The 56187-nt window shown below is 75.1% G+C and carries 57 protein-coding genes, 1 tRNA gene and 1 pseudogene (2 of these 59 cut by a window edge); 28 read left to right on the forward strand and 31 right to left on the reverse strand.

The genetic code is table 11. The features are described 5' to 3' along the window. The 3 genes from ACI798_RS00630 to ACI798_RS00640 form a co-directional block, all read left to right on the forward strand. Positions 1–310, forward strand: the end of a protein-coding gene (locus ACI798_RS00630; protein ID WP_456942261.1) for a DUF3618 domain-containing protein. Its footprint begins 416 nt before the window's first position; the window shows 310 of its 726 coding nt (coding positions 417–726); the start codon falls outside the window, past its left edge; its stop codon occupies positions 308–310. A 123-nt stretch (positions 311–433) separates the two neighbouring features. Continuing rightward, on the forward strand, positions 434–1609 hold the full coding sequence (locus ACI798_RS00635; RefSeq protein WP_457046903.1) for a sensor histidine kinase: 1176 nt from the start codon (positions 434–436) through the stop codon (positions 1607–1609). A 73-nt stretch (positions 1610–1682) separates the two neighbouring features. Then, positions 1683–1901 carry a hypothetical protein gene (locus tag ACI798_RS00640; RefSeq protein ID WP_456942259.1) on the forward strand — a complete coding sequence of 73 codons (219 nt, stop codon included), beginning with the start codon at positions 1683–1685 and terminating at the stop codon, positions 1899–1901. Here the strand turns inward: ACI798_RS00640 and ACI798_RS00645 are convergent. The 5 genes from ACI798_RS00645 to ACI798_RS00665 form a co-directional block, all read right to left on the reverse strand. Continuing rightward, a complete protein-coding gene (locus tag ACI798_RS00645) occupies positions 1883–2572 on the reverse strand; it encodes a response regulator (protein WP_457046904.1) in 690 nt (229 codons plus the stop codon). The two genes, ACI798_RS00640 and ACI798_RS00645, sit on opposite strands and share 19 nt — an antisense overlap. A gap of 109 nt (positions 2573–2681) precedes the next feature. Continuing rightward, positions 2682–3857: an acyl-CoA dehydrogenase family protein gene (locus tag ACI798_RS00650; RefSeq protein ID WP_456942257.1), complete on the reverse strand. Its 1176-nt coding sequence runs from the start codon at positions 3855–3857 to the stop codon at positions 2682–2684. 34 nt (positions 3858–3891) lie between these two features. After that, positions 3892–4419: a class I SAM-dependent methyltransferase gene (locus ACI798_RS00655; protein ID WP_457046905.1), complete on the reverse strand. Its 528-nt coding sequence runs from the start codon at positions 4417–4419 to the stop codon at positions 3892–3894. 10 nt (positions 4420–4429) lie between these two features. Then, positions 4430–5203, reverse strand: a complete 774-nt coding sequence (locus tag ACI798_RS00660) for an SDR family NAD(P)-dependent oxidoreductase (RefSeq protein ID WP_457046906.1) — start codon at positions 5201–5203, stop codon at positions 4430–4432. A 40-nt stretch (positions 5204–5243) separates the two neighbouring features. Next, positions 5244–6134 (reverse strand): arginase family protein, encoded by an 891-nt coding sequence (locus tag ACI798_RS00665; RefSeq protein ID WP_457046907.1) that lies wholly within the window; start codon positions 6132–6134, stop codon positions 5244–5246. A gap of 76 nt (positions 6135–6210) precedes the next feature. Between ACI798_RS00665 and ACI798_RS00670 the strand changes: the two genes are divergently transcribed. Beyond that, entirely contained in the window at positions 6211–6420 is a 210-nt protein-coding gene (locus ACI798_RS00670) for a hypothetical protein (RefSeq protein WP_456942253.1), read from the forward strand. 75 nt (positions 6421–6495) lie between these two features. Then, a complete protein-coding gene (locus ACI798_RS00675; protein WP_457046908.1) occupies positions 6496–7281 on the forward strand; it encodes a response regulator transcription factor in 786 nt (261 codons plus the stop codon). A 16-nt stretch (positions 7282–7297) separates the two neighbouring features. On the opposite strand, the gene ACI798_RS00680 is transcribed toward ACI798_RS00675, so the two are convergent. Continuing rightward, the gene (locus tag ACI798_RS00680) at positions 7298–8068 is read right to left on the reverse strand and encodes a MerR family transcriptional regulator (protein ID WP_456942251.1); all 771 of its coding nucleotides are present in this window, start codon (positions 8066–8068) and stop codon (positions 7298–7300) included. Between the two features lie 72 nt (positions 8069–8140). Here ACI798_RS00680 and ACI798_RS00685 point away from each other — a divergent pair, with 72 nt between their 5' ends. Genes ACI798_RS00685 through ACI798_RS00695 form a run of 3 tightly spaced genes read left to right on the forward strand, consistent with a single transcriptional unit; the run spans position 8141 to position 11687 of the window. Further along, positions 8141–9988: a hypothetical protein gene (locus ACI798_RS00685; RefSeq protein ID WP_457046909.1), complete on the forward strand. Its 1848-nt coding sequence runs from the start codon at positions 8141–8143 to the stop codon at positions 9986–9988. Then, on the forward strand, positions 9985–10389 hold the full coding sequence (locus ACI798_RS00690) for a hypothetical protein (RefSeq protein ID WP_457046910.1): 405 nt from the start codon (positions 9985–9987) through the stop codon (positions 10387–10389). Before ACI798_RS00685 ends, ACI798_RS00690 begins: the two co-directional genes overlap by 4 nt. Then, the gene (locus tag ACI798_RS00695) at positions 10386–11687 is read left to right on the forward strand and encodes a hypothetical protein (protein ID WP_457046911.1); all 1302 of its coding nucleotides are present in this window, start codon (positions 10386–10388) and stop codon (positions 11685–11687) included. Before ACI798_RS00690 ends, ACI798_RS00695 begins: the two co-directional genes overlap by 4 nt. A 12-nt stretch (positions 11688–11699) precedes the next feature. Here ACI798_RS00695 and ACI798_RS00700 read toward each other — a convergent pair whose 3' ends face one another. Further along, complete coding sequence (locus ACI798_RS00700) at positions 11700–13250, reverse strand: phospholipase D-like domain-containing protein (RefSeq protein ID WP_457046912.1); 1551 nt, start codon at positions 13248–13250, stop codon at positions 11700–11702. 114 nt (positions 13251–13364) lie between these two features. Beyond that, on the reverse strand, positions 13365–13739 hold the full coding sequence (locus ACI798_RS00705; RefSeq protein WP_456942246.1) for a VOC family protein: 375 nt from the start codon (positions 13737–13739) through the stop codon (positions 13365–13367). A 99-nt stretch (positions 13740–13838) separates the two neighbouring features. Here ACI798_RS00705 and ACI798_RS00710 point away from each other — a divergent pair, with 99 nt between their 5' ends. Then, positions 13839–14156 (forward strand): hypothetical protein, encoded by a 318-nt coding sequence (locus ACI798_RS00710; RefSeq protein ID WP_456942245.1) that lies wholly within the window; start codon positions 13839–13841, stop codon positions 14154–14156. Between the two features lie 59 nt (positions 14157–14215). Here the strand turns inward: ACI798_RS00710 and ACI798_RS00715 are convergent, their stop codons facing one another. From ACI798_RS00715 to ACI798_RS00740, 6 genes are all read right to left on the reverse strand, one after another. Further along, positions 14216–16597 carry an endo-1,4-beta-xylanase gene (locus ACI798_RS00715; RefSeq protein WP_457046913.1) on the reverse strand — a complete coding sequence of 794 codons (2382 nt, stop codon included), beginning with the start codon at positions 16595–16597 and terminating at the stop codon, positions 14216–14218. 706 nt (positions 16598–17303) lie between these two features. Then, entirely contained in the window at positions 17304–17978 is a 675-nt protein-coding gene (locus ACI798_RS00720) for a DUF1345 domain-containing protein (RefSeq protein WP_456942243.1), read from the reverse strand. Between the two features lie 91 nt (positions 17979–18069). Next, a complete protein-coding gene (locus ACI798_RS00725) occupies positions 18070–19245 on the reverse strand; it encodes a zinc-dependent alcohol dehydrogenase (RefSeq protein WP_457046914.1) in 1176 nt (391 codons plus the stop codon). Beyond that, on the reverse strand, positions 19242–19730 hold the full coding sequence (locus ACI798_RS00730; protein WP_457046915.1) for a hypothetical protein: 489 nt from the start codon (positions 19728–19730) through the stop codon (positions 19242–19244). The genes ACI798_RS00725 and ACI798_RS00730 overlap by 4 nt, the downstream gene beginning before the upstream one ends. After that, positions 19727–20302 (reverse strand): type 1 glutamine amidotransferase domain-containing protein, encoded by a 576-nt coding sequence (locus ACI798_RS00735; RefSeq protein ID WP_457046916.1) that lies wholly within the window; start codon positions 20300–20302, stop codon positions 19727–19729. The genes ACI798_RS00730 and ACI798_RS00735 overlap by 4 nt, the downstream gene beginning before the upstream one ends. Position 20303: 1 nt before the next feature. Next, positions 20304–21458, reverse strand: a complete 1155-nt coding sequence (locus tag ACI798_RS00740; protein ID WP_457046917.1) for a glutathione-independent formaldehyde dehydrogenase — start codon at positions 21456–21458, stop codon at positions 20304–20306. Positions 21459–21877: 419 nt separating this feature from the next. On the opposite strand from ACI798_RS00740, the gene ACI798_RS00745 reads away from it, so the two are divergent. The 4 genes from ACI798_RS00745 (at position 21878) to ACI798_RS00760 (ending at position 24886) form a co-directional block, all read left to right on the forward strand. After that, positions 21878–22018, forward strand: a complete 141-nt coding sequence (locus tag ACI798_RS00745; RefSeq protein WP_457046918.1) for a hypothetical protein — start codon at positions 21878–21880, stop codon at positions 22016–22018. A 566-nt stretch (positions 22019–22584) separates the two neighbouring features. Next, entirely contained in the window at positions 22585–22938 is a 354-nt protein-coding gene (locus ACI798_RS00750; RefSeq protein ID WP_457046919.1) for an ANTAR domain-containing protein, read from the forward strand. A 171-nt stretch (positions 22939–23109) separates the two neighbouring features. Further along, on the forward strand, positions 23110–24138 hold the full coding sequence (locus tag ACI798_RS00755; RefSeq protein WP_456941357.1) for a hypothetical protein: 1029 nt from the start codon (positions 23110–23112) through the stop codon (positions 24136–24138). Between the two features lie 505 nt (positions 24139–24643). Next, the gene (locus ACI798_RS00760; RefSeq protein ID WP_457046920.1) at positions 24644–24886 is read left to right on the forward strand and encodes a hypothetical protein; all 243 of its coding nucleotides are present in this window, start codon (positions 24644–24646) and stop codon (positions 24884–24886) included. Here the strand turns inward: ACI798_RS00760 and ACI798_RS00765 are convergent. Beyond that, a complete protein-coding gene (locus tag ACI798_RS00765) occupies positions 24876–25835 on the reverse strand; it encodes a LysR family transcriptional regulator (protein WP_457046921.1) in 960 nt (319 codons plus the stop codon). The genes ACI798_RS00760 and ACI798_RS00765 overlap by 11 nt on opposite strands. Before the next feature lie 209 nt (positions 25836–26044). Between ACI798_RS00765 and ACI798_RS00770 the strand changes: the two genes are divergently transcribed. From ACI798_RS00770 to ACI798_RS00785, 4 genes are all read left to right on the forward strand, one after another. Further along, a complete protein-coding gene (locus ACI798_RS00770; RefSeq protein WP_457046922.1) occupies positions 26045–27061 on the forward strand; it encodes a response regulator transcription factor in 1017 nt (338 codons plus the stop codon). An 892-nt stretch (positions 27062–27953) separates the two neighbouring features. Further along, on the forward strand, positions 27954–28670 hold the full coding sequence (locus ACI798_RS00775; protein ID WP_456941354.1) for a 4a-hydroxytetrahydrobiopterin dehydratase: 717 nt from the start codon (positions 27954–27956) through the stop codon (positions 28668–28670). Positions 28671–28719: 49 nt separating this feature from the next. Continuing rightward, complete coding sequence (locus ACI798_RS00780) at positions 28720–29004, forward strand: DUF2795 domain-containing protein (protein WP_456941353.1); 285 nt, start codon at positions 28720–28722, stop codon at positions 29002–29004. A gap of 135 nt (positions 29005–29139) precedes the next feature. Beyond that, on the forward strand, positions 29140–29358 hold the full coding sequence (locus tag ACI798_RS00785) for a hypothetical protein (RefSeq protein WP_457046923.1): 219 nt from the start codon (positions 29140–29142) through the stop codon (positions 29356–29358). A 705-nt stretch (positions 29359–30063) separates the two neighbouring features. On the opposite strand, the gene ACI798_RS00790 is transcribed toward ACI798_RS00785, so the two are convergent. The 4 genes from ACI798_RS00790 to ACI798_RS00805 all read right to left on the reverse strand — a co-directional run bounded on the left by ACI798_RS00790 (position 30064) and on the right by ACI798_RS00805 (position 32752). Then, positions 30064–30441: an aldo/keto reductase gene (locus ACI798_RS00790; RefSeq protein WP_457046924.1), complete on the reverse strand. Its 378-nt coding sequence runs from the start codon at positions 30439–30441 to the stop codon at positions 30064–30066. A 20-nt stretch (positions 30442–30461) separates the two neighbouring features. Then, on the reverse strand, positions 30462–30608 hold the full coding sequence (locus tag ACI798_RS00795) for a hypothetical protein (RefSeq protein ID WP_457046925.1): 147 nt from the start codon (positions 30606–30608) through the stop codon (positions 30462–30464). A gap of 415 nt (positions 30609–31023) precedes the next feature. Continuing rightward, positions 31024–31626 carry a hypothetical protein gene (locus ACI798_RS00800; protein ID WP_456941351.1) on the reverse strand — a complete coding sequence of 201 codons (603 nt, stop codon included), beginning with the start codon at positions 31624–31626 and terminating at the stop codon, positions 31024–31026. Positions 31627–31642: 16 nt separating this feature from the next. After that, positions 31643–32752, reverse strand: coding sequence for a zinc-dependent alcohol dehydrogenase (locus tag ACI798_RS00805; RefSeq protein ID WP_456941350.1), 1110 nt, complete (start codon positions 32750–32752; stop codon positions 31643–31645). A 280-nt stretch (positions 32753–33032) separates the two neighbouring features. On the opposite strand from ACI798_RS00805, the pseudogene ACI798_RS00810 reads away from it, so the two are divergent. Next, positions 33033–33645 (forward strand): annotated as a pseudogene (locus ACI798_RS00810) (hypothetical protein); the annotation flags it as partial. Between the two features lie 48 nt (positions 33646–33693). Here ACI798_RS00810 and ACI798_RS00815 read toward each other — a convergent pair. The 3 genes from ACI798_RS00815 to ACI798_RS00825 all read right to left on the reverse strand — a co-directional run bounded on the left by ACI798_RS00815 (position 33694) and on the right by ACI798_RS00825 (position 37504). Beyond that, positions 33694–35091 (reverse strand): FAD-dependent oxidoreductase, encoded by a 1398-nt coding sequence (locus ACI798_RS00815; protein ID WP_456941349.1) that lies wholly within the window; start codon positions 35089–35091, stop codon positions 33694–33696. Beyond that, positions 35078–36310: a polysaccharide pyruvyl transferase family protein gene (locus tag ACI798_RS00820; RefSeq protein WP_457046926.1), complete on the reverse strand. Its 1233-nt coding sequence runs from the start codon at positions 36308–36310 to the stop codon at positions 35078–35080. The genes ACI798_RS00815 and ACI798_RS00820 overlap by 14 nt, the downstream gene beginning before the upstream one ends. Positions 36311–36694: 384 nt before the next feature. After that, positions 36695–37504, reverse strand: coding sequence for a glycerophosphodiester phosphodiesterase (locus ACI798_RS00825; RefSeq protein WP_457046927.1), 810 nt, complete (start codon positions 37502–37504; stop codon positions 36695–36697). A gap of 762 nt (positions 37505–38266) precedes the next feature. Here ACI798_RS00825 and ACI798_RS00830 point away from each other — a divergent pair. From ACI798_RS00830 to ACI798_RS00840, 3 genes are all read left to right on the forward strand, one after another. After that, positions 38267–39022 (forward strand): type 1 glutamine amidotransferase domain-containing protein, encoded by a 756-nt coding sequence (locus ACI798_RS00830; protein WP_457046928.1) that lies wholly within the window; start codon positions 38267–38269, stop codon positions 39020–39022. Positions 39023–39266: 244 nt separating this feature from the next. Continuing rightward, positions 39267–40280, forward strand: a complete 1014-nt coding sequence (locus ACI798_RS00835) for a response regulator transcription factor (RefSeq protein ID WP_457046929.1) — start codon at positions 39267–39269, stop codon at positions 40278–40280. A gap of 177 nt (positions 40281–40457) precedes the next feature. After that, on the forward strand, positions 40458–41780 hold the full coding sequence (locus tag ACI798_RS00840; protein WP_457046930.1) for a DUF2254 domain-containing protein: 1323 nt from the start codon (positions 40458–40460) through the stop codon (positions 41778–41780). Here the strand turns inward: ACI798_RS00840 and ACI798_RS00845 are convergent. The 4 genes from ACI798_RS00845 to ACI798_RS00860 form a co-directional block, all read right to left on the reverse strand. Continuing rightward, positions 41737–42174: a hypothetical protein gene (locus tag ACI798_RS00845; protein ID WP_457046931.1), complete on the reverse strand. Its 438-nt coding sequence runs from the start codon at positions 42172–42174 to the stop codon at positions 41737–41739. The two genes, ACI798_RS00840 and ACI798_RS00845, sit on opposite strands and share 44 nt — an antisense overlap. Positions 42175–42264: 90 nt before the next feature. After that, entirely contained in the window at positions 42265–43290 is a 1026-nt protein-coding gene (locus ACI798_RS00850) for a response regulator transcription factor (protein WP_457046932.1), read from the reverse strand. A 549-nt stretch (positions 43291–43839) separates the two neighbouring features. After that, a tRNA-Ala gene (locus tag ACI798_RS00855) sits at positions 43840–43912 on the reverse strand. Between the two features lie 95 nt (positions 43913–44007). Further along, on the reverse strand, positions 44008–44898 hold the full coding sequence (locus ACI798_RS00860; protein WP_457046933.1) for a M23 family metallopeptidase: 891 nt from the start codon (positions 44896–44898) through the stop codon (positions 44008–44010). A gap of 539 nt (positions 44899–45437) precedes the next feature. On the opposite strand from ACI798_RS00860, the gene ACI798_RS00865 reads away from it, so the two are divergent. Genes ACI798_RS00865 through ACI798_RS00880 form a run of 4 tightly spaced genes read left to right on the forward strand, consistent with a single transcriptional unit; the run spans position 45438 to position 49696 of the window. Next, on the forward strand, positions 45438–46991 hold the full coding sequence (locus tag ACI798_RS00865) for a mannitol dehydrogenase family protein (RefSeq protein ID WP_456941342.1): 1554 nt from the start codon (positions 45438–45440) through the stop codon (positions 46989–46991). Beyond that, positions 46988–47767: an HAD family hydrolase gene (locus ACI798_RS00870; RefSeq protein ID WP_457046934.1), complete on the forward strand. Its 780-nt coding sequence runs from the start codon at positions 46988–46990 to the stop codon at positions 47765–47767. Before ACI798_RS00865 ends, ACI798_RS00870 begins: the two co-directional genes overlap by 4 nt. Next, complete coding sequence (locus ACI798_RS00875; protein ID WP_457046935.1) at positions 47764–48891, forward strand: CDP-glycerol glycerophosphotransferase family protein; 1128 nt, start codon at positions 47764–47766, stop codon at positions 48889–48891. The genes ACI798_RS00870 and ACI798_RS00875 overlap by 4 nt, the downstream gene beginning before the upstream one ends. After that, positions 48878–49696: a phosphocholine cytidylyltransferase family protein gene (locus tag ACI798_RS00880; protein ID WP_457046936.1), complete on the forward strand. Its 819-nt coding sequence runs from the start codon at positions 48878–48880 to the stop codon at positions 49694–49696. The genes ACI798_RS00875 and ACI798_RS00880 overlap by 14 nt, the downstream gene beginning before the upstream one ends. A gap of 27 nt (positions 49697–49723) precedes the next feature. Here the strand turns inward: ACI798_RS00880 and ACI798_RS00885 are convergent, their stop codons facing one another. Genes ACI798_RS00885 through ACI798_RS00905 form a run of 5 tightly spaced genes read right to left on the reverse strand, consistent with a single transcriptional unit; the run spans position 49724 to position 54701 of the window. Next, the gene (locus ACI798_RS00885; RefSeq protein WP_456941338.1) at positions 49724–50809 is read right to left on the reverse strand and encodes a hypothetical protein; all 1086 of its coding nucleotides are present in this window, start codon (positions 50807–50809) and stop codon (positions 49724–49726) included. Next, entirely contained in the window at positions 50806–51489 is a 684-nt protein-coding gene (locus tag ACI798_RS00890) for an SCO family protein (RefSeq protein ID WP_457046937.1), read from the reverse strand. Before ACI798_RS00890 ends, ACI798_RS00885 begins: the two co-directional genes overlap by 4 nt. Further along, complete coding sequence (locus ACI798_RS00895) at positions 51486–52229, reverse strand: YcnI family copper-binding membrane protein (protein WP_457046938.1); 744 nt, start codon at positions 52227–52229, stop codon at positions 51486–51488. The genes ACI798_RS00890 and ACI798_RS00895 overlap by 4 nt, the downstream gene beginning before the upstream one ends. A gap of 31 nt (positions 52230–52260) precedes the next feature. Beyond that, the gene (locus ACI798_RS00900; RefSeq protein ID WP_457046939.1) at positions 52261–54060 is read right to left on the reverse strand and encodes a copper resistance CopC/CopD family protein; all 1800 of its coding nucleotides are present in this window, start codon (positions 54058–54060) and stop codon (positions 52261–52263) included. Further along, positions 54057–54701, reverse strand: a complete 645-nt coding sequence (locus tag ACI798_RS00905) for a zf-HC2 domain-containing protein (protein ID WP_457046940.1) — start codon at positions 54699–54701, stop codon at positions 54057–54059. Before ACI798_RS00905 ends, ACI798_RS00900 begins: the two co-directional genes overlap by 4 nt. A gap of 68 nt (positions 54702–54769) precedes the next feature. Here ACI798_RS00905 and ACI798_RS00910 point away from each other — a divergent pair, with 68 nt between their 5' ends. The 3 genes from ACI798_RS00910 to ACI798_RS00920 form a co-directional block, all read left to right on the forward strand. Next, positions 54770–55327, forward strand: coding sequence for a sigma-70 family RNA polymerase sigma factor (locus tag ACI798_RS00910; protein ID WP_456941333.1), 558 nt, complete (start codon positions 54770–54772; stop codon positions 55325–55327). 106 nt (positions 55328–55433) lie between these two features. Next, entirely contained in the window at positions 55434–56051 is a 618-nt protein-coding gene (locus ACI798_RS00915; protein ID WP_456941332.1) for a DUF47 domain-containing protein, read from the forward strand. Between the two features lie 19 nt (positions 56052–56070). Then, positions 56071–56187: the 5' portion of an anion permease gene (locus tag ACI798_RS00920; RefSeq protein ID WP_456941331.1), read on the forward strand. Its footprint extends 885 nt past the window's final position; 117 of the gene's 1002 nt are visible here — the first part of the coding sequence; it begins with the start codon at positions 56071–56073; its stop codon lies beyond the right edge, outside the window.

Raw genomic sequence — 56187 nt, forward strand, 5'->3', positions numbered from 1 at the left:
CGCCTTCGGTGTCGGCTGGCTGGTGTCGAGCCTGCTGCCCGCCACCGAGAAGGAGCGGCAGCTGGCCGAGCAGGCCGAGAGCGCGGTCCGCGAGCACAAGGACGAGCTGCTCGCCCCGGCCAAGCAGGCGGTGCAGGAGGTCGGCGAGCAGCTCAAGCCGGCCGCCCAGCAGGCTGTCGAGGAGGTCAAGTCGACCGCGCAGGACGCGGCGCAGAACGTCAAGCAGGAGGGCCAGTCGGCCGCGCAGGACGTGCAGGGCCAGGCCCAGCAGTCCCGCGAGTCCGTGCAGAGCCAGGCGTCCTCGAGCTAGTTCCAGCAGGTCGACAGCGCCCCGCCGGGTCCCCCCGGCGGGGCGCTGTCGTGTCTCCCCTCGCCGGGTGACCCGGCCCGGGACCGGCTGCAGCCGCGCCCGGCCGCGGCCGACGCTGCCGGTGTGACGGACGCCGAGGTCGCGGAGCTGCGCGCGCAGGTCGCCGCGCTGCGGGCCGAGCGGGCGACGCTCACCGCGCTGGTCGACGCCCGCGGCGAGGAGCTCGCCGTCGCCGCCCGCATGCTGCGCGCCCGCGCCGCCACGATGACCAGCGTCGTCGACGCGATCACCGAGCAGTCCGTCGTCGGCACCGACCGCGACGGCGTCGTCCGCGTGTGGAACCCCGGCGCCGAGCGGCTGCTCGGGGTCCCCCGCGCCGACGTCGTCCGCCGGCGCCGGATCACCGACTTCCACGACCCCGCCGAGCTCGCCGGCCGCGGCCTGGACGCGCTGGTGTCCGTCGCCGCCGTGCGCGGCAGCGACGTCCGCGACTGGACCTACGTGGCCGCCGGCGGCACCCGGCGCACCGTCTCGGTGGCCGTCACCCCGCGCGCCGACGACGACGGCGGCCCCGCCGGCTGGACCTTCGTCGGCACCGACATGACCGAGGTGCGCGCCGCCGAGCGGCTCAAGGACCAGTTCGTCGCCCTGGTCAGCCACGAGCTGCGCACCCCGCTGTCGGCGGTGCTCGGCTGGCTCGAGGTCGTGCTCGACGACCCCGCCCTCGACGCCGGCCACCGCCACGCGCTGGACGTCGTCACCCGCAACGCCCACCGCCTCGAGCGGCTGGTCGGCGACCTGCTGTTCACCGCGCAGGTCGAGGCCGGCCGGTTCGCGCTCACCCCCGGCGAGGTCGACCTCGCCGCCCTCGTCGCGGCCGCGGAGGAGTCCGCCCGGGTCGCCGCGGCGGCCGCCGGGGTGACGCTGACCACGCGGCTGCCCGCGGCCGGGCCGGTGGTCCCCGGCGACGCCGTCCGGCTCGCCCAGGCGGTGGACAACCTGGTCTCCAACGCGGTCAAGTTCACGCCGCGCGGCGGGCGGGTGGAGCTCTCCGTCGACGCCGGGGACGCGGGCGTGCGCGTGCACGTGCGGGACACCGGCGTCGGCATCGCCGCCGCGGACCGCGAGCGCATCGGCGAGCGGTTCGAGCGGGCCGCGAGCGCCCGCCGGGCGGGCGTGCCCGGCGTCGGGCTGGGGCTGTCCATCACCCGGGCGATCGCCGCCGCCCACGGCGGCCGGCTGGAGCTGGCCGGCACCGAGGGCGGCGGCACCACGGCGACGCTGGTGCTGCCGCGCTGAGAGCACACGTCCCCGCGGCTCCGTCGCGGGGGTCCCGCGGAGGGGCCGCGCAGCCGGTGGCAGGCTCCCGGTCGTGAGCACGCAGGACGGCGGCACCGCGCAGAGGAACCCGAGTCCCGGCAGTGAGCTGCCGGCCCGGCTGCTGGCCTTCCTCGACGACTCCGCCGCGGCGCCCGCCGCCCCGCAGTCCCCGGCCGCCGACCCGGTCCTGGTGCGGCGGCTGCGCGCCCGGGCCACCTGCTGCACCGGCCGGGTGCCCGAGCCGCGCGGCGGTCAGGCCACCAGCCGGTAGCCCACCCCGCGGACGGTGCGGATCTGCGCCGCCCGCAGCCCCGCCGCGGTCAGCTTGCGGCGCAGGTTGGACATGTGCGCCTCCACCAGGCGCAGGCTGCCGGCCCAGTCGGTGCGCCACACCTCGCGCAGCAGCGTCTCCCGCTGCAGCACGCGGCCGGGCCGGGCGGCCAGCGCCGCGAGCAGGTCGAACTCGGTGCGGGTCAGGTCGACGACGACGCCGTCGACGCGCACCTCGCGGCTGTCCTCGTCCACCTCGAGGTCGGCCAGCCGGACGACGGCGTCCTCGGCCGGCGCGAGCGCGAGCCGGGGGCGCCGCAGCATCGCCTGCACGCGGGCGACCAGCTCGCGCGGGGAGAACGGCTTGGCCATGTAGCCGTCGGCGCCGACGGCGAGGCCGACGAGCAGGTCGACCTCCTCGGCGCGGGCGGTGAGCATGAAGACGTAGCAGCCGCTCTCGGCGCGCAGCCGGCGGCAGACCTCGGTGCCGTCCTGGTCGGGCAGGCCGAGGTCGAGCACGACGAGGTCGGGCGTGGACCGGCGTACCTCGGCGAGGCACTCGACACCGGTGGCCACGGCCCGCACGTCGAGCCCGGCGCGGGCGAGCACCGTGGTGACGAGTTCGCGGATCTCCGGGGTGTCCTCCACCACCAGCACCGACTGCCCGGCCACCGCGCGCCTCCGTCCCGGCGACCCGGACGGCCGCCCCCGGTGGGAGCAACGGCGGCGGCGCGGCCGGCCTCCACCCGGGCCGCGGCCGCCTCACCCGGGCGGGGTGGCGTCAGACGAAGGCGCTCATCCCGGTCAGCGCCCGCCCGACGATCAGGCTGTTGATCTCCCGGGTGCCCTCGTAGGAGTACAGCGCCTCGGCGTCGGCGAAGTACCGCACGACGTCGTTCTCCAGCAGGATCCCGTTGCCGCCGAACAGTTCCCGGGCCAGCGCCACCGTCTCGCGGGCCCGGCCGGTGACGAACGCCTTGGCCAGCGCCGCCTGCTCGTCCTTGAACACGCCCTCCTCCTGCAGCTGGGACACCCGCACCGCCATGCCGAGGCTCGCGGTGACGTTGCCGGCCATCCGGGCGAGCAGGTCCTGGACCAGCTGGAAACCGCCGATCGGGCGGCCGAACTGCTCGCGCTCCCTGGCGTAGGCGACCGCCGCCTCGAAGGCGCCCATCTGGCAGCCGACCGCCGACCACGCGACGCCGCCGCGGGTCAGCTTGAGCACCCGGTTGACGTCCTTGAACGAGTTGCCGTGTTCGAGCTTGTTCTCCGCGGGCACGCGGCAGCCGTCGAAGACGATGTCGGCGTTCTGCACGGTGCGCAGGGCGTACTTGCCCTCCATCTTCGTGGGCGTGAACCCGGGCGTGCCCTTCTCGACGACGAAGGTCTTCACCGCGTCGTCGGCGACGTCGCGGGCGAACACCACGACGACGTCGGCGATGGTGCCGTTGCCGATCCACCGCTTGGCGCCGTCGATCACCCACCCGTCGCCGTCGCGGCGGGCGGTGGTCTCCAGCCCCCGGGCGACGTCGGAGCCGCCGTGCGGCTCGGTGAGCGCGAACGCGCCGATCCTCTCCAGCGCGACCATGTCCGGCACCCACCGGGCGCGCTGCTCGTCGGAGCCCAGCAGCACGATCGAGCCCATCGACAGGCCGTTGTGCACGCCGAGGAAGGTGGCCATCGACGGGTCGACCCGCGCGGCCTCCAGCGCGATGAACCCGGTGAACAGCCGGGAGGCGCGCGGCCGGTGCTCCAGGTCGTAGCTGCGCCCGACCATGCCCTCCTCGGCGAAGCGCGGCACCAGGTCCATCGGGAACTCCGACGACGCCCAGGCGTCGTTGACCCGTGGCCGGACCTCCTCGGCCAGGAAGCGCCGGATGCCCGCCAGCTCCTTGCGCTCCTCGTCGTCGAGCAGCGTCTCGTAGCCGTAGAGGTCGCCGGGCAGCTCGTCGGTCATCGCAGGGTCCTCCCGTCGGTGGGTGGCCCCTCCCCTACCCGGGACGGCGCACCTCGACCGCGGCCGTCGGGAACGGCGCGGTGGCCGCCTCCGCCGTCGTGGTCACCTCGAACCCGCGCTCCCTCGCCGTCCGCGCCACGGCCGCCCGCACGCGGTCCCGGTCGTCCGGGCGCATCACCGAGAACCCGAGGACCACGCGGCCGCCGGGGGCCAGCACCCGCGCGACGACGTCCCACTCCGGCGCCGGGGGCGTCCAGAACGCCCGGACGTCGACGGCGACGACGGCGTCGAAGCGCTCGCCGGCGAGGTCGGCGTCGAGCAGCGGCGCCGCGAGGACCCGCACCCGGCCGGCGTCGACCGCCGCCCGGTTGCGCCGGGCGGCCGCGGCGGCCATCCGTGCCGACCGGTCCACCGCGACCACCTGCCCGTCACCGACCGCGGCCACCAGCTCCGTGACCAGCGCGCCGGCGCCGCAGCCGACCTCGAGCACCCGCTCCCCCGGCGCCGCCGCGACCACGCCGGCGACGAACGCCAGCCGGCCGGAGGTCGGGCGGGCGGTCACGCGGGCGCCCTCAGACGTGGGCCTGGCCGGTGGAGGCGCTGGTGCCGCCGTCGACGGCCAGCACCGCGCCGGTGACGTACCGCGCGCCCTCGGAGGCGAGGAACAGCACCGACGGCGCGATGTCCTCCGGCTCCCCCGGCCGGCCCAGCGCGATGCGGTTGCGGAACGGCGCCAGCGACTGGTCGTCGCGCGGCGCGTCGGCGTTGAGCTCGGTGAAGGTGAAGGCCGGCGCGACCGCGTTGAGCCGCACGCCGCGCGGGCCCCAGTCCAGCGCCAGCGAGCGCACGAAGTTGGTCACCGCGGCCTTGGTGGCGTTGTAGCCGGCCTGCCCCCAGTCGCCGCGCAGCCCGGACACCGAGGAGACGGCGACCAGGTTGCCGCCGGACTCCGCCAGGTGCGGCAGCGCGGCCTTGGCGAGGTGGAAGAACGCGTCGACGTTGGTGGCGCGCATCTGCTCCCACGCGTCGTCGGTGAGGTCGGTGACCTCCCCGCTCTCGTAGCCGGCCGCGTTGCTGACCACGACGTCGAGCCGGCCGAACCGGTCGACGACGTCGGCGACCAGCTGCCGCACCTGGGCCGGGTCGGAGACGTCCGCGGGCAGCGCCGCTCCGCGCTCGGCCGGCACGCCCTCGAGGGCGGACTCCAGCCGCTCCCGCCGGCGGCCGGTGACCGCGACGGTGGCGCCGGCGTCGAGGAAGGCCCGGGTGATCGCCAGGCCGATGCCCGTCCCGCCGCCGGTGACGAGGACGACGGAGCCGGTGAAGTCGAAGGTGGTGGTGGCCATGCCCTGCTCCTCCCCCGCGGTGCCCGCGCGGAACCGCGGCTCAGGCCAGCGCGGCGGCGAGGACCGCCACCAGCCGGGCCACCTCGCCGGGGTCCGGCGCGTGGTCGGGGTTGACCTCGGTGAGGCACAGGCCGCCGAAGCCGTCCTCGGCGCACAGCCGGCGCAGCACCGCGGCGACGGCGTCGAGCGGCAGCCCCCGCCCGTGGTCCGGCACGTCGGCCAGCGGCAGGTCGAGGAACTCCACGACGTCGACGTCGAGGTGCACGAGGAAGCCGTCGGGCCGGTCCACCTCCGCGGCGGCCCGGGCGGCGGCGCCCTCGGGGTCGGCCGCCACCGCGCCGGCCGGGACGGTGCCGAGGCCGATCCGGGCCGCGGTCGTCGCGTCCGGCTCGACGTCCCGGACGCCCACCGCCACGACGTCGTCCACCGCGAGCAGCGGCCGCACCGGTCCGACCGCGAGCAGCTCGGGGTCGGACCCCGGCAGGGCCAGCACGTGCGCCAGCGCCATCGAGTCCGCGACGCCGGTCGGGTTGTCGGCCGGGGTGCGCAGGTCGACGCCGCCGTCGACGTAGACCAGCCCCGGGGACCGGCCCGCGGCGCGGGCGCCGGCGACCAGCCCGACCGTCGTCGTGCACTCGCCGCCGACCACGACCGGCAGCCGGCCGGCCCGCAGCGTCGCGGCTGCGGCGTCCTGCACCGCGGCCAGGCCGGCGACGACGCGGGCGGCGTCGCGCACCCGCCCCGCCGGGGCCGGGCCGGCGGCCCACCGGACCGGCGGGAACAGCTCCCGGACGGCGACCTCCCGCGTCCGCCCGAGCTCCTCCGCCAGCCCCGCCGCGGCCAGCGCCGCCCAGGCGCGCTCCTGACCGGGCCAGTGCGCCGCGGCGCTGGAGGGGGCGGCCAGCAGGTCGAGCGGGCGGCGCGGGCTCATGCCGGTGTCCTACCGCCGGGTGCCGACAGGTGCGCCGGTTTGACACCGTGACACCGATCGGTGTCACATGGAGGGCGTGTCCGGCACGAGCGTCCTGGCGACCGACGGGTTGAGCCTGATCGCCACCGCCGGGTTCTTCGTGCCGGCGGCCGTCCTGGTCGCGGTCGTCGTCGCCGCCGTGGTGCGCGACCGGCGGCTGGCCGCCCGCGAGCGCGACGGGCTCGACGGCTCCCACGAGCGCATCGACGAGCCGTCGGCCGGGCGCGACCGCCGGCCGGCCGACTAGCACACCTCGCGCCCCGGGCGGGCCGGTGCCACGCTGGCGACCGCACACCTCCGGCGGCGAGTGGCGGGAGTCGCCTTGTCGAGCGCACGGATGCCGGCGGCGCCGGACCTGGCCTCCCGGCTCGCCGGCGTCGTCGACCGGGCCGAGTACCTGCGCGTGGTCGCCGAGAGCCTGGTGGACCTCCTCGGCGCCGACTTCGTCGGTCACGTCGCGCTCGACCTGGCAGTCCGGTCGGCCGAGGTGCAGCGCCACCCGCGGGGCGGTCGGCCCGCCGGCGACCTGGCGCGGCAGTTGCTCGACGTCGCCGACGGCCACCCGGTCGTGCGCAGCTACCGCGCCGACCGGTCCCGCGGCATCCCGGCCCCGCGGCGGCTGAGTGACGTGGCGACGCGCGCGGAGCTGCTGCGGAGCCCGGCCTACGTGGAGATGCTGCGCCCGGGCGGCGCCGAGCACCAGCTGACGATCATGACCGCGCGGCGGGCGGCCGGCGGCAGCCGGGTGTGGACGGTGAACCGGTCGGGTGCCGACTTCACCGACGACGAGCTGGCGTCGGCCCGCGCCCTGCAACCGGTCCTGGCGCTGCTGGACCGGACGGTCGGCACGGGGACGACGACGGCACCGGCGGGCGCCGCGGCGGCCGAGCGGCCGGGGCTCACCGCCCGGGAGGTCCAGGTGCTGGGCCACGTCGGCAGCGGGCTGACCGCGGGCGCCGTCGCGCGCCTGCTGGGGGTCAGCGACCGCACGGTGCACAAGCACCTGGAGAACGCCTACCGCAAGCTGGACCGCCACGACCGCCTGCTGGCCGTCGACCGGGCCCGCGAGCTGGGCGTCCTCCCGCAACCACGACCCCGGGCCGGCTGACGGGACGGGCTTCGGCTCACTCCTCGGCGAGCGCGCCGAGCTCGGCCTGCACCGCGGCGCCGACCGCGGCGGCCATCTCCGTGCGGAAGCTCGCCAGCAGCGCCTGCGCGGCGGCCGGCTGCAGCCGGTCGACCATGGCGCGGACCCGGTCGAGCCGGTCGGGCCGGGCGCCCTCCTCGAGCAGCGCGCGCCACCCGGTCTCGACGAACATGCCGACGTAGGTGGCCGCGATCTCCCGCACCAGCTCGATGACCCGGGCCTGGGCGGCGATGAGCGCCGACGGCGGCACGCCGAGCTGGACGACCTGCAGGCCGGCGGTGAGCAGCGGCGGGTCGTTGACGCGCAGCCGGCCGTCGTCGAGCCGCTCCACGAGGCCGAGCCGGACCATCTCGTCGACGGTGGCCGCGTCCACCGGGACGCCTGCCCGGGCGGCGAGCTCCTCGGGGGTGGTCTCCTCCGGCTCCGGCGGCAGCCAGGGCGCCAGCAGGGCGCGGTGCAGCGCCAGAGCGGCCGAGCCGCCGACGGCCGGGGCGGTGGCCAGCGTCCGCTCGATGACGGCGAGCGAGTAGCCCTCGGCGAGCATCTCGCGCACCAGCAGCAGCCGGGTGACGTGCTCGGGGCCGTAGTAGCCGGTGCGCCCCACCAGCCGGGGTGGGGGCAGCAGCCCGCGGGCCGCGTAGGCCCGCACGTTGCGCACGGTGATGCCCACCCGCGCGGCGAGCTCGTCGACCGTCAGCTCCCGGTCACCGTCACCGGTGGTCGCGGCAACCCGTTCCTCAGCCTCCATCAGGACCTGATCGTAACGGTGTCCCGATGTGCCACTTTGCGATGTCACGTCAAATGGTGTTCCATACCCGGCGTGACGTCCCTGGGACCAGTGCTGCTCGCCGTGGAGGACCGTCCCGCCGGCGGTGCCGCCCTCGGCGAGGTCGTGCTCGCCTCCGCCATCGGGTTCGCCCTCACCGCCGTCCTGCTCGGCCTGGTGTGGGCGCACCGCACCCGCCGGACGACGGTGCTCGCCCGCGCCGGGGACGCCCTCGGCCGGGCCACCCATGTCCCCGGCTGGGTCGCCCTCCCGACCGTGCTGACGACGGCGTCCCTGCTGGTCGCGCTGCTCGGGATGATGTGGGACATCGCGCTGCACATCGGCGTCGGCCGCGACGAGGGCCCGCTGGCCAACCCCGCGCACTACCTCATCCTGTTCGGCCTGTTCGGGGTCTTCGCCGGCGGCGTCCTGGCCTGCTCGATGCCGCTGGACGAGCGCCCCGGCCCGGCCGCCGTCCGCTTCGTCCGCGGCTGGGACGTGCCGGTCGGCGGCGTGCTGCTCACCGCGGCGGGCTTCTACGCCCTGCTCGGCTTCCCCCTCGACGACGTCTGGCACCGCCTGTTCGGCCAGGACGTCACGCTGTGGGGCCCCACCCACCTGATGCTCATCGGCGGCGCCGGCCTGTCGATCGTCGGGCTGCTGGTCCTGGAGATGGAGGGCCACGGCGGGCTGTCCACCGACGACGGCGGCCGCAAGGTGGGCAACCGCGCCCGGTTCCTGCGGCAGGCCTCGGCGATGGGCGGCCTGCTGCTGGGCCTGTCGGTGTTCCAGGGCGAGTTCGACTTCGACGTCCCGCAGTTCCGCCTGGTGCTCGAGCCGTTCCTGATCGCCGGCGCCGCGGGGGCCGCGCTGGTCGCCGCCCGGCTCTGGATGGGCCGGGGCGGGGCGCTGGCCGCCGCCGGGTTCTTCCTCGTCGTCCGCGGCACGATCGCCGTCGTCGTCGGGCCGGTCCTCGGCGAGGTCACGCCGCAGTTCCCGCTCTACCTGGGCTCCGCGCTGCTGGTCGAGCTGCTCGCCCTGGCCTGGCCGCTCGCCCGCCGCCCGCTCGCGTTCGGCGCGGTCGCCGGCGTCCTGGTCGGGACCGTCGGCACCGCCGTCGAGGGCCTGTGGACCCGGGTCACCCAGGTGCTCGAGTGGAACGGCGACGTCCTGGTCGAGGGCACCCTCATGGCCGTCGTCGGCGGCGTCGCCGGTGGGCTGGTCGGCGCGCTGCTCGCGCTGGGCCTGCGCCGCCGGCTGCCCCGCCCCGCCGTCGCGCGCGGCGTGCTCGTCCTCAGCCTGCTGGCGGTCGCCGGCGGCGTGACCAACGGGCTGGTCGCGACCGTCCCCGACGACCTCGAGGCCACCCTCGCGATCGAGGACGTCACCACCGACCCGCGGACGGCGGACGTCACCGTGCGGCTGGACCCCGCCGACGCCCTCGACGACCCGGCGTGGGTGCAGATCACCGCGTGGCAGGGCCAGGGCCTGGTCGTCACCGACCTCGAGCGCACCGGGCCGGGCGAGTACCGGACCACCGAGCCGGTCCCGGTCCACGACGACTGGAAGACGATGCTGCGCATCCACGACGGCCGGGTGCTCACCGCGGTGCCGATCTACCTGCCCGAGGACCCGGCCATCCCGGCCGACGAGATCGCCGCCACCGACGGGGTCACCCGCGCGGCGATCCCCGAGATCGAGCTGCTGCAGCGGGAGCTCGAGGACTCCGGCGGCGGGCTGTGGACCGCGGCCAACCTCGTCGCCCTGGCCTGCACGATCGCGATCGTCGCGGCGATCTCCTGGGGCGTGGGCCGCTACTCGCGTCGCGGCAGCGCCGGCGAGCGGCTCCCCGACCGGCCGGTGGACAGCCCGGCCCCGGCGCCGAGCGGGGCCGGCCGGTGACCCGCCGCCTGACCCTGGCCGCTCTCGCGGTCGTGGCCCTGAGCGGGTGCGCCGGGACCGCGCCGTCCGACGCGGGCACGCCGTCGGGGACCCCGGCCCCCTCCCCGGAGGCGTCGACGGCGGCCCCCACCACCCCGGCCGGCCGCGCGCTCGCGGTGCAGGTCGCCGGCGGGCAGGTCACCGGCGACACCGGCCGGGTGCCCGTCCCCGCCGGGGAGCACGTGACCCTCACCGTGACCGGCGACGTCGCTGACGAGGTGCACGTGCACGGCTACGACCTGGAGGCAGCGCTGGCCCCGGGCACGCCCGCGACGGTGGAGTTCACCGCGGACGTCCCCGGGGTGTTCGAGGTGGAGCTGCACGGGGCGGGGACGGTGCTGCTGTCGCTGCAGGTCGGGTGACCGTCCTCGCGCACGGCGTCGGGTCGCGCACCGACCTGCCCCTCCCCCTCGGCCTGGCGCTCTACGGCGCGGGCGCGGCGATCCTGGTCAGCTTCACCGTCCTGCTGCTGTTCTGGCGCCGGCCCAAGCTGGGCGACGCCGCCTCCGGGCACCCGCTGCCGGCCTGGGTGCAGCGCGCCGCGGACAGCGCTCCGCTGCGCCGGGGCGGGCAGGCGGTCGCGCTCGCCGTCGCCGTCCTCGTGCTGGTGGTCGCGCTGGCGGGCCCCGACGACACCGCGGACAACCTCGCGCCCTGGGTCCTCTACGTGACCTTCTGGGTGGGCCTGGTGCCGGCGAGCCTGCTGCTCGGGCCGGTGTGGCGGGTGGTCAACCCCCTGCGGCTGCTCGCCCGCGGCCTGCGGGTGCTCGCCGGACCACCGCGGGGCGCCGACCGGCTGCCGGCCCTCGGGCTCTGGCCGGCGGCTGCCTCGCTGCTGGTCTTCGTCTGGCTGGAGCTGGTCTTCCCGGGCCGGGCGGAGCCGGTCACGGTCGCGGTCTTCCTCGTCGCGTACGCCGGAGTGCACCTGGCCGCGGTGGCCTGGTTCGGCGAGGGGTGGTTCGCCCGCGGCGACGGCTTCGAGGTGTACTCGACCGTCCTCGGCCGGCTGTCGGTGGTCGGCCGGCGCGACGACGGCGTCGTCGTCGTCCGCTCGCCGCTGACCAACGCGATGGCCGGTCCGGACGGCCGGGGGCTGGCCGCCGTCGTGGTGGTGCTGCTCGGCTCCACCGGCTTCGACGGGCTCTCCCGCACCGCGTGGTGGCAGAGCGGGCCGGGGGCGGCGGACGACACGCTGTCGGGCACGCTCGGGCTCGCCGCGTGCACCGCGCTGGTCGCGGTCCTGTACCTGCTCGGCACCCGGCTCTCGGGCCGCCTCGGCCGCCTCCCGCTCGGCCCGCAGCCCCGGCTGTACGCGGCGTCGGTGGTGCCGATCGCGGTCGGCTACACCGTGGCGCACTACTTCTCGCTGCTCGCCCTCGACGGGCAGACGACGTGGATCCTCGCCAGCGACCCGTTCGGCACCGGCGCGGACCTGTTCGGGGCGGCGGCGAACGTGGTGGACCTGCGCGCGGTGAGCCCGGACCTCATCGCCTGGGTGCAGGTCGGCGCGGTCGTGCTCGGCCACGTCGTCGGCGTGCTGCTGGCCCACGAGAAGGCGCTGCGCGTGGCGCCGCGGGCCCCGGCGTCGGACCAGCTGCCGCTCGTGCTCGTGATGGTGCTGTTCACCGTCGCGGGCCTGGGCCTGCTCTTCGGCTTCTGACCCGCCGGACGCTCAGCCGCGCTGACGGCGGCGGCGGCCGGCGAAGGCCCGCCGCACCCGGCGCCAGCGGTTCGGGGTGTGCTCGGCGTCGAGCAGTTCGGTCTCGGCGAGCAGCCGCTCCACCGGGTCGAGGTCCGGCGCCTCGAAGGCCACCAGCGAGCGCCCGGTCGGCCGCATGAGCGCGTCGACGGCGCGGACCAGCGACCCGCCGTGCTCCTCCACCGTGGCCGCGACCTCCTCCGGAGTGACCCCGAGGTGCTCGCCGAGCAGGCGGTGGCGCACGCCCAGGACCGCGGCGGCCAGCTCGTCGTGGCGCGGGTCGCCGGTGCGGGCCTCGATCGACAGGTCGCACTCGGTGTCCAGGCCCATCGAGCGGTTGTTGAGGTTGGCCGAGCCGATCCGCAGCAGCCGGTCGTCGAGGCAGGTCACCTTGGCGTGCACGTAGATCGGCCGGCGCTCCTCGGTGACCGGCACGAGCAGCCGGAACCGGTCGTACCGGTCGGCGCGGGAGACCAGGTCGAACAGCTTCACCCGGGCGGTGTCCATGGCCTTGCTCTCCAGCCAGCCGTCGGCCGACCGCGGCAGGACGACGACGAACTCCGGCCCGTCGGGCTCCTGCAGCCGCTCGGCGATCGCCTCGGCGACCCGGCGGTTGGCGAAGTACTGCGTCTCGACGTAGACGGTGCGCCGGGCGGCGGCGACGACGGCCAGCCACAGCAGCTCGATCTCGTGCACCAGCTCGGCGCCGCCGTACTCGGGGCGGGTGCGCGAGACCGCGACGTCGACGTCGGTGAGGAAGGTCTCGACCTCCTCGGGCCAGCAGACCTCGACGTCGGTCACCGGCTCCAGGTGCTCCCCCGTGCCGCTCTCCCAGCGCTCGCGGGCGAGGTCGCCGATGGCGCGGGCGGCCGGGCCGGACACCAGGCTGGTGACGTCGTGCCAGGGGCCGCGCAGCCGGGTGGTGTGCGGCCGGTGCCGCAGCGGGTGGCGGTCGCGGTGCTCGGAGGTGTCCCAGCGGTCGGCGGTGACGTCGATGCCGCCGGCGAAGGCCAGGCAGTCGTCGATGACGACGATCTTCTGGTGGTGCGCGCCGCCGAGCGGGTGGTGCGTGTCGACGGTGAACCGCAGCCGGTCGGGCGTGCGCCGGTCGAGCAGCACGATCGGGGCCATGCGGCGGGTCAGCGCCACCACCATGCCGAGGTCCCACTGCAGGACGCCGATCTCCAGCCGCGGGTTGGCGCGCACGGCGTGCTCGAGCACGCGGCCCAGGCGGTCGTCGCGGGCGCGGCCGGGCGTGCGCGGGTCCATCCGGATGCGCGGGTCGAAGTCCCAGCCGATGAACAGCACCCGCCGCTCGGCGCGCAGCACCGCGCGCTTGAGGGTGGCGAAGTAGTCGGCGGCGTCGACGAAGACGGCGTGCCGGTCGGCGCGCTCGATCCGCCAGCAGGTCTCCCCCGGGACGAGCAGCGTGTCGTCGGACGGGGCGGGGACCGGAGCGGTCCGAGGAGCCGGGAGGGAGGGGATGCGTGCGGTCGTCCCGGCGGCGTCGGCGCTCTCGATCACCCCGGCAGTCTGCCGACCTGCGCAAGCACCCGCGCCGCGCCGTCCCCCGTCCGGGTCGGGCGACCGGCACCGGCCACCCCGACCGGCGGCCGCCCCGCCGCCGGTCCCCGGCGGTCAGCCGTGCGCCAGGTCGACCACGCAGAACCGGTTGCCCTCCGGGTCGGCGAGCACGACGAAGTCGGGGTCGTCGGGGTAGGCGTCCCACTCCACGCGTCCGGCGCCGAGGCCCACCAGCCGCTCGACCTCCGCGGCCTGCTCGGCGGCGCCGGTGACGTGCAGGTCCAGGTGCAGCCGCGGGTGGTCCTGCGGCGGCGTCTCGCTGCTCTGCAGCGCCAGGGAGCAGCCGGGGGCGCCGTCGGGCGGCACGAGGACGGTGGCCCAGCCGCCGAAGCCGTCCCTGCGCACGGTGTAGCCGAGCGCGGCCGTCCAGAAGGCCGCGGCCCGCGGCACGTCCCGCACCCCCAGGACGACGACCCCCACGTGCAGCACGCCGCGATCCTGGCGCGTCGCGGCGCCGGCCGCACGGCACCCGTCGTCCGGGGACGCGGGAGCTGCCGCGCCGCACGCCGGTGCGTCACGCTGTCCGCCATGGCGGCCCGGGCGGACGGCGGAGCACCCTCCGCCGGGGAGGTCGACCGGACCCGGCGCCTCGCGCGGCGGGCCGAGGCCGTGCGGCGCCGGGCCGAGGACCTCCGGCTCCGGCACGAGGAGCTGGCCGACGCGCTGGCCAGGACCACCCGCAGCATCGTCGACACCGAGACGCGGCTCGCCGAGACCCTCGACCAGCTCGCCGAGACCCGCCCGGAGGCCGGCGACCGCCTCCGCCGCGAGGCCCGCGACGCCCGCGAGTTCGCCGCGCGGGAACGCGACCGCGCCGCCGGGCGCGAGGGCGGCCGGCGGCCCTGAGGAGACCCCGGCCCCCGGCCACGGGTGTGGTCGGGGGCCGGTCGGACGATGTGCCTGGTTCAGGCGCGTGGTCCTGGTGCGCGTCGGGTGACCACCACGTCGAAGGTCATCGGGTTGGAGGTGTTCCCGGCCGCGTCGGTCGCCGTGCAGGTGACCTTCGTGGTGCCGATCGGGAACCGGGACCCCGAGGGCGGTGTGCACGTCGCCGTCACCGCGCCGTCCCGGGTGTCACCGGCGGTGACCGTGTACGGGACCTTCGCGCCGGCGACGCCCGTCGAGTCCGCGGAGACCGGGTCGTGACCGGCGACGCGCGGGGCCAACTGGTCGGACGGGCGCTCCGCGAGCTTCGTCGGGTCGACGATCCCCCAGTACGCCGGGGTCACCTGCAGGTCGTCGTCGAAGGGCAGCGGCGCCTCCCACGGCCGAGCGGCCGGCCACGTCCGCAGCCAGCTGCGGGCGTTGCTGATGCCCCAGAAGGTCACCGACTCGATGGAGTCGGAGTGGCTGCGGAGCACGTCGAACAGGTCGCGGTAGTAGTACCCGTTCTCGGTCTCGGCCTCGTCCTGGTCGGCCATCCCGGGGCGGTGCTGCGGAGTGGTGCCGCTGCTGACGTCGGCGCCGTAGTTCTCGGCCGAGGTGCTGATGTCCAGCTCGGTGATGACCTGCAGCAGGGAGGGGTCGAGCTGCTCGACGGCGGTCAGCGAGTCGTCGAGCCACTCCACCGGGCGGGCGAAGTCCATGTGCGCCTGGTGGCCCACCCCATCGATCGGCACGTCCCGCTCCTGCAGGGCGGCGATCAGCGACAGGTAGTCCGCCCGCTTCGTCGGCATCTCGGTGTTGTAGTCGTTGATGAACAGCTCGGCCTGCGGGAAGTACTCGTCGGCGAAGCGGAAGGCGTCGTCGACGAACCTCTCGCCGAGGACCTGGAACCAGCGGCTGTCGCGCATGTCGTGCGGGTTGGCGTTGTCGCTGTCGCTGATGACCTCGTTGACGACGTCCCAGGCCCAGATCGGGCTGTTCCCGTCGGGGTAGCGGGCGTTGACGTGGTCGGCGATCGCCTTGATGTGCGCCTCCATGCGGGCGCGCAGCAGGGCCTGGTCCGCGGGGCTGTTCGTCAGGTCGCGGTCACCGTCCTTGAAGAACCAGTCCGGGGTCTGGGAGTGCCACGCGAGCACGTGCCCGTACACCTGGACGCCGTTGGCGTCGGCGTAGTCGAGCAGGGCGTCGAGGTCGCCGAAGGTGAAGTTCCCCTCGGTGGGCTGGATCTCGGCGGGCTTGCCGTCGTTCTCGGGGGTGAAGGCGTTGAAGTGCCGCTGCACCAGCTGTGACGCCCGGCCCACCGTCTCCCGCTGGTCGATGGCGACGCCGACGTGCTCGAAGCCCTGGCTCCCGAGGACGTCCTGGAGGGCCGGCACGTCCTGGATCGGCGTCTCGGTGAACTCGGCGACCGAGACGTCGTCGATGAGGAAGCTGACGTTCGCGTCGCCCTCGACGTAGAGCTGCGCCGTGTCGATCGGCGCGCCCAGGGTGTACCGGCCGGTGATCTCCGTCCACGCGTCGGAGGTGACGACGGCGCTGGCGCCCGGCACGTTGTCGTAGCCGGTGGCAGCGCCGGCGCGGTCGCGCTGGATGGAGGCCTTCAGGGACGCCGACGTCGCCGACTGCCCAGGAGCCAGCTTCGCCCAGAAGGAGATCTGCACGGTCCTGCCGACGGCCAGGCTCTCGGTGACGTCGAGGGTCGGGCCCTGCCACGCCTGCAACCGGTTGGTGGTCAGCAGGCTGGTGGTGCCGCCGTGCGCGTCGGACGTCGTGGTGGCGACCTGCGCGTCACCGCGCGGGCCCCAGCCCTGCAGGCCGCTCTCGAAGTCGCTGCTGACCGGCTGGATGGTGCCCGGCTCACTCGGCGCCGCGGCCTCGCCGACGACCGTGACGTCGTCGACGTAGAAGTCCTGCGTGGGGTCCGAGCTCTCGAGGTACAGCTCGAGCTCGGTGTTGTCCGTCGCGTGGGTGTACTCGCCCGTGACCAGGGTCCAGTCGGCGTCGCTCACCGCGACCTGCCAGGCGACCGTCTCGTAGGCGGTCGCGCCGCCGCTGACCCGCTTCACGCTCAGGGTCACCTGGTCGCTGCCGGAGCCCGCCGGCAGCCGCACCCAGGCCGCGACCTCGTAGGTGCCGGCCGGCATGAACGGCAGGGCGTTGACGCCGGGCCCCTGCCAGGCCTGGGTGCGGCCGCTGGAGAGGAGGCTGTGCGCACCGGTGCGGGCCACGTCGGTGGTCACGGCCGCGGAGGAGCCGCGGCCGTACCAGCCACCGGTCCCGTCCTCGAAGCCGGTCTCGTGCACCGTCGCCGGAGCAGCGGCGGCCGAGGGCGCCAGGCCGACCCCCAGCGGTGCGAGCAGGCCCAGGACGGTGGTCCCGGCCGCGAGGCGTCGTCGGCTCATTGCGTCGTGGTTCTCCTCAGGAGGGGCGCCGCGCCGGCGCGAGGAAGGCCCGGAAGTGGTGCCAGAACTTCCGGAAATTATCGGTAGGGAGTGAAGCACCCCACATGTGACGCGGTCAACGAACGCCGCACGGCCGACTCCAACTGGAGACATCGAGTTCGCGGACCGCGACCTGCCCGCCCTCGCGCGGCACTGGAGCCCGTACTGGGGGCTACCGGCGACGCGCGCGCCTCACCGGCGACCCCGCCTGCGCCAGAACCGAGGCTCCGGGACTCCTGCAGTCCCGGTGCGAGCCGCTCGAGTCACGAGGTCGCCGACCGCATGGGCGCCCTGCTGCTGACAGGTGAGGGGGAGCCGACTGCGACCACGAACGAGATCGGACCAGGGCCTTCTGGCGAAGGCCCTGGTCCGAAGGGGTGGAGCTGAGGGGACTCGGACCCCTGACCCCCACGCTGCCGGGCCGTCATGATCGCGGTCACGGCGGTCCACGGGCGTTCCGTGAGCCGCTCGACCTGCCGGTTCGCACGGCGGCGCACAAGGGGGCCCGGGGGCGAACACCACCAACGGCGACCACGACTGCAACCACGCCGAGCACGTCCGTGCCGGGCGACGGGTCCACCTCCACGGCCACGGGAGGTTTGCTCGCCGTGGCCGGCTGGTCGGAGGGCGCAGCACCGTGGACACCGCGTCGGCCGTCACCCCGGCGCTATCCCTGCTGTCCCAGGTTGGTCACCAGGTTCACCGCCACGGCGATCACCACGGTGCCGAACAGGTAGGACAGCAGCGCGTGCCCGAGGGCGACCCTGCGGATCGACGTGTCCTCGACCTGGGTGTCCGGCATCGCGAAGCTCATCCCGACGGTGAACGCGACGTACGCGAAGTCGCTGTAGGCAGGCGGCTCCCGCTGGCCGAAGTCGATGCCGCCGTCGCCACCGGAGTAGTAGTGGCGCGCGAACTTGAGGGCGAAGACCGTGTTGACCAGCGCCCACGACAGGATCACCACCAGGACGCCGAGCACCACGGTGGCGACCCCCACGGCGTCCCCGGAGCTGGACCGGACGAGGCCCTCGACGACGGCGGCGAGGCTGGCCACCGCCGCACCCAGCACGGCCGTGTCCGTGACCCGGGTCTGCCCCTCCTCCTCGGCCAGGCGTTTGGTCCCCTCCGCGTCGCGCGGCCAGCTGATCCGCCACACCCAGAACAACAGGCCGCCGGCGGCCACGGCCCAGCCGGCGAGGACCGCGAGCTCGGGGACGCCGGCGATCGTGGTCAGCACGGCGGCGAGGAGCCCGCCGCCGAGACAGACCAGCAGGCGGCGCCACGACAGGATCGTCGGCCGTGGGCCCGCCGCCACCGCCGTCGTGCGGGGCGCGGCGCTCACCGGGTCGCCCCGCACCGGGCCGGCGGGGGCCCGGCGCCGGCCCACCGTCCGGCCCGGCGCCGGGCCCCGTGGCGGTACGTCCGGCGTCGCCTCAGCCACCCGGACGGAACACCGCACGGACGCACCCGTCCTCCTTCTCCTTGAACATCCGGTAGCCCTTCGGCCCGTCGTCGAGCGGCATCACGTGGGTGGCGAGGTGTTCGGTCCGCACCTCGTCCCGGCTCATCAGGTCGAGGATCTCCGGGACGTAGCGGTGCCCGTGCTGCTGGGCGCCGCGCAGGGTCAGCGCCTTGTTCATCACCGCCCCCATCGGGAACTTGTCCACCAGGCCGCCGAACACGCCCAGCGCGAACACCGTCCCGCCCTTGCGGCAGGCGTAGATGGCCTCCCGGAGGGCGGTCGGCCGGTCCGACTGCAGCCGCAACTGCTGCTTGACCTGGTCGTAGAGGTACTGCGGGCCCGGGCTGTGCGCCTCCATGCCCACCGCTTCGATGCAGACGTCCGGACCGCGCCCGCCGGACATCTCCCGCAGCTCCGCGGGGACGTCGACCTCCTCGTAGTCGAGGGTCTCCGCCCCGATGTGCGTGCGGACCTGCTCGAGCCGGTTGTCGAACCGGTCGATGACGACGACCCGCTCGGCGCCCATGAGCATCGCCTTGCGCGCGGCCATCTGCCCGACGCCGCCGGCGCCCCACACCGCGACGACGTCACCGGCCTTCACCTCCGCCTGGTGGGCCCCGGTCCAGCCGGTGGGGGCCGCGTCGGAGGCGAACAGCGCACGCTCGTCGGAGACGCCGTCCGGGATCGTGAAGGCGCCCTGGTCGGCGTAGGGCACCCGGATGTAGGGGGCGTGGCTGCCCGCCCAGCCGCCCATCGCGTGCGAGTAGCCGAAGCAGCCGCCGATGGACTGACCCCACAGCGCCTCGGTGATCCCCGCATTGGGATTGCCGTTGTCGCACAGCGACCACAGCTCCTGCTTGCAGTACCAGCACTGCCCGCAGCCGATGAAGGAGACCACCACCACGCGGTCGCCGACCCGGTGCTTGGTCACCCCGGCCCCGACCTCGGCGACCGTGCCCATGAACTCGTGCCCGAGCACGTCACCGGCGCGCATCGCGGGGATGTACCCGCCCATCAGGTGCAGGTCGGAGCCGCAGGTCACCGACAGGCCGACCTCGAGGATGATGTCGTGGTCGTTGAGGAGCTTCGGCTCGGGGACGTCCTCGACGCCGATCTCGTTGACCCCGCGCCAGGTCACCGCCTTCATCGCACACCTGCCCTGGGGGCCATCCGGGTCCACGCCTCCAGGAGCACGCCACCGGGCGTCGCCGTCCGCCTGCCGTGCGGCGCCGGGTCCACCGCCAGCACCTCGCCCACCTCGATGAGCTGCTTGGCCTGGCGCAGCGCGGACCGCAGGTCGGCCTGCGGGTCGTTGCCGCTCAGCCGACCGAGGGCGGTGCCCGGCGACGGCCGGTCGCGCAACCGGGCCGCGAGCTCGGTGCCCTTGCCGCCCGCGGCCGGGCGGACGCGGACCTCGATCCGGTCCCCGAACCCCGCGAGGGGGGCAGGCAGCCGCGCGGTGTCGACGTCGGACGGCTCGCGGAACACGGTCACCACGAGCCATCCGGACGCCGGCCGGCCCGCGCCGGCCGGCCGGGCGGCGGACGGGTCGATGGCCGACCGCACCTGGCGGACGACGCTCCCGCCGGCGCGGGCGGCGAAGGACGCCACGTTCCCGATGGAGTGGGTCATGCCCGACCTCCCGCGGCGGCGGTCTGCGGTGCCCGCGCGAACTCCTGCACGATGCGCTCGCAGAAGGCCGGCAGGTCGTCCGGCGACCGGCTGGTGGTGATGTTGCCGTCGGTGACGACCTGCTCGTCGACCACCTCGGCGCCGGCGTTGCGCAGGTCGGTGCGGATGCTCGGGAACGACGTCAGCCGCCGTCCTCGCGCGACGTCGGCCTCGACGAAGTTCCACGGCCCGTGGCAGATGCTCGCCACCGGCTTGCCCGACTCGACGAAGTCCCGCACGAACTCGACCGCTGCCGGCTGCATGCGCAGCTGGTCCGGGTTCACCGTGCCGCCCGGCAGCAGCAGCGCGTCGTACTCGTCCACCGACGCCGCGCCGACCAGCCGGTCGACGCCGAAGGTGCCGGCGTCCTCGAGGTCGTTGTTGCGCGCCTGGATCTCGCCGTCGTGGATCGACAGCACGTCGGTCCGCGCGCCCGCGTCGTCCAGGGCCCGGCGGGGCTGCTCCAGCTCGACGCGCTCCACCCCGTCGGCCGCCAGGATCGCGACCCGCCGTCCGTTCAGCTCCCCGGCCACGTCAGCTCCCCGCCATCGCCGGGTGCAGGACGACCTTCGTCCAGCCGTCGTCCCGCTGGTCGAAGTGCTCGTAGGCCTCCGGCGCGCGGTCGAGGGGCAGCTCGTGGCTCACGATGAACGACGGCTCGGCCTTGCCCCCGGCGATGAGGTCGCGCAGCTGCCGGTTGTACTTCTTGACCGGCGCCTGGCCGCTGCCGATGTGCTGGCCCTTGAACCAGAACATGCCGAAGTCGAAGGCGAGCTTGCCCTGCTTCGCCAGCTCGTCGCTGGCGCCGGGGTCCTGCGGCACGTAGACGCCGACGGTGCCGATCGTCCCGGTGAAGCGCACCGAGGCGACCAGCCGGTTCATCGTCAGGTTGGCCTGCTCCTGGCCGTCGGGCTCGTGCGCCTGGTAGCCGACGCACTCGCAGCCGTTGTCCGCGCCCAGCCCCATCGTCTCGTCGAGGACGGCCTGCACCGGATCGACCTTCGAGTCGTCGATGGCGATCGCGCCGATCGACTCGGCCAGCTTGAGCCGGTCGGGGTGCCGGTCGACGACCATCACCTTGCCGGCCCCCCGGATGGTGGCCGAGAGGGCGGCCATCAGCCCGACCGGGCCGGCGCCGTAGATGACCGTCTGGTCGCCGGGCTTCACACCGGCCATCTCGGTGGCGTGGTAGCCGGTCGGGAAGATGTCGGCGAGCATCACGTAGTCGGTCTGGCGCTGCTCGGCGTCCTCACCCAGCCGCAGGCAGTTGAAGTCACCCCAGGGCACGCGCAGCAGCTCCGCCTGCCCACCGGCCCAGGGGCCCATGTCGGCGAAGCCGTAGGCGGCGCCGGCCATCTTCGGCTCCGGCTGGGCGGTCAGGCAGTAGTTCGTGAGCTGCCGCTCGCAGTTCTTGCAGTGCCCACAGGCGATGTTGAACGGCAGGACGACCCAGTCGCCCACCTGCACCTTGTCGACCCCGTCGCCGACCTCGACCACCTGGCCCAGGTTCTCGTGCCCGAACCAGCGGCCGGTCTCGAAGTCGGTCCGGCCCTCGTACATGTGCAGGTCCGAGCCGCAGATGTTCGCCGAGGTGATCCGCACCAGGACGTCGGTCGGCCGCTCGATCCGCGCGTCCGGTACGTCCTTGACGCTGACCTGGCGGGGCCCGTCGTACACGACTGCCTTCACGCTGCCTCCTCGTCGGGGGTGGTCCCCGCGCCCGGCGGGGGTCGGGACCTCGATTGCACCCGGCGCGGCGGGCCGCCCGGTATCGGCAGACATGCCGATCCCGGGCCGGCCGACGTCCCCCTGGGGGTCCGACCGGGTCGGGGAGTGCGCCCACGACCGGTGGCCCCCGCGCCCCGGTCACGACGGACGCGGGCGAGGGACCGGGCCCTGGCGCGGGAGGGGATGGTCGCCGTGCTGGCCACGACCCGCGACGCGGCCGAGCCGGGCGAGTTCGACGACGTGCTGTCCCACCTGGGCGGGGAGTTCGCCCGGCTCGTGCCCGGATCGACGTAGACCCGACGGTGGCGTCCCCGACACGACCGGATCCGCAGCGCACGCCGGCCGCCGAGCGCATCGGTCAGGCGCCGACGACCACCGACGTGACCGATCCGGAGCGGTCCTCCCGGAACACCGCCGCCGGCTCCGGTCCCGAGCCGGGCGAGGGCCCCGTCCAGCCGGCCGCCGACGGGGGGGTGGACCCCTCGGCCAGCATCGAGCCCCACGACGAGGGGCTCGTCTGACCACGGCGGCCCCGCGGTCGCTGGCTGCGGAGTAGGCCAGATCAGGCCGGCCGCGGGAGAGTGGGCGCACGTCCAGCACGCGGCAGGCTCTGGTGGAGCGCTTCCGTTGATGACCGCCGCCGGCGGGGTGCTGCGACCGGGCGACCGGCCGCGGCACCCCGGCCCCGTGCCATCGGAGCAGCCGATGCCGGCCAGCGACAGGGCGTGGTTCACCAGGCACCGCAACCGGATGGAACCTGAGTGCGGGAAGCCGGCGTGCGTCACCGACGTCGCCGTCGCCACGTTGGCCGGCGCACCCCTGTGGGAGCTCGGCATCGTCAGCCGGGACGCGGTGCTCCGCGGCGCGGCCGGCCGCGCCGTCCTCGCCGCCTGCCGCTCGCAGTGCCGCGGGCCGGTCGGCGGGCACGACCGTGGACCCGCCGAGGTCCAGGTCGCTCGTGGGGCGCCGGACGTCGACGGGCCGGACCCCGTCCCGCCACCCCGGAGGCGCGGATCGGTCGCTCTGCCGATGCCGGACGCCGGAACGCGCCCGCACCCTGGCGTCCGTCGCAGGAGAGGTCCACGGCATGCAGGCGACGACGCGCCGGCCCATCCGCACACCGGTCGCACAGCAGGAGGACCAGGACACGATGACCGTCGACCCGTCGGGGGAGGTGCCGGCCGCGCCCGTGCACCGCCTCGCCGTCCTCGCCGAACTCGACCAGCTGCACGCACGGGTCCGATCGGCGGAGGACAGGGCGGCCAACCTGGAGCAGGCGCTGGCCACCAACCGGCAGATCGGCATCGCGATCGGCATCCTGATGTGCCAGCGCCAGCTCACGGCCGATCAGGCCTTCGCGATGCTCACGACGCACAGCCAGCACAGCAACGTCAAGGTGCGAGTGCTGGCCGAGACGGTGATCTACACGGGGAGTCCGTGAGACGCGCCCCGCAGGACGGTGGCCGCCGACGCTCCTGCGCTCGAGTCACCAGAGGGCGCACGTGGGGCACGTCCCGGCCGGGCTGCCGCCGCCGACGCCGACCCGTGCCGCTGACCGTGCCGAACGCCTCGGGCTGTACGTCCACCCGTGAGTGAGGGAAGGTGAGCTGTGATGAGCGGGAGCGAACCGCAGCTCCAGCGTGTGTGGTCGGAGGTCGTGGGCGTCGTCGCGTCGTCCGCCACCGTGCAGGAACGGGCTGCGGAGCACCTGCAGCAGCTCGGGCGGATCCTGGCCTTCGATGCCGGCTGGCTCGCCGTACGCGACCCCGAGCGGCGGACCCACGTCCCGCTGGCGACCACCGGTCCGGCCGAGGCACTCGTCGCCTACTTCGGCCGTCCGGAGGCCGACGAGGAGGTGGAGCTGCTCGGCCTGCACCGGCGCCGTCCGCCGATGCTGGCCGGCGACATCCCGAGTCCCCTGTCCGAGGTCCGCGCGTGGGCCGACCACCTGCTCCCGGCCGGCTTCCGCCAGGGTCTGGCGGCCGGGCTGTTCACGACGGACGGGCGGCACGTCGGCTTCCTCAGCCTGCTCTCCGCCGATCCCTCGCGGCCGAGAGAGGCCGACCGCCGGGTCGTCGCGGCCGTCACCACGGTGATCGCCGACGACCTGGACCGGACCCGGGACATCGCCGAGAGCGCCCGCATCGTCGGGAACGCCGGCGCCGGCGTCGTGCTCACCCGCGGGGGCGACGTCCTGCCGCTGCCAGGTCTGCCCGACGACCGCCTGTTGACGCCGGGCTCACCGATCCTCGGGGCCGCCGCCGACGAGCTGGCCGTCAGCGGCGCGTACGTCTCGTTCCTCGCCCCGGCACCGGGGACCGGCGGCGAGCAGCTGATCCGGGTCACCGCGCTCGACTTCGCCCGCCCGGACCTCGACCACCTCTCCGCCGCGGTGCTCCTGGGCCCCCCGGGCGACCTGCACGGCCTCACCGTCCTGGACCTCCGGGTCCTGGGCCTCGTGATCGAGGGCGTCACCGACGTCCCGGCCCTCGCGCAGTCACTCCCCGTGGCCGCGGACGCGGTGGCGGACTCCCTGGGGCGGAGCCTGGTCGCCCTGGGGACCAGCGACCTCACGGCCGCCGCGGTGCGCGCCCTGCGCGGCGGGTTGCGCATCCCGCCCGGAGTGACGGGAGCGACCTGAGCGGGTCCGGCGCCGGCCGGGAACCGGTCGCTCTGGCGATGATCGCCGGCCGAGCGGTCGGCTGTCCTTGCGGACGGTCCCGTTCCACCGGCGACGCCCCTGCGCCGCCCTGTCTCCAGGACGTCCCATGCGCATCGGCCTCATCGCCCCTCCCTGGATCCCCGTGCCGCCCCCGGCGTACGGCGGCACCGGATCGGTCATCGACCGGCTCGCCCGCGGCCTCGTCCGAGCCGGTCACCACGTGCTGCTCTCGGCGCCACGGCCAACAGCACGTGTCCGGTGGGCCGGGTGCCCGGGACGGACGAAGCCGCCGACGGCGCACCGGCGACCGGGGGTTCGGTGTCCGAGGTCCGCCACGTCGTCACCACGTCGTCACCACGGCGCCGCCCACGTGCAGCTCTACGACCGGGCCTAGCAGGCCGTCCGGTCCGAGACCGACCGGCCGCACGCCCTGCGCCAGGCCATCACCTCCTGCCGCAGCGGGGGGATCGTCTCGGTCATCGGCGTGTACGGCGTATTCGTCGACGAGCTCCCGGCCGGCTCCCGGATGAACCGCTCCCTGACCCTGAAGACCGGGCAGTGCCCCGTCCAGCGGTACATGCGCCCGCTGCTCGAGCGCATCGAGCGCGGCGAGATCGACCCCACCCGGGTGATCACCCCCCGGCTGCCGCTGGCCGAGGCGCCGCACGGCTACGACGTCTTCAAGCACGAGCAGGACCGGTGCGAGAAGGTGGTCCTCAGGCCCTGACCGTGGCGTCCCGCCGGCCGTCGCCGGGAGGGCGGACCGGTTCGATGAGCGTCTGCGGGCCCCGGGACGACTCGACGAGGAAGTCGACGAGCCTGCGGACGGCGGGAGTGACCGGTTCCCGCCAGACCGCCTCCAGGGCCCACGTCAACGCCGGAACGAGAGGCCGCACCGTGATCCCCTCGACCCCCAGGTGATCGACGAGCCGGAGGATGCTCAGGGCGATGCCGGTGCCGGCTGCGACCGCGCGCAGCACCGCCCGCGGCGCGTTCAGCAGGTCGGGTTCGATGACGACGTGGTCGTGCGCGGCCCCGGCGGGGAACACGTGGTCCACGGCCCGGTCCCACGTCCCGGCGAACGGCTCCCGCGGGAACATCACCAGCACCTCGTCGGCGAGCGCGGCCACCGGCACCGTGACCGCGCCGCTCAACGCGTGCCCGAGCGGGAGCACGACGCCGAGGACGACCGAACCCAGCACCACGCCGGCGAGGTCCCGCTGCGGATAGGACCGGCTCCAGACGATCGCCGCGTCCGCCCTGCCCTGGCGGACGGCCTCGACGGCGTCGTCCCCCCGGGCGGAGCTCACCGACACCTCGATCCCGTCGATCGCCAGCGCGGCGTGCCGCAGCGGGCCGTCGAGGACGAGGTCGGCCATGGTGGCCACCCGCAGGGTCAGTCGCTCGCGGGAGTCCGCTCCGGCGGCGCGCGCGTCAGCCAGCGCCCGGTCCACCTCTGCCAGGATGATCCGGGCCCGCTCGACCAGGACGACGCCGGCGAAGGTCAGCCGGGCCGCTTCCGGGGTTCGCTCGAACAACGGGACCCGGAGCTCCCGCTCCAGCGCACGGATCTGCTGCGAGAGCGACGGAGCAGCCATGTGGAGCCGTTGCGCGGCCCGACTGAAGCGCCCCTCCTCAGCCACCGCCAGGAAGTAGCGCAGTTGGCGCAACTCCATGGTGGATCCTACTGCGGGAAACCGTGCCGTCCACGGGCCGTGGTGGCGGTGGCGACGACTCCGACCACCGAGGTTTCCGGTCACGGGGTCACGGGTTGCTCCCCGGGTGGGGTCGGTATGTACAGCTGCAGCCCGGTCAGCCTCGTCCAGGGCCGCGGCCGTCCTCGACGGCTCCGTCGACCGCGCAGGCCCTGGACTGGTGGAGCGACATGACCGAGGCCCCGGCCCTCCGCCTCGCGGAGATCGCCGCCACTCCGGCACTGCTCCCTGAACGCGCCCAGGCGCTGCTGCACGAGCTGGGCCGCCACATCCCCTTCGACGCCTCGTGGATGGCGCTGGCCGACCCGCTGGGCAACGGTTACTCCTCCGTGGCCAGCACCTCGCTGGACCAGAGCACCGTCCGCTACCTCAGCGGTCCGGCGACGGCGCACGACCTCGAGGTGACCGGAGCCTGTCGCGCCCGCCCACCGCTGAGCCCGTCGGACCTCCCCCGTTCCGCCAAGGACCTGCCGACGTGGGCCGAGTGCCTCACCCCCGCCGGATACCACGAGGCCCTCACCGTGGGACTGTTCGTACCGGGGCAGCGCCACGTCGGGTTCCTGGCGCTGCTCTCCGCCGACACCCGGCCTCCGCCGGAGGCCGTCCGGCGCCGCCTGGCGCAGTTCGCCCCCATCCTCGCCCGCGGCACCGACCTGATGGACTCGCTGCTCACCGCCGCCCGCGTGGTCCAGGGTGCCGCGGCCGGCGTGGTGCTCTCCAGGGACGGTGGCACCGCCCCGTTCCCGGGTCTCGGCGACGACGCGCTGCTGGCGGGAGGCTCTCCCGTCCTGGACGCCGCCCGCGCGGCCATCCGGAGGGGCCAGGTGTACGCGTCCTTCGTGTGGCCGCGCGGTGGCCGTCACGCCCCGGACGGCCATGTCCGCGTGACGGTCCTGACGGGTACGGACGACGTGTCCCGCGTGCTGTCGGGGATGGTGCTGCTCTCCCCGGGCGGCGATCTGCGCGGGCTCACGCCCCGGGAGCTGGAGGTCCTCGGGCTGCTGGTCGAGGGGGACTCCAACCAGGAGATCGCCCGGGCTCTCGTGGTGGCCCCGCGGACGGTCGCCGCGCACCTGGAGCACATCCTCGTCAAGCTCGGGGCTCCCTCGAGGACGCTCGCCGCCGTGCGCGCCGAGAGGGCGGGCCTGTACGTCCCAGCGGGAACGGGCGCGGCCGGCCGGCGCTGACCCTCGGCGGAGGACTCACGGCCAGAGCAGGGGACGGTCCAGGCCACGTGGGCGCCGGGGAGAGGGGACGACCGACGACCGGCGGGGCCCGATCCCGGTCCACCAGGCGACCGACGGGCGTCGGGCGGTCTGCCGATCTCGGCCGGCGGCTCCGGTTCCGACGGCGGCTCGGGGTATCCCCACGGCATGGACGGCGGAACCATCCCTCCGCAGGACGACGCACCCGCGGCTGCGGCTGCCGACGAGGTCGACATCCGGCTCCCGGACGACCCGCGAGTGCCCCAGCCCGACGACGCGGATCCGACGGTGAGCAAGGAGCTCGGCGGCGCGGCTCCGGCCGTCGGCCCTGGGCGCTCGCGAGAGGAACCCGGGACCCGGGACCCGGACGGCTCTCGGCCGGGTGCGGACGACTAGCGGCGGACCGGACGACTCGGTCTCCGCCGCGGCCCCCGACACGGAGACGCGGGGCAGGCGATCACGTCCGGCGCGTCCGTCGTGAACAGCCCGCCGGCGTGCGGTCGAGCCGCCTGCTCCTCCCCCCGGCGGTCCCTGGGCCGAGGAGCGGAGCCGTCGCCGCGTGTCGCCTCCCCGCGCGGGCGGCCGTGCAGGGACACGGGGGCCGGAGGCCGGATCGGTTGATCGACCGATGTCCCCGCGCCGCGACCGGCCCTAACGTCTGAGCCGCGGTCGGACGACGGGATCCCCACGACCGGCGCGCGGCGGCGTCTCCGGAAGACGGTGCGGGAGGCGGTCGCACCCGGGGAGTTCGACGACGTCCTCTCCCAGCTGCCGCAGGAGTACCGGGAGCTGGTCGGGCCGCTGCTTGGACTCGCCGCCCGGGCAGCGGTCGGCGACCGGAGGAGCAGGACGGCAGCAGGTCAGGAGGAGCCCGGTGATCCGGTACGCGACGTTGATCCAGGCCGCGGGAGCGCAGGCCGGCGCAGCCGACACCGAGGAGGCCCGGCGGGCGGTGGAAGCGGTCGTCGCCGCCGTGGCGGCCTCGCTGGACGAGCCCGAGCGCGACCGGCTGGCCGCGGTCCTGCCCGGCTCCCTCCGGGGTGTCGCCGAGGTCCGGGGCCCGGGTCTGCACCCTGACAGCGGTGCCGCCCTCGTCTCCGCGGTGAGCGCGAGGTCCGGATGCCCGGCCGAGCGGGCCCGCTTCTACACCCAGGCGGTCCTGTCGACCCTGGCCGCCTCCGAGCCGGAGGTCGCCGGCGTCCTCGCCCGGCGACTGCCGGACGGTGAGGAGCTGTTCTCACCGATCGACCAGAGCGTTCCGCCCCGCGGTTCCGGAGTGCCGATCGGACTGACCCCGCGACTGCTCGAGCAGGACGAGATCGACCGCGCACTGGCCGCCCTGGAGGGCTGGGAGGGCGACGGACACCGCCTGCGGCGCACCGTCGTGCTCCCGCCCGAGCGCCGGCGACCCCTGCGCGACGCCGTCGCCCGCGCCGAGCAGGACATGACCCACCACGCGCGCGTCGAGCAACTGCAGGACACGGTCACCTTCGAGGTCTGGACGCACTCGCTCGACCGCGTGACCGACATGGACCTCGAGCTCGCCCGGCGGATCGACGCGGCCATCGCCGCGGTCGGGTCCTCCGGCTGACCCCCGGCCCGCCGGACACCGACGACCACGAGCAGGAAGGCAACCGACCGTGACCGCTCCCATCACCCCTGACGAGGTCCTGCGGTACCTGCAGGACGTCGACTACCCGGCCGGCAAGGACGCGCTGGTCGCCGCCGCCGAGCGGGCGGGCGCACCCGAGGCGGTGGTCCGCAGCCTCCGCGCCATCCCGCCGGTCGAGTACCGCAGCCGTGCGGAGGTGGTGCGGTCGGTGCCCGTCGACCCCGGAGCCGGCCGATCGGCGAGCCGGGCGGCCGAGCAGGCCCGCACCCGTGCCCCCGCGGGGGTCGCCGAGCACATGCGCGAGCCCCGGTAGGACCGGTCGCCGGCCACGTCACCGCGCCGGCCGGCTCTCGGAACGTCACTGTCCGGCCAGCCGTCCCACGAGCCCGAGGAACTCGTGGAGTCCACTGCGTGATCACCGACGTCGAACTACCTGGATGGAGGAGTCGTGAGCGAATCAGAGCTGGAGGAGACCGGGACCGGGGATGCCGCCAAGCGCATCGGTCAGGCGCCGACGACCACCGACGTGACCGATCCGGAGCGGTCCTCCCGGAACACCGCCGCCGGTTCCGGTTCCGAGCCGGGCGAGGGCCCCGTCCAGCCGGCCGCCGACGAGGGGGTGGACCCCCCGGCCAGCATCGAGCCCCACAACGAGGGGCTCGTCTGAGCACGGCGGCCCCGCAGCCACTGGCTGCGGGGCCGCCGTCCTGCCCAGCGTCGGCCGAGCACCTCCATCGCCTGCGCCGCCATCCGGGACCCCCCGGAGCCCCCGGAACGGGCCTGCGCCGGCGGGCGAGGCACCCGAGTCGCCGATCGCCAGAGGGAGGTCGAGCAGGAGCAGGAGCGAGCACCGGCACACCGCCCTCCTGCGGGGTCTCGTCGACATCACGCGACGGGGAGACCTGCTCCCCGACCTGAGGGGGTGTCCGGGCCCGGAGACGACTGCGACGACTGCTCCCCACTCCTGCGTCGAGTGGGCGTGCCGCCCCCGGACCGGCCCACGATCACGACGAGGAACCCGCCGGCTGCAGCTCGTGAGGCAGGCTCTCGTGACCGGCTCGTCGGCCGGTCCTGCAGGACGTCGAGCGGGACCTCGCCGGACGGCGGGGGGAAGAGCCGGTCGAGCCGGTCCAGCTCCGCCTGGCTGGAGCCGATCCCCGGCGCCGCGCGGTTCTCGACGACGTGCGCGCGGGTCGAGGCCTTGGCGACGCGAATACGTCGGGCAGCCGCAGCACCCACGCGATGGCCGGCGGGGCCGGGATGACCCCCTTCCCCGCGGCCAGGTCTCGGACGGCCCCGTGCTCGAGGAGCCTGCCGTGGTCGACGGGCGAGTACGCCATCAGGGGCATGCGCCTGCCGCGGCACCAGGGGATCAGGTCGTACTCGGGGCCGCGCCGGGCGAGTTGTGGAGCACCTGGTCGGTCTGGACCCGGTCGTCGCCGGGAAGCCCGACCAGCTGGTCCAGGTCGGGGGCGTCGAGGTTGCTCACGCCCCGGGCACGGATCAGCCCGCGGGAGACCCACGACTCGAAGGCGGCGACGGTCTCCTCGACCGGGACCCGGCCGCGCCAGTGCAGCAGGTACAGGTCCAGGCGGTCGGTGCCCAGTCGGCGCAGGCTCCGCTGGCAGGCGTCCACCGTGCCGTGGCGCGTGGCGTGGCGCGGCAGCACCTCGCTGACCAGGAAGACGTCGTCCCGCCGGCCGGCGATCGCCCGGCCGACGAGTTCCTCGGCGGCGCCGTCGCCGTCCATCTCGGCGGTGTCGACCAGCGTCAGGCCGATGTCGATGCCCGTGCAGAGGGCGTCCAGCTGGACGTCGTTCCTGCCGGGTCCTCACCGAGGTACCAGGTGCCCGTGCCGAGGGCCGGGGCGGCGGTGCCGTCGGAGAGGGTCACGGCGCGGATCGTGGATGCGGTCATGGGGGCTCCTCCACGGGCAGTCCTGCCGATCTCGCCCGGCAGGCGGCGACGCAGCGGCCGGCGCGGTCGCAGGCGCCGCCGCACGTCCGGCCAGCCCCCTCCAGGTCCAGCAGGACGCTCACCGCGCCGTCCGGGGTGAGCAGGCGGAAACCGCTCCCGGCGGCACCGCCACGTCGCGCACGCCGCCGGCCGCGTCCACCCGGCCCCACCGGACCTGCCCGGCGGTGTGCACCCAGAGCATTCACGGGCGCCGTCGTCCCGCACCGGTCCCACCCCGCGTCGCGCGGGGCGGGACCGGTGTGGGCGCGGCCTCGAGAACCCGCGGGGTGGGCCGCCCGTTCGGCACCCGTCCGACGGCATGCCGTTCCCCGGGTCGCGCTGGTCCGTCCGTGTCCCGGGGCGAGCCGTCACCGGCTCAGTGCACCGGCCGCTGCCCGTCGGACCCGACGCGCGCCAGCGACCTCGACACGCTCCGGGCACCGGCGTAGACCGCCCCCGCCGCGGCGATCCACGGGCCACCGACGATCACCGGGTCGAGTACCTGGTGCTTGAGGTCCGTGCGGTGCTGCCCGACCCGCGACCGCAGGCCGTGGTGGGTGAACTCGGCCTTCACCCCGGTCTCGGTGATCGGGTTGTCCGGGTGCAGCGTGAGCAGTGACTTCAGGTGGTGCTCCCACGCATCCACCCGGTCGGCGAGGATGAGCAGCAGCCAGTGCGCCGCGCGGCCCTCGCTGTAGCGGTAGGCGTAGCGACGGATGGCGCCGGAGACGCCTGACGGCGGCTGGGCGGTGCCGAAGACCGGGGTCAGCATCCCGTGCTCGACCGAGCGTTCCCGCGGATACCTCTCCGGCTGCCGCTCGGGGAACTCCCAGTGCGCGCCGGTGAAGTCCTCCTGGAACTGCAACTTCGGCACCGACGGCCGGACCTTGGGGTCCAGGTCGACGCCCCAGCCCGGGATGCGCTTGCGCAGTTCGTCGGGCGACTCCGCGATCGGCGGCTTGTGCGGTGTGTAGGTCATCAGGTTCTCCTGTCGCTCACGCCGCGGATGGGAGGACGAGGGGCTTGATGCAGCCGTCGAGCTTGGCCGAGAAGATGTGGTACCCCTCGGCGATGTCCTCGAGCGGCACCCGGTGGGTGACCAGCTCGCTGGGCTTGAGGTAGCCGTCGCGCACGTGCTCGAACAGGCGCGGCCACTGCCGTTTCACCGGGCACTGGTTGGTGTGGATGGTCAGCCCCTTGTTCATCGCGTCGCCGAACTTGACGGCGCTGAACAGCGGGCCGTACGCGCCCATCACCGAGATGGTCGCGCCCTTGCGGACGGAGTCGATCGCCCAGTTCAGCGCGACCGGGGAGCCGCCCTGCAGCTTGAGCTTGGACGAGGTGACGTGCTGGAGGAAGTTGCCGTCCGCCTCGGCGCCCACGCAGTCGATGGCGACGTCGGCGCCGAGCCAGTCGGTCGCCTTCTTCATCTCCAGGACGATGTCGCCGTACTCGGTGAAGTTGTACGTCTCGGCGTGGGCGAAGGTGCGCGCCTTCTCCAGCCGGTGGTCCAGGTGGTCGATCACGATGACCCGGCCGGCCCCCATGAGCCAGGCCGACTTCGCCGCCACGAGTCCGACGGGCCCGGCGCCGAAGACGATGACGACGTCGCCCTGCACGATGTCGCCGAGCTGCGCGCCGAAGTAGCCGGTCGCCGTCGCGTCGGTGAGCAGGACCGCGTCCTCGTCGGCCATCCAGTCCGGGATCTTCGAGGGGCCGACGTCGGCGAACGGCACCCGCACGTACTCCGCCTGGCCGCCGTCGTAGCCCCCGGTCGTGTGCGAGTAGCCGTAGATGCCGCCGACGGCAGTGGCGTTCGGGTTGACGTTGTGGCAATTGGAGTACAGCCCTCGCGCGCAGTACCAGCAGGTGCCGCAGAAGATGTTGAACGGGATCATCACCCGGTCCCCCACCTGCAGGTTCTGCACGGACGAGCCCACCTCGTCCACCACGCCGATGATCTCGTGGCCGAAGGTGTGACCGATCCGGGTGTCCGGCATCATGCCGTGGTAGAGGTGCAGGTCGGAGCCGCAGATGGCGGCCAGGGTGACCCGGACGATCGCGTCGTTGGGGTGCTCGATCCTCGGCCGCTGCTTCTCCTCCATCCTGACCTTGTATGGACCTCGGTACACCATCGCTCGCATCCGGTCGCCTCCTGGCGCGCGGGCCCCGGGGCTCCTGAGAGCACCACGGGGCGCCCAGCGGCCGGCTCTGCTCACCGGCCCCCCGACTCTGCGTCGGCCGTCCCACCGGGGCCACTCCAACCCGGGCTCCACGCGTCGCTCCGCCGAAAGATCGGCAGATCTACCAATGCCCGACGTCCCCCGGTCCCGCTCTGATGGGCTCGGACGTTCACACCGCTGAGAGCCGACCGGACCCGACCGCCTGGCCCGTGGTGCCGCGGCGCAGTCCCCGCGGTGGAGGGCCCTGCGCCCCCGCACCGACACGCCCCGGGCGCCCGCGAGGTCGGTCTGCCCCTACTGCGCCGTCGGCTGCGCCCAGCTCGTCCACGCCGACGCCGGGCGGGTCGTGCAGATCGAGGGCGGCCCCGACTCCCCGGTGCCCCGCGGCCGGCTGTGTCCCCAGGGGTCGGCCAGCCTCCAGCCGGTCACCGGACTGCAGCGCGAGCGGGAGGTTCGCTACCGGGCGCCGTACGCCACCGAGTGGACCGACCTGCCGCTGCACACCGCGATGGACATGGTGGCCGACCGCGTGCTCGACGCCCGGCGCCGCAGCTGGCAGGACACCGACGAGACCTGGGACGGCGAACTCCGGCCGCGAGCGCACGGCGGGCCTGGTCCACAGCGTGGGGTGGACCCAGCACACCGTCGGCGCGCAGGACATCCGCGCCGGGGCGATCGTGCACCTGCTCCTAGGCGACATCGGCCGGCCGGGCGGTGGCATCCACGCGCCGCGGGGGCACGCCAACATGCAGGGCTCGACCGACATCCTGACGCTGTCCGACCTGCTGCCCGGCTACCTCCCGATGCCCCGCGCCGGGCAGGCCGGCGTGGCGCGGGGCGACCGGTCCGGTCACCCCGCCGGATCACCGCACGGCACCCCGCTCGCGGGTCACGCCCCGTCTTCCCCGCGGCCCCCCCAGGTCGGCGCCCTGCCGGACCAGTTCCGCCTGCACGGCGGAGATCTCCACCTCCCGGGGTGCCCGGCCCGCGGCGGCCGCGAGCGCCGCACAGACCCCGGCGGCCTGGCCGGTGGCCATGGCGGTGGGCGTGACCCGGTAGGAGGAGTGGGCCTCGTGGGTGCCGGAGATGCAGCGTCCGGCCGTCAGGAGGTCGTCGACGTCCCGTGGCAGCAGGCAGCGCAGGGGGACGTCGTACGCGTCCCCGGGAGGCACCGACCGCAGCACGGTTCCCCTGCCGTTGGGGTTGTGGATGTCGACCGGGTAGGTGCCGCGCGCGATCACGTCGTCGAACTTCCGTGCGCTCAGGATGTCCTCGCCCGTGAGCACGTAGTCGCCCAGGATCCGCCGCGTCTCCCGGACGCCGACCTGCACGCCGCTCTGGGCGACGTAGGAGTCGGCGAAACCGGGCACGTAGTCCCGGAGGAAGGCTGCGATCTGGGACATCTGCCGGTGGCTGACCGCCTCGGCGCGGGTGAGGTCGAAGACGTCGGTGCCGAAGACCTGCGTGACCCGTGTCGAGTTCACGGCGACCTCACCCGGGTGCGCCGAGTTGAAGAAGAGGACGTCCTCGCGGGGCAGGTCCAGGTCGCCCGCTGCGGTCGCTTCCTCCACCAGGTCCCAGAGCCCGTGGACGCTGCGCCACTGGTCGGGGTGGTCGGCGACGTAGCGCTCGAAGGGTGCCGGGTCGAAGCCCACGACACGGAACATCAGCGTCATCGGCTGCACCAGTCCGTCACTCTCGCGGCCGATCTCGAACGGCGCTCCCGCGGCCGCGGCGACGTCGCCGTCCCCCGTGCAGTCGACCGTCACGCGGGCGGTCACGACGACCGGCCCCGACTTGGTCTCGAACACCACCTCGCCGGCCCGGCCCGGCGTCCGGACCCCGCTGGCGAAGGCGTGCAGCACGTACCGGACACCCGCGCCGTCGAGCAGGTCCAGGGCCACCTGCTTGAAGACCTCGGGGTCGAAGGGGACGGTGTACCCGGTGTCCGGCGACGGCAGCACCGCGCCGTCGGCCTGCACCAGCCGGTCGATGACCTCGATGTGCTTGCCCGCGACGACGGGCTCGCCCTCGCCGTGGTCGGTGGGGAACAGGCTCACGTCACCCAGCCGCGGCGGCTGCGGACGGCGGGTGTGGAAGGACATCCACGGCATCACGAGCGCCGCCGTCGCGTTGCCGCCGAGGAACCCGTACCGCTCGACGAGGACGACGTCGGCGCCGGCGTCAGCAGCCGCCAGCGCAGCACCGATGCCGGCCGGCCCGCCTCCGACGACGAGGACGTCGGCCTCAGCCGCCTGCAACGCTGAGCGTGGGGGCAACGTCAACCGCTCCCCCGCGACCGGCCGGGTCAACGGCGGCACGCTGGACTCCCTCCTGCTCGATGGACCGGCCTGCGATCGCGGATGCCACCGGTGCCGACGGCCCCGCCAGGACGTCGAGGACGTGCCGCAGCGGGGCGGCCGACCGGCGCTTGAGCCTCTCGATCCGGGCCCGTACCCGTCCGACGTCCGCCTCGCGCTCGTCCCAGAGCCGGTCGACGGCCGCCAGCAGCGGTCCCACGGCGTCCCGGTCGAGGTTGCCCGGCGACTGGACACCCAGTGTCCGCGCGAAGTCGGCGACCTTGCCGGCGTAGGGCAGCGGCAGGAAGGGCACCCCCGAGAGAGCGGCGAAGACCAGGAAGTGCAGCCGCATGCCGACCGCGAGGTCCATGTGCTGCATCAGGCCGAGGATCTCGCGGGGCCCGTACGTGCCGTGGAGGACCCGCGCGCGGTCGGGGGCCGTCATGCGGGCCAGCACCGCATGACTCTCGCGGACGTCGCCGCGCTCCATGGGGACGAACACCACCTGGCCGCCGTAGCGGTGCACCGCGAAGTCGGCGACCGCGGCCAGGGTGGCGTGATAGGCGTCCACGGCGAGACCCGGTGCCGCTCGCCCTGGTTCCCGGACGGACATGGCGATCAGCCGTCCGGAGCCGTCCACCCCGTCGCGGGCCAGTCGGTCGGCCGGGAAGGGAGCGGGGCTCAGCAGCAGCGCCGGGTCGGCCACCACCTCGATGGGCCGCTCGATGCCGACCTCCTCCAGGACCCGCCTGCTCCCCTCGTCGCGCACGGTCACCTGGGTCATCACCGAGACGACCTCGCGTACGGCGCCGCGGTCCTCGGCCGTCGTGAGTGGCCCGACGCCGAGGGCGTATCCGACCGTCGGCACGCCGTTCCGGTGGGCCGTCCGCACGTGCCGGAGGTACTCCGTGGCCTCGCTGTCGTACAGCAGCCCCCCGCCCCCGAGGACGAGGACGTCGAGCCCGGCGATCTCCTCGTTGACGGCGTCACACCGGCCCCGGCGGGCGTCGACGACCCGATCGACCAGATGAGCGTCCCGGGTGTGCGCGGGGTCGCGGGAGAACACCACGACCTCGGCGAAGGGCACGGCCTCTCGCCAGGTGGCGAGGATCGAGGTCAGGATCGCCTCGTCGCCGATGTTGAGCCCGCCGTAGGAACCGAGCAGTCCGATGGTTGCCATCCAGGTCCTCCTGTCGATGTGTGGCCGGTGAGCGAGGGGAGACGGGACGCCGAGCAGGAGTGGCGATGCAGGACAGGCGGCCGGGGGACGGGATGATCGAGGGCGGGGCCCCGTGGTCCGTGGTCGCCGAGCCGGCCGGTTGCCGGCTGCCTCAGCGGAACGCGATCACGTCGGCAGGGGCGGTCTCGAGGGCGGCGGAGCTGCCCACGGTTCAGACGACCTCCCCGTGGGGTGCAGGACCGCGTGACCAGCCTCGCCGGCACCGTCCCCGTCGTGATCGGCGGAACGGCGTGTGGTCCAGGATCCCCTCGGCGGCCCCGGCCACACTCGGCAGATCGACCGATCCCGGCGGTCGGCACTCCGCCGCACCTGCGTTCCGGGGCATCAGCGGTCCTCGGCCAGGGGGGAAGGGCTCAGAGCGACCAGCGCCTCCGGCAGGTCGTCGACGACCACGGCGTCGGCACCCGCGGAGACCAGTAACCGGGCCGACGCGATCTGCGGGCACCAGACCAGCAGCCGGCGGCCGCAGCGGTGGAGCAGGGACAGCAGCCTCGCCAGGACGCCCGAGTCGACCTGGCCGGCGGTCGTCTCCTCCCAGAGCGAGCCGACGTGGAGCGCGAGCACCTCGACGTCCATGTGGACGCAGGCCGCCACGGCCATCTCCACGGGGAAGCCGTGCCAGGTCAGCAGTCCGAGGGGCACCCGCGGCGCCGTCGCACGCAGGAGCCCCAGGGCTGCCGGGTCGAACGAGGAGACCATCAGCGGCCGCCGCGTCGCCTCCGCCGCCACGACCGGCGCGAGGAAGCCGGCGCTGGTGTGCTCGGGTGACCGCAGACAGTCGTCCATCGAGGACTTGAGGTCCAGGTTGAGCCCCACCTCGCGAGGGATCTCGTCCAGCAGGGTGCTCAGACGCAGCGTGCCGCGACGGTCGGCCTCCGCCCCCGTGACGTCGTCGAGCCGGGTGCCGTCCGGGTACACGGCGTCGTGCGCCACCACCAGGACGTCGTCGGCCAGGCGCTGGACGTCGGCTTCCACCCATCTCGCCCCGCTGCGCACGGCGGCGGCGAAGGAGCCGAGGGTGTTCTGCTGATGCCCGTCGACGATGCCGCAGCCGAGCCCGCGGTGCCCGATGATGGCAGGCCCCTCCCCGAACACGTCCGGGGGCACGGGTCGTGCCCGGCCGGCCGTGGTCACGGGTCCACTGCGAGGTGGACGCAGGTGCACCGTCTCGTCCGGAGGGGTCACCGACCGCAGCCCGCGAGGCTCCGACGGAGGGCGCAGCCGCCCCGTGACGCGAGATGGAGCACGCGGTCATCTCCCCCCGTGGCGTGGACGCGACCGCCGGCGTACCTGGCACGGCGTGCAGGTGCGGAGGTGCTACGAGAACGCCCGTTCCCGTCGGGCAGCCGCTCTCCAGGATGGTCGGGCCGGTGCCCGGGCGCCGTCGGCACAACTGCCCATCTTCGGCCCCGAGCGGCCGCCCGGAGCCGCTCCGGCCCGGGGTCGTGGCCGGGGCCGTGAACGAACGGCTCCACGCCCAACTCCTCGCTCGGACCGCCCGGGGGACTCCCTGCGGGACGGCCGACCCACCAGCGACGCCCGGCGCGCACCGGTGCCTCCCGATGGGCGTGTTCCAGGACGCCGAGGATCCCGGGTCGTTCCCGAGCGGGACGTCGTCCCGAACGCGCTCCCCGGGCCGGCTCCGACGGCCGCACCGGCTGCGGCGGACCCGCCGTGGGCCCACGTGCCTCAGCCGGGTGCTCCGGCCGCCCGGAGCAGGACGACGGGCTGATCGCGCGTCGGTCCGCCCGGGGACGTGTCCGGCTGTCGGGCGCGGGTACCCCGCTCACCGCCGAGCAGCCGGCCAGGTGAGAGCAACTCCGTGGCGCCCCGATCGAGGCTTCCGCCGCCGGGGGATCTCCGTCATCTCTCCGCCATCGAGCACCAGGAGACGACATGCCCACCAGACGCAGGCTCGAGGGCCGCACGCTCGCTGCCCTGGCGGCCGACGGCTTCGAGAAGGTGGAGCTGGTCGTTCCGCTGCGAGCCCTGAAGGCGGCCGGCGCCGAGGTGGACGTCGTGTCCCTGCGGCGCGGACGGATCCGCGGGGTGAACCTGCACATGCCGGCCAGCCGGGTCCGCGTGGACAAGACGATCGAGGAAGCCGATCCCGGCGACTACGACGGCCTGCTGTTGCCCGGTGGGTTCATCAATCCCGACCTCCTCCGGCAGTCCGCCCCGGCACGGGAGTTCGTTCGCGCCTTCGCCGCGAGTGCCAAGCCCATCGCCACCCTCTGTCATGGACCGTGGGTGCTCGCATCGGCGGGACTCGTGGACGGACGGACGCTCACCTCCTGGCCCGGGATCCGCGACGACCTGGTGAACGCGGGCGCCACGTGGCTCGATCAGGAGCTCGTCCGGGACGGGAACCTCACCACCAGCAGGGGGCCCCAGGACATAGCCGCCTTCATCCCCGGGATGCTCGACGCCTTCGCGGCGCCGTCGTCGGAGCCGGCGATGACGGCGCCGCGTCGTGAGTCCGATCGGCAGCGCGAGGCGCCCGTCGGCTGGGCCGTCGCCGCGCTGCGGTGGTCGCCGAGACCGTCGGCCGCCGCCGTGATGGGCATCGGCCTGGCTGCCGCCGCCCAGCGCGCCCTGCACGGCCCGGCCGCGCAGACCTGGAGGACCCGCACGGCGGGCCGTACTCGGTGACGTCCGCGATCGCGGCGGCTGAGGAGTACCTGAGCCGGCGCGGCTCCACGACCCACGCCGGTGCTCCGCAGTGCAGCCGCGTCGCCGGCACCGTTAGCCGGTACCTCAGACCACTGCGGCTCTTTCGTCATCGTGAACGGGACTACTCGGTCCCGCTTCGCGGTAACCGGGCCCACGGGGGTCAGGCTTCGGCGCCGTTGAACAGCCAGCGTGCCATGCCGAGGCTGCGGTCCCGGGAGCGCAGATGACCGAGACCGCGGGCCTCGAACTGGCCGAGGTCGCCGCCTCGACCAGCCCTCTTCCCCAACGCTCGCAGGAGATGTTGCAGAGCCTTCGCCGCCTCGTGCCGTTCGACGCCGCGTGGCTGGCCCTCGCCGAGCCGATGAGCAGCAGCTACACGTGCGTGGCCAGCACGGGCCTGGATCACCGCGCTCTCGAGTACTTGAGCGGTCCCAAGATGGCGCACGACATCGAGGTGACAGGGACCGACCGCGCCCGCCCTCCGTTGAGCGTGTCCGACCTGCCCTACTCGGCCGCAGACCTGCCGACATGGGCCGAGTGCCTCATGCCGGCCGACCTCCACGAGGCCCTGGCCGTTGCGCTCTTCGACAGAGGCCGGCGCCACGTCGGGTTCCTCGCGCTCCTCCACGGCAGCAAGGAGCCACCCTCCCCGGTCGTGCGGCGCCGGTTGCACCAGATGACCCGTGTCCTGGCACAGGGGATCGACCCGTTGCGCTCGCTGGCCGCGGCGGCGCGGGTGGTGCGGGGGGCGGCCGCCGGTGCGGTGCTGTGCCGCGACGGCGCCACCCGGCCGCTGCCCGGCCTCGACGGCGACGCACTGCTCGCCGAGGGATCGCCCGTCGTCACCGTCGCGCGTACGTGCATCGACGACGGCCGGGTGTTCGCGTCCTTCCTGTGGCCCCGCGGAGGACGCCATGCCCCGGACGGGCACGTCCGCGTGACCGTCCTGGCCGCTCCCGGAGAGGCATCCGCACGCCTGCTCGGAACGGTCGTCCTCTCCCCCGTGACCCACCTGCGGGGGCTGACGCCGCGCGAGCTCGAGGTGCTCGGGTTGCTGGTCGACGGGTGTACCAACCAGCAGATCGCCCGCGCGCTGGTCGTGGCCCCGCGTACGGTCGCTGCCCACCTCGAGCACGTCCTGGTCAAGCTCGATGCGCCCACGAGGACGCTCGCCGCGGTGCGGGCCGAGCGCGAAGGCCTCTACGTGCCCGTGATCCCGTCGCCCTGCCGGACCTGAATCGGGCGTTCTGCCGATGGAGCTGCCCCGTCCGCATCGGTTCCATGGGAGCACCTGGCGCGCCCCGAGGTCGCCGGGTCGAGCACGTCCGCACGAGCGCATCCGCCCACACGGAGGGGAGAGCATGACCGAGTACGAGTCGTGCGTCCAGGCGGCGGACCTGCAGGCCTCCAGCGCATGAGTTGGCTGCGGCTCCAGCGCTTCGTCCGCACCAGCATGTGGCTGCTGCCGGTCGGCTGCCTGGCCGCGGGCGCCCTCCTCGCCGTCGGGACGCTCGCCGTGGACCGGGCGACGGGCTACCGGCTGGTCCCGCAGAGCCTGACGGGGACGCCGTCCGACGCCCAGACGATCCTGTCCTCCTTCGCCACCGCCATGGTGTCGCTGACCAGCCTCGTCCTGACGGTCACCCTGGTCGCGGTCCAGCTGGCGATGGGACAGTTCTCGCCCCGCATCGTGGGGGCACTGCTCAACGACCGGTTCAGCCAGTTGGCGATCGGACTGTTCGGCGCGACCTTCCTGGTCGCGGTGCTGACCCTCCGCGAGATCCGCGGCTCCGACACCGGCACCGTGCCCGGACTGTCGATGCTGCTGTGCTACCTCCTGATGCTCGCCAGCATCGTCGTGCTCGTCCTGTTCGTGCACCACGCCGGCCAGGGCCTGCGGGTCGCCGGACTGATCGACCTCGTCGGCGACCGGAGCCGCGAGTTCATCGTCCGCGAGCACGGGGAGCGGCCCGTCGTCACCGGCGGCCCGGACGAGATGGTCGCCGCGCAACCCGGCAACGTGATCCGCGTCGACCGGCCGGCGTTGGTCGCCGCGGCCCGGCAGGCGGACTGCGTGCTGGAGCTGGTCCCCGTCGTCGGGGACTTCGTCGTCGGCGGCGCGCCGCTGGTCCGGGTGCACCCGGGCACCCGGTCGCCGGTGAGCGCCGACGGCCCCTGGGCCGGTCGGCTCCGGGCCACCGACGTCACCCGCCACGTCCTGCTCGGCCCGGAGCGCGTGCACACCGAGGACCTCGCCTACGGCTTCCGTAAGCTCGTCGACATCGCCGTGCGGTCGATCGCACAGCCGTTCAACGACCCCACGACGACGGTCCAGGCGCTGCACCGGCTGCACGACCTGCTGCGCCAGATGGCCGCTCGCCCCCTGCCCTGCGGTGAACACCGAGACGAGGACGGCGTGGTGCGCCTGCTCGAGCGGACCCTCAGCTGGGACGGCTACGTCCGGCTGGCGTTCGACGAGATCCGACTGGCCGGGGCGTCGGAGCCGCAGGTGACCCGGAAGATGTGCGCGGCGCTGGCCGACCTCGAGAGCGTGGCACCGCTCGACCGGCAGGAACCGCTGGACCGCCAGCTCCGGCTGCTGCACGCCGCCGTCCGGCGCGCCCACGAGGACGAGGAGGACGTCGTCGCAGCGCTCACCCCGGACACCGAGGGCATCGGGTCGGGGGCCGACGTCACCGCCGCGCCACGATCTCGGTCGGCTCGCGGATCCCGCTGAGCCGCCCGGGTGCCGGCCGACCCGTCATCGGCGGCCGGTCGCCCTGGGTGGACCGCTCGAGGGCTCTCGGTCCGGGATCGGGCCACAGGCACTGAGTCCATCCGCCTCCGTCGGCCGGCTGCCGGGCGACCTCGGCGAGCACCGCCGACCCGGCGGCCAGCAGCGGATGGGCGGGCAGCCCGGGCAGAGGCAGTGGCCGGCCGACGCGGGCGAGCACGACCCCGGCGGTCGCGCCCCCCACCAGGCGCGCTCCAGCCACGATGGAGCGCATCGGATCGAGCGCATGCCCGAGCGTCGGGGCCAGCGGCAGAGGCACGTGCGTGCGGTACTCCGGGTCGAGCAGGCCGATCCAGCCGGCCTCGAACGGCACCACCCGGCGCAGCGCGGCCAGCACCGCCTGCGTCCGCTCCTCCAGCTCACCGCTCCAGTCCCGGCCGCGATCGCGACCACCTCGGCCGCGACCTGGACCCCGACTGGGGGCAGCTCAGCCATGCCCGGTTCCGTGGCGGCCGATCACGAGGGAGGGCGGCACGAACAGGCCCACCCGCTCCGCGCGCACCGCGGCGAGGGTCCGGGACGGCGCCGCCAGCTTGACCAGGATGCGCTCCAGGTGCGCGGCGACGGTGCGCGGGGCGACGACCAGTGCGCGGGCGATCGCCACGTTGGACGCCCCCTCGACCAGCAGCCCCAGGACCTCGAGTTCGCGCGGCGTGAGCCCGCGCAGGTCCCCGGGCGGTGACACCAGCACCAGCCCGGTCAGATGGAGCGGCAGGTCTGCGGGAGGAGCCATCGCGGTGATGCGCAGGTGTCCGTGCGGGGCGTGCCGGCCGCCCAGTGGCCACAGGAAGGACGTGTATCTCCGGCCGGCGGCGAGGTGCTCGCAGGCGGCGATCAGCGCCGGCGAGCCGACGGCGAGCAGCGCGTGCCCGTCCAGCAGCGCGATCTCGCCGTCGGCGTGGAGCACCACCCCGCCCCCCGCTCCCCGCACCAGGCCGGCGGCCGTGGTCAGGGAGCGCAGCGGGTCGATCGCGTGGGTGAGCGCCGCGGTGACCCGGGCCAGGACCGGGCGCATCCGCGGCAACGGCGACTGCACCCCGTCCGTCACCAGCGCGAGATAGCCGACCTGGCGCCGGTCGGGCGCGAACAGGGACACGGCCATCGAGTCGCGGTAGCCCGCGGGGAGCAGCTGGTCGGCCCAGGTGGGCAGTTCCTCGACCGGGTAGGGCAGGTCCGACGGGCTGATCGGAGCGGTGGCACGGTGGCTGCTGGTCACCTCGACGTCGCGGATGTGCGCGGGGCTCTCGAGGAACGCCACGATCGAGTCGGTGAGATCCGCGCTGGCCAACGTGGTGTAGACCGGGTGGTACAGGTCGGTGAGGGCCAGCCACGCGCCCTCGAACGGAACGCCGCGGCGGAGCACCGCCAACAGCTGCTCGGCCCGGCGGGGCAGCGGGTCGGCGGAGGTGGCCACCTCGGTGATCTCCCGACCGACGACCGCGTCGTCCCGCATGGTGACTCCCCTCGTCCGGCGGGTGAGCTGCCCGGGGGTCGTCGAGGACCGCGCACCTCGGCCTGCGCCGACGCCGACCGACGGTGTGCCGGCCCGCCCCGCGGCGGCCGGCCGATGCCGCCCACCGCCGCACGGGGGCGCGCCGAACGCTACGCCCCGCCAGATCCGCGAAGGTGCTCCCCGGCGTCGGTCTCGGGGCGACCGGTACGCAGCGCCACGGCAGATGGCAGGGGATACCGAGAACCTGCAGCTGATCGCAGCCGGGACCCGGCCCGAAGGGCTGCCTTCGGGACATCGGAGGGCACGCGTGCGGGCTCGAAGGCGAACGCGACCGGGTCGTCATCTCAGGTGCTCGGTGACGCACAGGTGCAGACGACCACGGACACCTGCAACCGCGTGATGCCCGCACTCGGACGCGACCCGGCAGGGCCCATGGGGGCCGCGCGCTCTGGGAGTGGGCCGGGTCCGCAGTGGCACCAGCGGCCTCCACGGTGGCACCAGAGACGACCCAGGCCGCTCTCCCGGAGGAGAACGGCCTGGTCATCGGGGTGGAGCTGAGGGGACTCGAACCCCTGACCCCCACACTGCCAGTGTGGTGCGCTACCAGCTGCGCCACAGCCCCGTTCCTCGGCCCGCCCGGTCTCGCTCGGGCCACGGAGAACTATACGACGTCCGGAACGGCCCCCTGCGACGGGGGGTCGTCCCGCGCGTCGCGGGTCAGACCTCGACCCCGCGCTCGGCCAGCCACGGCACCGGGTCGATCTTGCGCCCGTTCATCCCGCCCCGGTGCACCTCGAAGTGCAGGTGCGGCCCGGTGGACTGGCCGCGGTTGCCCAGCAGCGCGATCGTCTCGCCGGCCTCCACGAACTGGCCGGGCTCGACGAGGATCTCGTCCATGTGGCCGTAGACGGTCACGTCGCCGTTCTCGTGCAGGACGTAGACGGCCAGGCCGAAGCCGCTGGCCGCACCGGCCCGGACGACGACGCCGTCCATGGCTGCGTACTCCGGCGTCCCGATGGGGGCGGCCAGGTCGATGCCGTAGTGGAAGGTGCCCCACCGCGAGCCGAAGCCGCTGGTGAACCGCGCGCCGTCGACCGGCAGGACGGCCTTGGGCCGCGCCGCTTCCCGGGCGGCTTCCGCGGCGGCCTCCGCGGCGGCGGCCTCGGCCGCGGCCCGCTCCGCGCGGCTGGCCGCGACCTCCTGCAGGCGCGCCTGCGCCTCCGCCTCGGTGATCGAGGCCATCGGCATGACCTCGACGGACTCCTCGCCGGTGGCCAGCTCCATCTGCGCGCCGAGCACCGGCGTCGAGCCGGCCTCCGCCGCGGACCCGCCGGGCACCCCGACGACGCCGGCGCCGATCGCGCCGGCCACGAGCGCGGCGAGCAGCAGCTGCGGACGGCGGGCGCGCACGCCGCGACGGCGGGCGCGCGGCGTAGCGACCTCGGCGGTGACGGGCTCGGTCACCGTGGCGGGGACCGGCAGGGCGGCGGTGTCCGGTGCGGAGCCGGCGTCGTCGACGGCGTCGTCGACGGCGGACCGCGGGACGGGGAGGGCGGCGGGGCGGACCGGCGGGAAGCCGCGCAGCGGGGAGACCGGGTGGTCCGACACACCCGGGGACCCGCCGTTCCGGGGACCGGGCACCCCCGTGGCGGAGCCGCTGGCGGGGCGGGTCAGCAGACCCGCATCACTCCGGTGACTGGCCAAGGCGCGTACCCCGCTCGCTCGTGGGAAGCGGCCCGTCCGGGCCCGATCGAGTCGTGTCGATCCAAACACACCGTGACCTGGTCGTGACCGGGAGTACGGCGTGTCCGCCGGTGACACGCCGTGTGCGCTGCGTCACGAGTGGCGGGTGGGTTTGGGACGACGCCGTTGCGGGGATGTCTCGTCTTCCGGCGTGGAGCAGCACGCGCCGGTCCGACGGGGACCGCCGGGCCGACGCCGGCTCCGCACGGCACCCGCGTGCCCACGCTCCGCGGGCGTCGTCGCGACCCACCGGCGCGACCCACCGCAGCACCGCCCCGCCAGATCCGTCCGCCCCTCCGTGTGCGCCCGGATCGACCGGCGTGGTCCCATGATCGTTCTCCGCCGCGCGCGGGGGCGGCCGGCCCTGCGCCGGCCCCGCACGGACAGGAAGGACCGATGCCTCGATGGCACAGCCCGAGCGCTCCCCGCGGCACCTCCCGCGGGCGGGCACGGCCGCGCAGCCGACGGCACTGCCCGTCGGCCGCGTCCGGCCGCTGACCGCGGCGACGCTCGAGCAGCACGGGGCCCGGCTGACCGTCCCCACCTACCACCGGGCGTCCCTGACGCCGTCGGTCGTGCACATGAGCGTGGGCGGGTTCTCCCGCGCGCACCAGCTCATCTACTTCGACGAGGTCGCCCAGCAGCGGATCTCCACGGACTGGGGCGTCGTGGGCGTCGGCCTGCGCGCCCGGCGGCTGCGGGAGGCCCTCGCGCCGCAGGACAACCTCTACACCGTCGTCGAGCGCAGCCCCGACGGCGAGCGCGCCCGGGTGGTCGGCGTCCTCACCGACTACCTGTTCGCCCCCGACGCCCCGGCCGCGGTCCTCGACCGGCTCAGCGACCCGCGCACCCGCGTGGTCACCATGACGATCACCGACGCCGGGTACCTCCTCGACCCCACGACCGGCGTCTTCACCCCCGACGACGACGTCCGGCACGACCTCGCGCACCCCGGCACCCCGCGCACCGTCTTCGGGTTCCTCGTCGAGGCCCTCGACCGCCGTCGCCGGGCCGGCACCCCGCCGTTCACCGTCGTCTCCTGCGACAACCTGCACCGCAACGGCGACGCCACCCGCACCGCGGTCACCGGGCTCGCCGCGCTGCGGGACGAGGTCCTCGCCCGGTGGATCGCCGACCGCGTCGCCTTCCCCAGCAGCATGGTCGACCGGATCACCCCGCAGACGACGCCCGAGGAGCGCGAGGCGATCGCCCGCCGGCACGGCATCGACGACCGCTGGCCGGTCGTCACCGAGCCCTTCTCGCAGTGGGTGATCGAGGACTCCTTCTGCAACGGCCGCCCGCCGCTGGACGCGGTCGGCGTCCGGTTCGTCCGCGACGTCACCGACCACGAGCTGATGAAGACCCGTCTGCTCAACGCCAGTCACTCCGCGCTCGGCTACCTCGGCACGCTGGCCGGGTACGAGCGGATCGACGTGCTCATGGGCGACCCGGTGTTCGCCGCCTACGCCGCCCGGCTCATGGACGCCGAGGTCACCCCGCTGATCCCCGTGCCGGAGGGCATCGACCTGGACGAGTACAAGGCCACGCTGCTGCAGCGCTTCGCCAACCCGGCCATCGCCGACCGGCTGTCCCGGCTGTGCCGCCGCGGGTCGACCAAGCTGCCGCACCACCTGCTGCCCTCGCTCCGCCAGGCCCTGGCCGAGGACCGCCCGCACGCGCTGCTCACCCTCGCCCTGGCCGGCTGGGTCCGCTACCTGCAGCGGGTCGACGAGCACGGCCGGTCGCTGCCGATCGAGGACGACCACGGGCCGCGCCTGCAGGCCCTGGCCCGCGCCGGGGGCGACGACCCGCGCCTCCTGCTGGCCGACGAGCCGGTCTTCGGCGACCTCGGCTCGGTCCCCGGGTTCGCCGACGAGCTGGCCGACGCCGTGCTCCGGCTCCGGTGCGACGGCGTCCGGGAGACCGTCGCCGCCGTCACCGCCGCGAGCGCCCGGTGAGCGCGCCCCGCACCGGCGGGGCGGCCGCGGTGCTCCCCCGCGAGGTCGTCGCGGGCCTGACCGCGCTGCTCTGCGACGCCGACGGCAACCTCTTCCCCTCCGAGGAGCCGGCCTTCGTCGCCTCCGCCGAGGTCACCAACCGCTTCCTCGCCGAGCTCGGCGACGCACGCCGGTACACCCCGGAGGAGCTGCGCCTGGCCACGACCGGGATGAACTTCCGGACGACGTCGCGCCGGCTGGCCGCCGAGGCCGGCCGCCCGGAGGTCGACGTCGAGCTGTGGGTGGCCGAGGAGAAGCGCGCGGTCACCGCGTACCTCGGCGAGCACCTGCGCCCGCACGGGCCGACGAGCGCCGCGCTCACCGCGCTCGCCCCGCACCTGCGGCTGGCCGCGGTCAGCTCCAGCGCGCTGGCCCGGCTGGCCGCCTGCTTCACCGCCACGGACCTGGACGGGCTCATCCCGCCGGCGGCCCGGTTCAGCGCCGAGGACTCGCTGGCGGTGCCCACGAGCAAGCCCGACCCGGCGGTGTACCTGTACGCCTGCGAGCACCTGGGGATCGCCCCGGAGCAGGGCCTCGCCGTCGAGGACTCCGTCCCCGGGGCACTCTCCGCGGTCCGCGCGGGTTGTCCCACGGTGGGGAACCTGCTGTTCGTCCAGCCCACCGAGCGCGCCGAGCGGGAGGCCGCGCTCTGGGAGGCCGGCGTGCTCGCCGTCGTCTCGTCCTGGCAGGAGCTCGCCGACCTGCTGCTGCCCGTCCTGACCGGAGGTGGTCGATGAGGATCGTCTACACCAGCTTCCGCGGCCTGTTCTCCGACAGTCCGCGGGCGATCTACGAGGCACTGGTGGCCCGCGGCGACGACGTCACGCACACGTGGCTGACCGCGCCGGTCGCCGAGTCCGCCTTCCCGGCCGACGTCGAGACCGTGCCGTTCGGCAGCCCGGACAGCATCGCCGCGCTCGAGTCCGCCGACGTCGTCGTGTCCAACGACCACGTGCCGCTGGACTGGGAGAAGCGCCCGGGCGCCTTCTACCTGCAGACCTGGCACGGCACCCCGCTCAAGCGGATCCACAACGACGTCCTCTGGGCGCCGGAGGGCCGGCTGGCCTACCTGGAGCACGACATCGCCCGCTGGGACGCGATGCTCTCCCCCAACGCCTACAGCACCGGCCGGTTCCGTCAGGCCTTCGGCTTCCGCGGGCCGGTGCACGAGACCGGCTACCCCCGCAACGACCTGCTCTCCAGCCCCGACCGGGACGCGGTGCGGGCGCGGGTGCGGGCCGGGCTCGGCATCGACGACGACGCCCGCGTCGTCCTCTACACCCCCACCTGGCGCGACGACCTGGTGTTCGAGGGCATCGGGGAGCGCGACTTCCACTTCCCGGTGGACCTCGCCGACTTCACCGACCGGCTCGGCAAGGACCACGTGCTGCTGCTGCGGCTGCACAACATGGTCTCCGACCGGCTGGAGTCGATCGACGGGCTCCCGGTGCAGGACGTCTCGTCGTACCCGGACATCCGCGACCTGTACCTGGCCGCCGACGTGCTGGTCACCGACTACTCGTCGACGATGTTCGACTTCGCGGTCACCGGGAAGCCGATCCTGCTGTTCCCCTACGACCTCGACGAGTACCGCGACCGGCTGCGCGGGTTCTACGTGCCGCTGGAGGAGGTCGCGCCCGGGCCGATCGTGACGGCCAGCGAGGACCTGGTCGCCGCCCTCGCCGACCTGGACGCCGTCACCGCGGAGCACGCCGACCGCTACGAGTCCTTCCGCGAGACCTACACCTCCCTCGAGGACGGCAACGCCACCGGGCGCGTCCTCGACCTGTTCTTCCCGCCCGGCGGTCCCGCCGGCGCGGCTGCTCCGACCCGAGGAGGGGACGACAGTGCGCATCGCTGACCTCGTGCCGACCCGGGGACCCGGCCGCAGGACCGCAGCCGCCCGGCCGGCTGCCCGCCCGCAGCCGTTCCCGCCGCAGGTGGTCGTCCTGGCCGCCGGGATGGGCACCCGCCTGGGGCGCCCGCTGCCCAAGCCGCTGACCCCGCTGGTGGACGGCCGCAGCATCCTGCACCGCCAGCTGGACACGCTCGCGCAGGTCTTCGGGCCCGCCGTCGACGTCACCGCCGTCGTCGGCTTCCAGTGCGAGCTGCTCATGCAGGCCGCGCCGGACCTGCGCTTCGCCTACAACCCGCACTTCGCGCGGACCAACACCTCCAAGAGCCTGCTGCGCGGCCTGCGGACCACCCGCCAGGGCGGCGTGCTGTGGCTCAACGGCGACGTCGTGTTCGACGCCGCGGTGCTGGAGGCCGTGGTGCCCGCGCTGGAGGCCGACGAGAGCTTCGTGTGCGTCGACACCTCCACCGTCGCCGACGAGGAGGTCAAGTACACCCTCGACGGCGAGGGCTTCATCGCCGAGCTGTCCAAGACGGTGAAGGGCGGCCTGGGTGAGGCCGTGGGCATCAACCACGTCTCGTCCGCCGACAAGGCCGTGCTGGTCGAGCACCTCGACGCCTGCGGCGACCAGGACTACTTCGAGCGCGGCATGGAGACGGCGATCGTCGAGGCCGGCGTGCGGTTCCGTCCGGTGGACATCTCGCGGTGGGCCGCCGTCGAGGTCGACTTCGAGGCCGACCTGGACAGGGCCAACGCGATGCTCTCCGGCGACCGCCCGCACCTGCACCCGGTCCCCGACGGCACCGCCTAGCCGGAACGGCCCCGCGGCCCCGGCCGGTCAGGCGACCGGCTGGGGCTCCGGGGCGGGGTCCTGCGGGCGGGTGCGCTCCGGGTCGCGGAAGCGCCGGGCCGCGGCCAGCCCGCCGACGACGAGCCCGGCACCACCCGCGACCAGGACGGCGACCGCCACCCGGGCGAGCGGCGCCGGGCCGCCGGTGGCCACGTGCGCGCTCCACAGCACGTCGACGTCGGGCAGGCCCTGCACCAGCAGCAGCCAGCCGAGCACGACCGCGCACAGCCCGGCCACGACCCCGCGACCGCGCCGGGCGGCGACCCAGCCGAGCGCGGCCACCAGCGCCGCGGTGACCGCGGGCAGCAGCGCGGACACCACCGCCGCCGCGTGCGAGGACACCGTCACCGGGGGCTCGGGCGTGCTCGCCGCGTGCCACAGCGCGGCGGCCCCGCCCGCGGCCAGCGCCCAGCCCAGCGGCCGCGGCGACCGGGCCAGCAGGCCGGCGGCCGCGACGGCGGCGGCCAGCGCCAGGTGCAGTCCCCAGGTGAGCGCCGTCGGCGGCGGCGGGCTCCAGGTGAGCACGCCGCGCACGGTCACCGCGGTGTCGCCGTGCCGCAGCGGGACGGTCCAGGCGAACACCGTCTGCGCGCGGTCCGGGTCGGCCGCGACCGCCGGGGGCAGCTGCTCCTCGCTCATCCAGTGCGTGCGGTGGTCGTGCCAGGTGTACTGCGGCTCGGTGGAGACGCGCACCCACTCCGGCTCCGCCCGCGGGTCGGCGTCCGCGGGCAGCGTGACCCGGCCGTAGCGGTCGAGGTTGATGTAGGTGGCCGGGCTGTGCGCGTTGCGCCAGACGCCGTCCGGGCCGATCCGCAGGTAGGGCTCGTCGGAGTAGCCCGGCACGGTCACCTCGGTGCCGGTGGTGTTCACCAGCTCCAGGGAGTCCCCGAACTCGAGCACCCGCACGCTCACGCCGGGCACCGGCGGCTGCACCGAGGTGACCCGGCCGTCGAAGTCGCTGCCCGCGACCTCCCCGCCGACGTGCGCCTGCGCCGGCCCGGCGAGGGCGAGGGCGGCCAGCACGCCGAGCACGACCACCAGCAGCCGCGCGCCGGCGGCGGCCGGGCGGCTCACGCGGCGTCGGCGACCGCGGCCAGGTCGCCGGCGATGTCCCGCGCGGTGTTGCCGGCGTCGAACGCGACGTGCGCCTGGTCGTCGGCGCCGTAGAGCAGCAGCAGCGAGCTGTGCAGCCGGCCGTCCTCCTCGGCCAGCGGCACGCCGGCCGACAGCTGCGCCTGGTCGATCGCGTCCTGGCCGCCGGTCAGCCCGACGAACTGCGTGGGCAGGTCGGCGTCGAACCGGTCCAGGTACTCCCCCAGCACCTGCGGGGTGTCGGTGGCCGGGTCGGTGGTCACGAACACCACCTGCACCTGCTCGGCCAGCGCCGGGTCGGTGTCGCGCAGGGCGAGGGCGACGTCGGCCATGGTCGTCGGGCAGATGTCGGGGCAGTTCGTGTAGCCGAAGAACAGCAGCGTCGGGCGGCCCGCCGTCACCGAGGCGAAGTCGTAGGACGCGCCGGTCTGGTCGGTCAGGGTGAACGAGGGCCGCTGGTAGGGGTCGGGCAGGTCGAGGCCGGCGTAGGTGTCGTCGGGCCCCTCCACCGTGGCGAGGGAGCCGCCCGTGTGGTCCCCGTCGGCATGGGAGTGGCCCTCGGCGGCTGACGCCTGGTCCCCGTCGTCGGAGCCGCAGGCGGACAGCGCCAGGCCGGCGGCGAGGAGCAGCGCGGCGCTCCGGCCGCGTCCGGGAGCGGTCACGAGGACACGGTACGTCGGCCCGCGCGGTACCCGAGGACGACGCCCGCGACCCCGACGGCCAGCGCCAGGACGGCGAGGACCAGCGCGAGGACCGCCGGCGTGTCCGACGTCCCGCCGTCGGCCTGCTCGCCGGTGGCGGCCGCGGTGTCCGTGGCGGTCGTGTCACCGGTCCCGGCAGCGGTCCCGGAAGCGGTCAGCGTCAGGGTCGGCGCCGGGTTCTCCGGCTCCTCCTGGCCCTCGACGGTCGGCTCGATCCACGCCGACTCGGTGCCGTCGCTGTAGGTCTGCACGGTGGGGAACGACAGCGTGCCGGCGTCCGGGAACGGGCCACCGGACAGCGAGAACTCCTGGAACTGCCCGGGTGCGATCCCGCCGCCGGCGTCGGCGCGGAACTCGACCACCGACACGTAGCTGGTGATCTCCGTCCCGTGGTTGTCCACGGGCTCGGGGAGGTCGGAGGAGGTCGTGGTGACCGACCAGCCCGGCACCGGCAGGGTCCGCAGCGAGGTCAGTGCCTCGTCCTCCGGGATCGAGATGCGCACCGAGACGGTGCTCGCGGTGTCGCTCTCGTTGGGCACCCGGAAGGTCAGCTTCCCGTAGCCGCCGGGGGCGGCGTCGGCCGACGAGACCGTCACGTGCGCCGACGCGGTGGCGACGACCACGACGGACGCGACCAGGGCGGTCAGCACGGCGGCCAGGACGACACCGGCACGGGCCAGCGGTCGCAGGATGAGGGACACGGTTCTCCTTCTGTCGGTCCGGGGAGGGGTCTCAGCGCACCGGGACGTCGGTGCTGGCGGTGGTGGCGGTGAACTCGTCGAGCCGGACGCTGACGGCGACGGTCCAGGTGCCGGCGCCCGGGATGGACATCCCGTCGGCCACCCAGTGGCCGGGGCCGGCGGGCTCGAGGTCGACGTCGAGCGGGCCGATCTCCTGCTCGGGCTCGGTGAGCGTCACGCGCAGGTCGGCCGGCTGGGCCAGCTGCCCGTCGTCGTCGAACAGGTAGAGGTGCAGCGTGTTGGCGCCCGGGCGGGCCGGGTCGATCGACAGCTGGACGCTGCCGGACTCCCCCGCCGACGACTGCAGCGGCAGGGTGACGTCGACCGGCTGGGCGGCCGCGGCGCGGGCCGGCGGGGTGCCCACCAGCACCGCGGACAGCACCAGCACGGCGGCGGCGACGGCGGCCTCGACCAGGATCGTGCGGCGCAGCGGCGCGACGTCCTCGACGGCGCCGCGGGCCTGCACGTCGGCACGGGCGCGGGCGGCCTCGGCGACCGCCGGCTCCCCGGCGCCGGGGGCGGCGAAGGCGTGCGCGGTCACCCGGCGGCGGCCGCCCGGCCGCGGCCGGGCGAGGCCCAGGTGCTGCTGCACCCACACCCGCGAGACGCCGGCGGCGGCCAGCAGCAGCAGGACCAGCGCGAGCTTGGCCAGCAGGACCCAGCCGTAGGTCGTGGAGACCAGCGCGGCCGGCGAGCCGACCTCGCGCACCGACTGGACGACGCCGGTGACCACCAGCGCGGCCACCGAGCCGGAGGCGATCCGCGACCACCGCGGCAGCGCCGCGGCCAGCTCCCCGGCCTCGACGCCGGGCCGCAGCAGCCCGGCCAGCAGCGCGGCCAGCCCGCCCAGCCACAGCGCCATGGCCGCGACGTGCACCGCGGTGACGGCGGTGGCGAACACCGGCACGCTGCCGGCCACCGGGTGCCCGACCGCCGCGGTGGTGAGGACGACCCCGGCGCCGAGGACGGCCGGGCCCACCGCCTCCGCCGGCCGCGGCGCGGCCCCCCGGCGCCACAGCGGCACCAGCAGCGCGGCGAGCAGCAAGGCGAGGGCGCCGCGGCCGAGCGTGGTGAGGCCGTAGGCCGAGGAGCCGGTGGCGGCCAACAGCGCCGGGTCGACCAGCGACCCGAGCCCCGCCCCGGCCGTGTACGGGCCCTGCAGCAGGAAGGTCAGCACCGCGGCCCCCGCGACCGTCCCCAGCCCGGCCGTGGTCAGCCGCCGCATCCGACGCGAGGCCCAGCCGGCGGGCCAGCACAACAGCAGGAACGCCGGGACCCCCAGACCCACGGCCTCGCCGGCGAACCCGAGGGAGCGCGCGGCCGGCAGCGCGGCGGCCACGAGCGGGTCGGCGTCGGGGTCGGCGGCGACCGCCCCGGCGTCGGCCAGCGCCCCGTCGCCGACGACGAAGGCGTACGCCCCGCTCACCGGGTGCGAGTCGGCGGAGACCACCCGGTAGGTGACGACGTAGCTGGCGTCGGGCAGGTCACCGCGCAGCGGGATGGTCACCGTGTCGTCCTGCACCGACGCGGCGCCGGTGTCCACGCGCTCGCCGTCGTCGCCGAGGACGCGGGCGTAGCCGGCGCCCAGGGACACGCCCTCGGTGAAGCGCAGGGTGACCTGGCCGGGCACCGCGTCGAGGCGGGCGCCCTCCCCCGGGTCGGTGGAGACCAGCTCGGCGTGCGCGGCGGCGGGGCCGGCGGTGGCCACGCCGAGGCCCAGCCAGCCGGCGAGCAGCACGAGCAGCAGCAGGGCCGGCCGCGGCGAGCGGCGGGCCGGGACGGCGGGGGTCACGCGACCACCCGCCGGCCCGCGGCGGGCGCGGCCGCCCGCCGCGGCCGCTGCCGCCAGGCGACGACGGCGATGAGCACGACGCCGGCGAGCAGCAGCAGGTGCGCGGCGGCGCGGTCGGCGTGCACGTGCCCGGCCTGCAGGTCGCGCACCGTGGTGACGGTCAGCAGGACGGCGAAGGTGGCCAGGAACGGCAGCGCCCCCGCGGCCAGCCGGGGCGCGGCGGCGACGGCGAGGAAGGCGGCCGCGACGGCGAGGTTCCACGCGCCGGTCTCGTGCGCCACGTGCACCGGCGCGCTCATCGCCGCGGCGCCCCCGGACAGCGCCGGCCACGCCAGCCCGGCCTGCGCCACGCCCACGGCCAGCAGCGCCAGCCGCAGCGCCGACCGCGCCAGCCGGGCACGCGCGGCGGCCGCGGTGCCGGGCAGCTGCCCCGGCAGCGCGCCGAGGACGGCGGCGGTGAGGTCGGGCACCGGCGGCGCGGGGGCCAGCCGCGCCCGGCGGGTCACCGCCTCCGCGGCGTCGGCCCACCCGGCGCACGCGGGGCACGCGGCGAGGTGGCGGTCGAGGTCGGCGGCGGGCACGCCGAGCGGCTCGCCGTCGAGTCGTGCGGAGACCGCCTCGCGGAAGGGGGCACACTGCATGTCGTCGTAGTCGTCACGGAGGGCCCGTCCGGTTCCCGGGACCGGCCCGGATGTGACGGAGGGAACACGTGGACGAGCTCGCGCGGGTCGCGGCGGCCGCCGTCGACGGCGACCCCCTCGCCGCGGCGACCCTCGTGCGGTCCACCCAGTCCGACGTCTGGCGGCTGTGCGCCGCGCTCGGCGATCGGGACTCCGCCGACGACCTGACCCAGGAGACCTACGCCCGCGCCTTCGCCACGCTGCACCGCTTCGAGGGCCGCTCCTCGCTGCGGACGTGGCTGCTGGCGATCGCCCGGCGGGTCTGCGCCGACGCCGTCCGCTCGCGGCGCCGCCGGCGGCTCACCCTGGTCCGCGACGACGCCGACCTCGAGGCCCTCGGCCGCGGCGACGACGCCGACCGGGTGGGCGAGGGCGCCGCCGTCACCGACCTGCTGGGCCGGCTGGACCCCGACCGCCGGGAGGCCTTCGCGCTCACCCAACTGCTCGGGCTCTCCTACGCCGAGGCCGCCGAGGTGGCCGGCTGCCCGGTGGGGACCGTCCGCTCGCGGGTCGCCCGGGCCCGCGCCGACCTGGTCGAGGCGCTCGGCGGGAGTGCGCAGGAGGAGCCGGACGCGGCGCGCGGGTGAACCTGCGCTGAACCGCGGGTGAACGGGTACCTATGCTGCCCGACGGCCGTGCGACCGCTCATCCGCGGCGGGCGCCCTCCCGACACCCGCCGATCCGGAGCCCCTCGTGCCCTTCAGCCTGACCCCCAAGGACCAGAGCTTCTACACCCTGTTCAGCGACTCGGCGCAGAACCTGGTCGCGGCCACCGACGTCCTGGGCGAGTTCCTCCACGACCACGCCCGCCGGACCGAGCTCGCCGACCGGCTGCGCGACCTCGAGCACACCGGGGACCAGTCGACACACGCGATCTTCCGGCAGCTGAACTCCAGCTTCGTGACGCCGTTCGACCGCGAGGACATCTACAGCCTGGCCAGTCACCTCGACGACGTCATGGACTACGTCGAGGCCGCCGCCGACCTCGTCGTCCTCACCGGGCTGGGCACCCTGCCGGCCGAGATGAGCCAGCAGACGGCGCTGCTGCAGCGCGCCGCGGAGACCACCGCCGAGGCGATGCCGCGGCTGCAGACGATGAAGGGCCTCCCCGACTACTGGATCGAGGTCAACCGCATCGAGAACGAGGCCGACAAGCTCTACCGGCGGCTGCTGTCCCGGCTCTACAGCGGCGAGTTCGAGGCACTGGAGGTCCTCCGGCTCAAGGAGGTGGCCGACCAGCTCGAGGAGGCCGCCGACGCGTTCGAGAAGGTGGCCAACGTCGTCGAGTCCATCGCGGTCAAGGAGTCCTGAGCTCCGTGGACCTCTTCTGATGGACGCGGCCTTCGTCGCGCTGGTCGTCATCGTCGTCGTCGCCCTGGCCTTCGACTACACCAACGGGTTCCACGACGCCGCCAACGCCATCGCCGTCGCCGTCTCGACCAAGGCG

Source organism: Geodermatophilus sp. SYSU D01045 (genome assembly GCF_054050295.1).

Coding starts and splice junctions, on each gene's coding strand:
- ACI798_RS00650 (WP_456942257.1), bottom strand. CDS start 3,857: ATGACCGACGAGCTGCCCGGCGACCTCTACGGCTACGAGACGCTGCTC.
- ACI798_RS00660 (WP_457046906.1), bottom strand. CDS start 5,203: ATGGCCACCACCACCTTCGACTTCACCGGCTCCGTCGTCCTCGTCACC.
- ACI798_RS00665 (WP_457046907.1), bottom strand. CDS start 6,134: ATGAGCCCGCGCCGCCCGCTCGACCTGCTGGCCGCCCCCTCCAGCGCC.
- ACI798_RS00680 (WP_456942251.1), bottom strand. CDS start 8,068: ATGGAGGCTGAGGAACGGGTTGCCGCGACCACCGGTGACGGTGACCGG.
- ACI798_RS00710 (WP_456942245.1), top strand. CDS start 13,839: ATGGCGGCCCGGGCGGACGGCGGAGCACCCTCCGCCGGGGAGGTCGAC.
- ACI798_RS00715 (WP_457046913.1), bottom strand. CDS start 16,597: ATGAGCCGACGACGCCTCGCGGCCGGGACCACCGTCCTGGGCCTGCTC.
- ACI798_RS00725 (WP_457046914.1), bottom strand. CDS start 19,245: ATGAAGGCGGTGACCTGGCGCGGGGTCAACGAGATCGGCGTCGAGGAC.
- ACI798_RS00730 (WP_457046915.1), bottom strand. CDS start 19,730: ATGACCCACTCCATCGGGAACGTGGCGTCCTTCGCCGCCCGCGCCGGC.
- ACI798_RS00750 (WP_457046919.1), top strand. CDS start 22,585: ATGCAGGCGACGACGCGCCGGCCCATCCGCACACCGGTCGCACAGCAG.
- ACI798_RS00755 (WP_456941357.1), top strand. CDS start 23,110: ATGAGCGGGAGCGAACCGCAGCTCCAGCGTGTGTGGTCGGAGGTCGTG.
- ACI798_RS00765 (WP_457046921.1), bottom strand. CDS start 25,835: ATGGAGTTGCGCCAACTGCGCTACTTCCTGGCGGTGGCTGAGGAGGGG.
- ACI798_RS00770 (WP_457046922.1), top strand. CDS start 26,045: ATGACCGAGGCCCCGGCCCTCCGCCTCGCGGAGATCGCCGCCACTCCG.
- ACI798_RS00790 (WP_457046924.1), bottom strand. CDS start 30,441: ATGGACGGCGACGGCGCCGCCGAGGAACTCGTCGGCCGGGCGATCGCC.
- ACI798_RS00795 (WP_457046925.1), bottom strand. CDS start 30,608: ATGACCGCATCCACGATCCGCGCCGTGACCCTCTCCGACGGCACCGCC.
- ACI798_RS00800 (WP_456941351.1), bottom strand. CDS start 31,626: ATGACCTACACACCGCACAAGCCGCCGATCGCGGAGTCGCCCGACGAA.
- ACI798_RS00805 (WP_456941350.1), bottom strand. CDS start 32,752: ATGGAGGAGAAGCAGCGGCCGAGGATCGAGCACCCCAACGACGCGATC.
- ACI798_RS00820 (WP_457046926.1), bottom strand. CDS start 36,310: ATGGCAACCATCGGACTGCTCGGTTCCTACGGCGGGCTCAACATCGGC.
- ACI798_RS00830 (WP_457046928.1), top strand. CDS start 38,267: ATGCCCACCAGACGCAGGCTCGAGGGCCGCACGCTCGCTGCCCTGGCG.
- ACI798_RS00835 (WP_457046929.1), top strand. CDS start 39,267: ATGACCGAGACCGCGGGCCTCGAACTGGCCGAGGTCGCCGCCTCGACC.
- ACI798_RS00840 (WP_457046930.1), top strand. CDS start 40,458: ATGAGTTGGCTGCGGCTCCAGCGCTTCGTCCGCACCAGCATGTGGCTG.
- ACI798_RS00850 (WP_457046932.1), bottom strand. CDS start 43,290: ATGCGGGACGACGCGGTCGTCGGTCGGGAGATCACCGAGGTGGCCACC.
- ACI798_RS00865 (WP_456941342.1), top strand. CDS start 45,438: ATGGCACAGCCCGAGCGCTCCCCGCGGCACCTCCCGCGGGCGGGCACG.
- ACI798_RS00875 (WP_457046935.1), top strand. CDS start 47,764: ATGAGGATCGTCTACACCAGCTTCCGCGGCCTGTTCTCCGACAGTCCG.
- ACI798_RS00905 (WP_457046940.1), bottom strand. CDS start 54,701: ATGCAGTGTGCCCCCTTCCGCGAGGCGGTCTCCGCACGACTCGACGGC.